Origin of the sequence: Botryobacter ruber, assembly GCF_003347595.2 — a bacterium.
GTDB lineage: Bacteria > Bacteroidota > Bacteroidia > Cytophagales > Hymenobacteraceae > Pontibacter > Pontibacter ruber_A.
Genome location: NZ_QCZK02000023.1, coordinates 1 through 44702 on the forward strand (window position 1 = coordinate 1; position 44702 = coordinate 44702).

The 44702-nt window shown below is 49.1% G+C and carries 39 protein-coding genes and 1 pseudogene; 18 read left to right on the forward strand and 22 right to left on the reverse strand.

Going from position 1 to position 44702, the window contains the following annotated elements; all coding sequences use genetic code 11:
* The first annotated feature begins 154 nt into the window (after positions 1 to 154).
* The 4 genes from DCW36_RS05170 to DCW36_RS05185 all read left to right on the forward strand — a co-directional run bounded on the left by DCW36_RS05170 (position 155) and on the right by DCW36_RS05185 (position 6690).
* Positions 155 to 736 carry a TetR/AcrR family transcriptional regulator gene (locus DCW36_RS05170; protein ID WP_114783923.1) on the forward strand — a complete coding sequence of 194 codons (582 nt, stop codon included), beginning with the start codon at positions 155 to 157 and terminating at the stop codon, positions 734 to 736.
* Between the two features lie 118 nt (positions 737 to 854).
* Positions 855 to 2183, forward strand: a complete 1329-nt coding sequence (locus DCW36_RS05175) for a TolC family protein (protein ID WP_114783925.1) — start codon at positions 855 to 857, stop codon at positions 2181 to 2183.
* A gap of 19 nt (positions 2184 to 2202) precedes the next feature.
* Complete coding sequence (locus tag DCW36_RS05180; protein WP_114783927.1) at positions 2203 to 3324, forward strand: efflux RND transporter periplasmic adaptor subunit; 1122 nt, start codon at positions 2203 to 2205, stop codon at positions 3322 to 3324.
* Positions 3325 to 3495: 171 nt separating this feature from the next.
* Positions 3496 to 6690, forward strand: a complete 3195-nt coding sequence (locus tag DCW36_RS05185) for an efflux RND transporter permease subunit (RefSeq protein ID WP_114783929.1) — start codon at positions 3496 to 3498, stop codon at positions 6688 to 6690.
* A gap of 162 nt (positions 6691 to 6852) precedes the next feature.
* On the opposite strand, the gene DCW36_RS05190 is transcribed toward DCW36_RS05185, so the two are convergent.
* Positions 6853 to 7722, reverse strand: a complete 870-nt coding sequence (locus DCW36_RS05190; RefSeq protein WP_114783931.1) for an SDR family oxidoreductase — start codon at positions 7720 to 7722, stop codon at positions 6853 to 6855.
* Positions 7723 to 7845: 123 nt separating this feature from the next.
* Between DCW36_RS05190 and DCW36_RS05195 the strand changes: the two genes are divergently transcribed.
* A complete protein-coding gene (locus DCW36_RS05195) occupies positions 7846 to 8250 on the forward strand; it encodes a nuclease A inhibitor family protein (protein WP_114783933.1) in 405 nt (134 codons plus the stop codon).
* A gap of 319 nt (positions 8251 to 8569) precedes the next feature.
* Here the strand turns inward: DCW36_RS05195 and DCW36_RS05200 are convergent, their stop codons facing one another.
* The 4 genes from DCW36_RS05200 to DCW36_RS05215 form a co-directional block, all read right to left on the reverse strand.
* Positions 8570 to 9415, reverse strand: a complete 846-nt coding sequence (locus tag DCW36_RS05200; RefSeq protein ID WP_114783935.1) for a DNA/RNA non-specific endonuclease — start codon at positions 9413 to 9415, stop codon at positions 8570 to 8572.
* Positions 9416 to 9656: 241 nt separating this feature from the next.
* Positions 9657 to 10748 carry a mechanosensitive ion channel family protein gene (locus tag DCW36_RS05205; RefSeq protein WP_114783937.1) on the reverse strand — a complete coding sequence of 364 codons (1092 nt, stop codon included), beginning with the start codon at positions 10746 to 10748 and terminating at the stop codon, positions 9657 to 9659.
* Positions 10749 to 11163: 415 nt separating this feature from the next.
* Complete coding sequence (locus tag DCW36_RS05210; RefSeq protein WP_114783939.1) at positions 11164 to 12519, reverse strand: NAD(P)/FAD-dependent oxidoreductase; 1356 nt, start codon at positions 12517 to 12519, stop codon at positions 11164 to 11166.
* Between the two features lie 139 nt (positions 12520 to 12658).
* Positions 12659 to 13669 (reverse strand): LLM class flavin-dependent oxidoreductase, encoded by a 1011-nt coding sequence (locus DCW36_RS05215; RefSeq protein ID WP_114783941.1) that lies wholly within the window; start codon positions 13667 to 13669, stop codon positions 12659 to 12661.
* A gap of 283 nt (positions 13670 to 13952) precedes the next feature.
* On the opposite strand from DCW36_RS05215, the gene DCW36_RS05220 reads away from it, so the two are divergent.
* The 3 genes from DCW36_RS05220 to DCW36_RS05230 all read left to right on the forward strand — a co-directional run bounded on the left by DCW36_RS05220 (position 13953) and on the right by DCW36_RS05230 (position 16515).
* The gene (locus DCW36_RS05220) at positions 13953 to 14852 is read left to right on the forward strand and encodes an AraC family transcriptional regulator (RefSeq protein WP_114783943.1); all 900 of its coding nucleotides are present in this window, start codon (positions 13953 to 13955) and stop codon (positions 14850 to 14852) included.
* A 37-nt stretch (positions 14853 to 14889) separates the two neighbouring features.
* Entirely contained in the window at positions 14890 to 15864 is a 975-nt protein-coding gene (locus DCW36_RS05225; protein WP_114783945.1) for a multidrug resistance efflux transporter family protein, read from the forward strand.
* Positions 15865 to 15972: 108 nt separating this feature from the next.
* Positions 15973 to 16515 (forward strand): DUF2911 domain-containing protein, encoded by a 543-nt coding sequence (locus DCW36_RS05230; RefSeq protein ID WP_114783947.1) that lies wholly within the window; start codon positions 15973 to 15975, stop codon positions 16513 to 16515.
* A gap of 101 nt (positions 16516 to 16616) precedes the next feature.
* Here the strand turns inward: DCW36_RS05230 and namA are convergent, their stop codons facing one another.
* Positions 16617 to 17687 carry an NADPH dehydrogenase NamA gene (gene namA, locus DCW36_RS05235; protein ID WP_114783949.1) on the reverse strand — a complete coding sequence of 357 codons (1071 nt, stop codon included), beginning with the start codon at positions 17685 to 17687 and terminating at the stop codon, positions 16617 to 16619.
* A gap of 143 nt (positions 17688 to 17830) precedes the next feature.
* Here namA and DCW36_RS05240 point away from each other — a divergent pair, with 143 nt between their 5' ends.
* The 3 genes from DCW36_RS05240 to DCW36_RS23015 are packed head-to-tail and all read left to right on the forward strand — an operon-like array spanning position 17831 to position 18716.
* Entirely contained in the window at positions 17831 to 18277 is a 447-nt protein-coding gene (locus tag DCW36_RS05240) for a nucleoside deaminase (protein WP_114783951.1), read from the forward strand.
* A 41-nt stretch (positions 18278 to 18318) separates the two neighbouring features.
* Positions 18319 to 18612, forward strand: a complete 294-nt coding sequence (locus DCW36_RS05245; RefSeq protein WP_114783954.1) for a DUF1330 domain-containing protein — start codon at positions 18319 to 18321, stop codon at positions 18610 to 18612.
* A complete protein-coding gene (locus DCW36_RS23015; protein ID WP_394344791.1) occupies positions 18519 to 18716 on the forward strand; it encodes a hypothetical protein in 198 nt (65 codons plus the stop codon). Before DCW36_RS05245 ends, DCW36_RS23015 begins: the two co-directional genes overlap by 94 nt.
* Before the next feature lie 123 nt (positions 18717 to 18839).
* Here DCW36_RS23015 and DCW36_RS05250 read toward each other — a convergent pair whose 3' ends face one another.
* Positions 18840 to 19142, reverse strand: coding sequence for a hypothetical protein (locus DCW36_RS05250; RefSeq protein ID WP_128396948.1), 303 nt, complete (start codon positions 19140 to 19142; stop codon positions 18840 to 18842).
* A 1482-nt stretch (positions 19143 to 20624) separates the two neighbouring features.
* Here DCW36_RS05250 and DCW36_RS05255 point away from each other — a divergent pair.
* From DCW36_RS05255 to DCW36_RS05265, 3 genes are read left to right on the forward strand one after another with little or no spacing between them, the layout of a single operon-like run.
* Positions 20625 to 21080 (forward strand): hypothetical protein, encoded by a 456-nt coding sequence (locus DCW36_RS05255; protein WP_114783992.1) that lies wholly within the window; start codon positions 20625 to 20627, stop codon positions 21078 to 21080.
* 10 nt (positions 21081 to 21090) lie between these two features.
* Positions 21091 to 21498 carry a transposase family protein gene (locus tag DCW36_RS05260; protein WP_114783958.1) on the forward strand — a complete coding sequence of 136 codons (408 nt, stop codon included), beginning with the start codon at positions 21091 to 21093 and terminating at the stop codon, positions 21496 to 21498.
* Positions 21499 to 21518: 20 nt separating this feature from the next.
* Positions 21519 to 21971 carry a VOC family protein gene (locus DCW36_RS05265; protein WP_114783960.1) on the forward strand — a complete coding sequence of 151 codons (453 nt, stop codon included), beginning with the start codon at positions 21519 to 21521 and terminating at the stop codon, positions 21969 to 21971.
* Positions 21972 to 23485: 1514 nt separating this feature from the next.
* Here DCW36_RS05265 and DCW36_RS05270 read toward each other — a convergent pair.
* On the reverse strand, positions 23486 to 24586 hold the full coding sequence (locus DCW36_RS05270) for a right-handed parallel beta-helix repeat-containing protein (RefSeq protein ID WP_164891037.1): 1101 nt from the start codon (positions 24584 to 24586) through the stop codon (positions 23486 to 23488).
* 215 nt (positions 24587 to 24801) lie between these two features.
* On the opposite strand from DCW36_RS05270, the gene DCW36_RS05275 reads away from it, so the two are divergent.
* On the forward strand, positions 24802 to 25026 hold the full coding sequence (locus tag DCW36_RS05275) for a hypothetical protein (protein WP_125185503.1): 225 nt from the start codon (positions 24802 to 24804) through the stop codon (positions 25024 to 25026).
* A 25-nt stretch (positions 25027 to 25051) separates the two neighbouring features.
* On the opposite strand, the gene DCW36_RS05280 is transcribed toward DCW36_RS05275, so the two are convergent.
* The gene (locus tag DCW36_RS05280) at positions 25052 to 25429 is read right to left on the reverse strand and encodes a hypothetical protein (RefSeq protein ID WP_114783964.1); all 378 of its coding nucleotides are present in this window, start codon (positions 25427 to 25429) and stop codon (positions 25052 to 25054) included.
* 5 nt (positions 25430 to 25434) lie between these two features.
* Positions 25435 to 25860: a hypothetical protein gene (locus tag DCW36_RS05285; RefSeq protein ID WP_114783966.1), complete on the reverse strand. Its 426-nt coding sequence runs from the start codon at positions 25858 to 25860 to the stop codon at positions 25435 to 25437.
* 966 nt (positions 25861 to 26826) lie between these two features.
* Here DCW36_RS05285 and DCW36_RS05290 point away from each other — a divergent pair.
* On the forward strand, positions 26827 to 27981 hold the full coding sequence (locus DCW36_RS05290) for a Fic family protein (RefSeq protein WP_240676063.1): 1155 nt from the start codon (positions 26827 to 26829) through the stop codon (positions 27979 to 27981).
* A gap of 453 nt (positions 27982 to 28434) precedes the next feature.
* Here DCW36_RS05290 and DCW36_RS05295 read toward each other — a convergent pair whose 3' ends face one another.
* From DCW36_RS05295 to DCW36_RS05340, 12 genes are all read right to left on the reverse strand, one after another.
* Complete coding sequence (locus DCW36_RS05295; RefSeq protein ID WP_114783970.1) at positions 28435 to 29898, reverse strand: potassium/proton antiporter; 1464 nt, start codon at positions 29896 to 29898, stop codon at positions 28435 to 28437.
* Positions 29899 to 29979: 81 nt separating this feature from the next.
* Entirely contained in the window at positions 29980 to 32682 is a 2703-nt protein-coding gene (locus DCW36_RS05300) for a cation-translocating P-type ATPase (protein WP_114783972.1), read from the reverse strand.
* A gap of 51 nt (positions 32683 to 32733) precedes the next feature.
* Positions 32734 to 34026, reverse strand: coding sequence for a hemolysin family protein (locus DCW36_RS05305; protein ID WP_114783974.1), 1293 nt, complete (start codon positions 34024 to 34026; stop codon positions 32734 to 32736).
* 177 nt (positions 34027 to 34203) lie between these two features.
* Positions 34204 to 34713 (reverse strand): hypothetical protein, encoded by a 510-nt coding sequence (locus DCW36_RS05310; RefSeq protein WP_128396949.1) that lies wholly within the window; start codon positions 34711 to 34713, stop codon positions 34204 to 34206.
* Positions 34714 to 35309: 596 nt separating this feature from the next.
* Positions 35310 to 35483: a hypothetical protein gene (locus DCW36_RS22480; RefSeq protein WP_164891038.1), complete on the reverse strand. Its 174-nt coding sequence runs from the start codon at positions 35481 to 35483 to the stop codon at positions 35310 to 35312.
* A complete protein-coding gene (locus DCW36_RS05315; RefSeq protein ID WP_114783978.1) occupies positions 35480 to 36592 on the reverse strand; it encodes a lysylphosphatidylglycerol synthase transmembrane domain-containing protein in 1113 nt (370 codons plus the stop codon). Before DCW36_RS05315 ends, DCW36_RS22480 begins: the two co-directional genes overlap by 4 nt.
* 20 nt (positions 36593 to 36612) lie before the next feature.
* Positions 36613 to 38550, reverse strand: coding sequence for a KUP/HAK/KT family potassium transporter (locus tag DCW36_RS05320; protein WP_114783980.1), 1938 nt, complete (start codon positions 38548 to 38550; stop codon positions 36613 to 36615).
* Between the two features lie 34 nt (positions 38551 to 38584).
* On the reverse strand, positions 38585 to 39238 hold the full coding sequence (locus DCW36_RS05325) for a DedA family protein (RefSeq protein ID WP_114783982.1): 654 nt from the start codon (positions 39236 to 39238) through the stop codon (positions 38585 to 38587).
* Between the two features lie 11 nt (positions 39239 to 39249).
* Positions 39250 to 39414: a hypothetical protein gene (locus DCW36_RS22485; protein ID WP_164891039.1), complete on the reverse strand. Its 165-nt coding sequence runs from the start codon at positions 39412 to 39414 to the stop codon at positions 39250 to 39252.
* An 11-nt stretch (positions 39415 to 39425) separates the two neighbouring features.
* On the reverse strand, positions 39426 to 41075 hold the full coding sequence (locus tag DCW36_RS05330; RefSeq protein WP_114783984.1) for an NADP-dependent glyceraldehyde-3-phosphate dehydrogenase: 1650 nt from the start codon (positions 41073 to 41075) through the stop codon (positions 39426 to 39428).
* A gap of 100 nt (positions 41076 to 41175) precedes the next feature.
* Entirely contained in the window at positions 41176 to 42807 is a 1632-nt protein-coding gene (locus DCW36_RS05335; RefSeq protein ID WP_114783986.1) for a sodium/sugar symporter, read from the reverse strand.
* A 796-nt stretch (positions 42808 to 43603) separates the two neighbouring features.
* Positions 43604 to 43858, reverse strand: coding sequence for a transposase (locus tag DCW36_RS05340; protein ID WP_114783988.1), 255 nt, complete (start codon positions 43856 to 43858; stop codon positions 43604 to 43606).
* A gap of 127 nt (positions 43859 to 43985) precedes the next feature.
* Here DCW36_RS05340 and DCW36_RS05345 point away from each other — a divergent pair, with 127 nt between their 5' ends.
* A complete protein-coding gene (locus DCW36_RS05345) occupies positions 43986 to 44360 on the forward strand; it encodes a COG2426 family protein (RefSeq protein WP_114783990.1) in 375 nt (124 codons plus the stop codon).
* Positions 44361 to 44496: 136 nt separating this feature from the next.
* A pseudogene (locus DCW36_RS05350) lies at positions 44497 to 44702 on the forward strand (calcium/sodium antiporter); the annotation flags it as partial.

A 44702-nucleotide genomic window follows, 5' to 3' on the forward strand; every position in this document is an offset into this window, starting at 1 on the left:
ATCGCTTCTTAAAAGTTTGGTCGCTTCTAAGATACGCTACAACTCTACTTTTTAATCAAGCTATATCCCCTTCTTATATCCGTTGCAACAAAGTCGATAAAACCCCTTACTTTTGCAAACCGAATGAATATTCAATTAACAAACATAATCCTGATTGGAAAATCTTGCCGATAAGAAAAAAGCGATTTTAGAGAGTACCCTGGAGCTGATAAAGGAAAATGGCTTTCATGGCACGCCCATGAGCCTGGTGGCCAAACAGGCCGGTGTGGCAGCCGGAACCATCTACCACTACTTCGACAGTAAGGATACGCTCATTTGCCAGCTTTTCCAGTACCTGCGGAACCAGTTGTTAGCAGTTGTCCGCAACAGCGATGTCCCCGGAAAACCCTACCAGGAGCGGTTTTATGATTTATGGAAAAGCCTCTGCTCCTTTTACACCGGCAATCCGAATGTACTGGTATTTTTTGAGCAGTTCATCAACTCCCCCTACAACAAAAAACGACTGGAAGCTGGCCCCGACCCTTTTCACCAGCTCATCTTCAGTTTCCTGGAAGAAGGCGTTGAAAGTGGTTACCTGCGCCCCGTAAACCCGGAAATACTGGGGGTATTGCTACACGGCAGCATCGTCAGTACAGCTAAAACCTACAAGTTTGGCAATGTGCAGCTAGGCGAGGCTGACCTGGAGCAGATACGGCAAATCCTTTGGGACGGCATGGCAGCGAAAAAAAATTGTTAAACTTTTTCATCAGACCTGTGTTTAAACAAAGTTTTAGTTTCTGCTGCTGAACCTGCGCAACCAAATCTGCAGCTGCATTACCTGCAGCTTTACCTTAAACCTGAAGCTATATACCTCCATGAAATACCTGAAACAAATTAAACCGCTGCTGCTGGGCTTACTCCTGCTCCCCTCCCTCCTGCAGGCCCAAAGCAGTCCGCAAGCTCCTTCAGGGCCGCTGACGCTGGAGCAGTGCATCAGCTACGCCCTCAGCAACCGGCCAGACGTAAAACAGGCCCAGCTCGACGAAACCATTGGGGAGCGGCAGATCCGTGCCAGCCTCTCTGCCTGGCTCCCGCAGCTTTCGGCCCGCTACACGGTGCTGCACAACATCAAACTGCAAACGGCAGCCTTCGGCGATAATGTCGTGACGCTGGGCACGCGCTACAATTCCAACATCCTGCTGCAGGCCGACCAGACGCTCTACAGCAACGAGGTAGCCGTAGCCACCCGTGCCGCCCGCTTCACCCGCGAACAGCTCGACCTGAACACGCTGGACACCAAAATCAACACGGTGGTAGCGGTCAGCAAAGCTTTTTACGATGTGTTGCTCACGCAGGAGCAGCTCCGGATACTGGAGGAAAACATTGTACGGCAGGAAAAGCAGTACCGCGACGCCCGCAGCCGCTTCGAAAGCGGATTGGTAGACAAAACTGATTACCAGCGCGCCAGCATCACGCTCGCCAACACCCGCAGCGACCGGAAACGTACTCAGGAATCTATTAAGGCGAAGCTGGCCCTGCTCAAACAACTGATGGGACTTTCGCCGGAGACAGCTTTAGACATTTCGTTCGACCAGAACCTGATGCAGCAGCAAACATTACCCGACACCACCCTGCAGCCGGATTTTGCCAACAGGGTGGAGTTGCAGCAACTGCGTACACAGCAGCAGCTGCTCAAACTGAACACCAGCTACTACAGATGGGGCTTTTTACCCACCGTTTCTGCTTACATCAATTACAACCCCATCTACCTGAGCAACAGCTTCAGCGACCTCTACAGTGTGGCGCGACCTGCCTCTGCGGTAGGGCTGCAGGCGGCCATTCCTATTTTCCAGGGAACGAAGCGGTTACAGAATATCCGGATTGCCGAGCTGGAGGAAGAGCAGCTGGTCCTGGACATGGAAAATACCCGCAGCGTGATCAACACCGAATACCAGACGGCCCTGGCCAATTACAAAAGCAACTACACCGACTGGCTGACGCTGCGTGAAAATGCAGAGGTGGCCGAAGAAGTGTACAACATCATCAAGCTGCAGTACGACGAAGGCATCAAAGCCTATGTCGATCTGATTGTAGCTGAAACCGACCTGAAAGCCACGCAACTCAACTACTACAACGCGCTGTACCGGCTGCTCGCCAGCAAACTGGATTACCAGCGCGCCATCGGAACCATAAACGTCAACTAACACCAGCAAACCGAAAATAATGAAGCGAAACTTCTACAGGCTGCTTACAGCCATCATACCCTCTGTGTTGCTCCTGTCCTGTGGCGAGGGAAACAACACACCGCAACAGAATCCTGCAGCTGCCGCGGTGCCCGTTAATACCTACACGGTAAAAGCGGAACACGTCACCGGCACCGATACCTACCCCGGCACGGTAGAGCCCCTAAACGAAGTGGAGCTGCGTCCGCAGGTGGCAGGCTATATCACGAACATTTTTGTGCAGGACGGGCAAAAGGTAACAAAAGGGCAAAAGCTCTACGAGATAGACCGCTCCAAATACCAGGCGGCGCTTCGGCAGGCACAAGCCAGCGTACAGACCGCCAAAGCCAACCTGGCCCGGGCCACCAAAGACCTGGAGCGTTACGAACGACTGGAAGAAAAAGAAGCCATTGCGCGCCAGCAGGTAGACTATGCCCGCACCGATGTGCAGACCGCACAGGCACAGCTGCAGGCGGCACAGGCGCAACTCGCCAGCGTTTCTACCGACCTGGGCTACTCCGTCATCACCGCCCCCTTCAGCGGCACGGTTGGCATTTCGCAGGTACGGGTGGGGGCGCAGGTATCGCCGGGGCAGCCGCTGCTAAACACCATCTCGTCCGACGATCCCATTGCCGTTGATTTTGTGATCAACGAACAGGAAATCCCACGCTTCAACCGCCTGATGCAGGGCCAGCAACCGGATTCCCTTTTCACCATCACCCTCTCCGACGGTACGAATTATCCGCATCCGGGCAAGCTTTCTGCAATCGACAGGGCCGTTGGCCGCCAGAGCGGTACCATTACCGTACGCGTCAGCTTTCCAAACCCCAACCGCCAGTTGATAGCCGGCATGACGGTAACCGTGAATGTGCTGAACCAGGATATTGGCGAGCAGGTGGTGATTCCTTACCGGGCGGTAACGGAGCAGATGGGCGAGTACTTTGTGTATGTGGTGCAGGGCGATTCGGTGCAGCAGCAAAACCTGGAACTGGGTACCCGCCTGCAGGACAAGGTAGTGGTACGCGAAGGCCTGAAACCCGGAAGTACGATTGTGCTGGAAGGCATGCAGCGCCTCCGCCAGGGGGCAAAAGTGCAGACGGGTACACCTGCCGCAAGTAAATAAGAAAATTAACGGTACAAGTTAATCTCTCCGACGAAGCTAATTCTTATACTCATTTTTTGATGCTAATTCGGAATTACAAATCCGAATTAGCGAAAGGAATAGAGATAAACACCTGCAGCACAGCAGCCTGCCGCTGCCAGGTAAGCGAACATCAATATTTAAACGAACAACATGATTTCAGATATATTTATCCGGAGGCCCGTTACCTCCATCGTTATCTCGGTGGTAATCGTACTGGTGGGGGTGCTGGCTATAATGAACCTGCCGGTTACGCAGTACCCGAACATTACGCCGCCGGTGGTTTCGGTTTCCGGTACTTACCCCGGAGCAGACGCGCAGACGGTGGAGCAGACGGTGGCTACGCCGGTCGAGACGCAGATCAACGGTACGCCGGGCATGGCTTACCTGAGCTCCAACAGCACCAGTACCGGCCAGATGCAGATGAACGTTACCTTCGAGGTAGGAACGGACATCGACATTGCCACACTTGATGTGCAGAACCGCGTCAGCATTGCAGAACCCAGGCTGCCGGAAGAAGTACGAAGGCTGGGGCTGGTGGTCCGGAAACGGAATCCGAGCATCATGATGGTGCTGGGCATCTACTCTCCCAAAGGCACCCACTCCATCGAGTTTCTCGACAATTACACGAACATCTTCGTGCGCGATGCCTTGCTGCGCGTGCCGGGTGTGGGCGATATCTTTGCGCTGGGCCAGGATTTCAGTATGCGCGTATGGCTGAAGCCGGACAAGCTGGCGCAGTACAACATCAGTACCAGCGAAGTAACGGCCGCCATCCGGGAGCAGAACCTGCAGGTAGCCGCCGGTACCGTAGGAGCCAATCCGCAGTTCGATACGCAGGCGTTTGAGTACCCCATAACAGTAAATGGACGCCTCTCCACGAAAGAAGAATTTGAAAACATCATTGTGCGCACTAACCCTTCCGATGGTTCGCTGGTGTACCTGAGCGATGTGGCGCGTATTGAGTTCGGACGCTTTGATTACGGCCGGTACTCCGCAGTAAACGGGGAACCTTCTGCCATGCTCCTGATTTACCAGGCACCGGGAAGTAACGCCCTTGAAACAGCTGAAGGCGTATATGCAGCGGTAGAAGAACTGAAAAAGAGTTTCCCTGCCGATGTGGATTATGTGGTGTCGTATGAGTCGGTGTCGGTGGTACAGGTGTCGATTGACGAGGTGCTGCACACGCTGCTGGAGGCGCTGGGACTCGTAATCCTGGTGGTGTTCCTGTTCCTGCAGAGCTGGCGGGCGACGCTGGTACCGATCCTGGCTATCCCGGTTTCGATTATCGGTACATTCGTCTTCTTTATCCCGCTCGGCTTTACCATCAACACGCTTACCCTCTTTGGCTTTGTACTGGCGATTGGTATTGTGGTAGACGATGCCATTGTGGTAGTGGAAGCCGTGCAGCATTACATCGACCATGAACGGCTGTCGCCGAAGGAAGCGACGCACCGGGCCATGAAAGACATCACCGGTCCTGTTATAGCCATTGCCCTTATCCTGGCGGCGGTGTTTATCCCGGTGGGCTTTATTCCGGGCATTGTGGGCCGATTGTACCAGCAGTTTGCCATCACCATTGCCATTTCGGTTTTGATCTCGGCTTTTGTGGCGCTTACGCTAACGCCTGCCCTGTGCGCGCTGATGCTGCGGCCCATGAATGTAAACAAGGATTCGAAGGGGCTGAACAAGTTCTTCTATAAGTTTAACAACTGGTTTGCCCGCACCACCGACTCCTACTCCAGGGGCGTGCGGAAAAGCATTAAGGCCACGCCGCTGGTGCTTATCCTGCTGGTGTGCCTCTATGTAGGCACATTCGGCCTGTTCCAGGCGAAACCGACCGGCTTTATCCCGACCGAGGACGAAGGACGTTTGTTTATTTCGTTTGAATTACCGGAGGCATCCTCTTCCACAAGAACCAAAGAACTGCTGCAGCAGATGTCGGGGATGCTGCAGGAGGTGGACGCTATCAAGAACTACACCGGTATCGGTGGCCTGAATGCGATTAACTTCTCCAACAAACCCAACAGCGGCACCTTCTTTATCCAGATGAAGCCCTGGTCGGAGCGCGATGACCCTGAGCAGCAACTGGAGGGGGTAATCGGGCAGCTGAAGCAGAAGTTCTCCGTGATCAAAGGAGCAAGCATCGTGGTAGTGCCACCGCCGGCCATTCCGGGACTGGGGCAGACGGGCGGTTTCAGTTTTATGCTGGAGCAACGTGCCGGGGGGGATATAAAAGAGCTGGAACAGGTGCTGGGGCAATTCCTGGCTGCCGCGAACCAGCGCCCTGAAATCGCCATGGCCTACTCCTTCTTCACAGCTAAAACCCCGGGCTACCACATCGAGGTGGACCGGGAAAAGGCAAAGAAGCTGGGAATTCCGGTATCGGATGTGTTTGCCGCCATGTCGTCTAACATGGGCAGCCAGTACATCAACGATTTCACCCGCTATGGGCGTAATTTCCGGGTGGTAGCGCAGGCCGACACGGCGTACCGCAGCGACATCAAAGACCTGGAGCAATACCACGTGGTAACGCGTAACGGCGAGTCGGTGCCGCTGAGTGCACTGGTGTCGTATAAGGTGGTGGAGAATGCCGCCCTGATTTCGCACTACAACCTGTTCCGGTCTACCGAGATAAACGGTAACGCAGCGCCGGGCTACAGCAGTGGTCAGGCTATAGCAGCTTTGGAGGAAGTGGCAGCAGAAGTTTTACCTGCCGGTTACGGCTACGACTTCTCGGGCCTGAGCCGCGAGGAAATGGCAGCTGGCAGCAGTACAGTTATTATTTTCTCACTGTCTATCCTGCTGGTGCTCCTGTTGCTGGCCGCCCTGTACGAGAGCTGGTCGGTACCGTTCTCAATTCTCTTTGCCTTACCCCTGGGAGCCTTCGGCGCCATCCTGGCCCTGACCCTGCTGCCCAAACTGACGAACAACGTGTATGCCCAGATTGGTCTGATTACCCTAATTGGTCTGGCCGCGAAAAACGCCATCCTGATCGTGGAGTTTGCCAAAGAGCGGGTAGACCGGGGCATGGGACTACTGGAGGCAACCATCGAGGCTGTAAAGCTCCGCCTCCGCCCCATCATCATGACCTCGCTGGCCTTTATCCTGGGCGTAGTGCCGCTGGCCCTAGCCTCAGGTGCAGGAGCTGTTGCCCGCCAGACCATCGGCTGGACGGTGATCGGGGGTATGCTGGCCGCTACGTTCCTGGCTATTTTTGTGGTGCCGGTGCTGTTTGTGGTAATTACGCGGTTAGCCTACGGCAAAGAGAAACTACGCGCTATGCAACGGGATTACACCGCCAGCGATCTGGCTCATGATCCCACTGCCGGCGAAGCGCATATTTAAAATTCTGTCTTGACCTTTGATTAAAGTTGATTTTCCTGATTGAGCAGATTTTTGAATTGATATGATTTCTTAAAACTTGGATTCAAGAAAGCATAATTGCAGGCATTTATGAAATCAGTGTAATCAGGAAAATCAGCTTTAATCAAAGGTCAAGACAGATTATCACTCTTTCCCCCGCATCTTCTTTGCCATGGCATCCCACTGCTCCTGCGGCACCTGGTCGAAGGAGTTGAATTCGCCGGCTCCGTAGAGCCACTCGCCCCCATCAATCGTAATTACTTCGCCGTTTACAAAAGAGGCATAATCCGACACCAGGTAAGCGGCCAGGTTTGCCAGTTCCTGGTGCTCGCCAAAGCGGCCCAGCGGGATGCGCTTCAGCGGGTCAACCTGGTCGGCAAGCTGTTTCGGGAACAGGCGTGTCCAGGCGCCTTCTGTGGGGAAGGGTCCGGGGGCAATGGCATTGGAGCGGATGCCGTACTTTGCCCATTCCGAGGCCAGCGACCTCGTCAGCGCCAGCACACCCGCTTTTGCACAGGCTGAAGGCACTACATAGCCGGAGCCGGTCCAGGCGTAGGTGGTAACGATGTTTAGCACAGCAGCAGGCTGCTGCTTTTCAATCCAGTGCTTCCCGAAGGCGAGGGTACAGTTGTAGCTGCCCTTCAATACGATATCGGTTACCACATCAAAGGCTTTGGGACTCAGGCGCTCCGTCGGGCTCACGAAGTTTCCGGCTGCATTGTTCACCAGTACATCCACTTGTCCAAATTTCTGCAGTGCCGCCTGCAGTACTCCCTCAACTTCAAAATATTTCCGCACATCACACACCACAGGCAGCACCTGTCCGCCGGTTTCCTGCATCAGTTCATCAGCAGCCTTTTCCAATACCTCCTGTTTACGGCTGCAGATCACGGCGTTGGCCCCCAACTCCAGGAAGTACTTTACCATCGACCGCCCCAGGCCGGTGCCGCCGCCGGTTACCACTACTGTTTTGCCTTTCAGGGCGCCTTCTTTCAACATAGGTTCAGCTTTCATAGTCTATCATTTAGTTGAAATTATTTTACGGAAGTGTGGTAAAAGTGCTGAAGAAAGATAAACAATGCTATATTCAAACAAATAAAATTATCGTATGATTTTCAGGAACTATGGAATGATGCTATGAACCAGGAACAACTAAAACAGGAACTCAAAAAGGCAGCAGACGGCCTGCTGATGCTGAGCGAAACAGAAGAAGCAATTGAATGTTTTTTTCATGAAAAACCGGATCATGAGCCTTTCACGCCGGATCTGGTGGTAAAATGGGCAGGGAAACCGGCAGGAAAAAAAGTAGAGGTACAGGAGCTGGATTACTTTTTCCGGAACATGGTGCGCGAAGATCCGGACGAAGGGCCGCAGCAGCATGAGCAGGCTGCACGCTTCCGCAACCTGGTAGCTACCTTAAAAGAGCTGCTGCAGGATGTGAAGGTGTACAAAATTGATGAGATCGGAGTAGATGTGTACATCCTTGGCAGGACTCCGGATGGCGACTATGCCGGCTACAAAACAATTGTGGTGGAAACCTGATATCCTAAGCTTTTACAATCTAAACAGAAGCCCCTGCATTTTTCGCTACAGGGGCTTCTGTTTACACCATATTGTCCTTACTCGCTTCCTTCTAAATACTTCTCCTTCCTGTCATCCCGGAGGGACCTTGTGGTTTAACTGCAGAAACAGCTGCTAAAAGCCGAATCGTAATGGAAGATCCTTTTTACTAGTTGATATAATCTTATCAGGAAACTGTGGTTTCTCACGCCCTTCTGGCTGTTGATGAGCAGCAGAAACTGTGGTGGCAGGTGCAGCGAACCTCAGTGAACAAATTACTGCAGGAAATTTCTTTCCGGGCTTATTGGGTAGGCCCTGTATCCACCTTCGCCTCCAGTATATTCTGAACCTGTGCAGGCACATTGGAAAGCAGGTCGTAGCCTGTTTTGGTTTCGATGGCATCAACGGATGTGCGGTAGCCATCCCAGTCGTTGCTGATGCTGTTGGAATTTGGTGTGTCTACGGCTATTACCCGGGTGCTGGCGGTAACGCGGCTCACATCGTTGGTACCTAAAGGCAACACGACGATTACTTTCCAGATGCGGCTGGGAACGGTAATCTTTCCGCTGGCGATGGTTTCTTTCTGGCCGTTGCTGCCATCCCCGCCCCTGCCATAGTTTCCCATGATCACGTAAAGCTCGTTGCCCTGGTCTACCAATGTGCGGCAGTAACTCTCGAGGCTGGCCCAGGTGCGCTGGTTGTTGTTAGGAGCCTGCGGAATCATGTTCGTCATCAGGAAAGTGGCTGAATTATCTGCCTCGCTTCCGGTACGGTCGGCGGAGGGGCAGTTGTGGCCGCGGTCGAAGCCGCTGCCGGTGTAGTCACTGTTGAGTACTTTGGTAAAGCCGGCGGGCAAGGTGTTGTCGGCTCTGAAGTCATCCTGGCGGGGCGCCTCCCCCAGCCAGGCTTTGCTCAGGTGCCAGCTCACCCAGTTGGGTATGCCCTTGCCGCTGTTGTACGACAGGCTGTACTGGGGCTTCTCCAGCAGGTAGTTGTTGGCATCGGTTCCGGCCCCACTGGGGTTGCCCATGGCCATGTTACTTTCACGAACCGTATCCTGGTCTGGTGCGGGTGCCTCTTCGGTACAGGAAAACAGGAACGATACCAGGAACACCGGGTACAGCAGGTTTTTAAGATATTTTATCATACAGAAAGGGGATAGCTTCCAAAGGCACACAAGTTACAGCTAGCCGGAGAAAAAGCAAAACCTGCACAACAGGGGCAGCAGTAAAAGAAGTGGTGACAGCAGCTGCAGAAAAAAACCAGCGTATAAAGCCGGAAATTGTTCTGCAGCCCCTGTCACCACGCCCACTGCACCTCAACCTAGGGTTGAAGCAATTAAAATTATTTTACTGATTTTAAGCAATTAGCATCCACAGCCACACCCGCTACTCCGCCAGCAGGGCCGAAGCGTTTTCGGCTTTGCCGTTCTCTTCGGTCTGCACGAACAACGTACGGGTCGGATAAGCAAACTCGACACCCATTTTGGCAAACTCCTCAAATATGCGCAGGTTAATCTGCTGGTGGATGTTCATGTACACCGTGTAATCTGAATCAAGGATGTAATAAACGGTTTCGAAATCGAGGCTGGAATCTCCGTAGGACACGAAATGGGAACGGTCGAACTCTACCGGGCTTTGTGCCAGAACAGCCGCTTTGATCACGTCCGGAATTTTGCGCAGGTTCTCCAGGGATGTCTGGTAGGTAACGTTTAGCTTGAACACCACCCGGCGACGCTGCATGCGCTTGTAGTTATGAATACGGGAGTTGGTCAGGTCGCTGTTCGATACGACCAGCTGCTCGCCCGAAAGCGTTTTAATGCGGGTTGTTTTCACGCCGATGTTTTCGATCACCCCGTTTTTATCGTCAATCACCACAAAATCGCCTACCTCGAACGGCCTGTCGAAAAAGATAACGAAATAATTGAACAGGTCGCCCAGGATGTTCTGAGCAGCCAGCGCGACGGCAATACCGCCAATCCCCAGGCCGGCCACAATGGCGGTGATATCGTAGCCCAGGTTGTCGAAGAGAAACATCAGGCCGACAAACCAGATGATCACACTTATAATCAGGTTAATACCCTGCAGCTGTTTAACTTTTTCTTCACCATTATCCTGACGCCTGATGTACGACTGCAACAGCAGTTTTACGGTATTTGATACAAACCGGATAACCAGGATTGTTACAGCAACGGTGGTGATGGCATAGATGGCATCTTTTACCTTTTCGGCCAGGAGCAGGTAGTTCAGACCGATGTAGATCACGCCCACATACAAAGCAGGAATACCAAAGCGGTCGGCACTTTCCACCACATAATTGTCAAGGTGGGTATTGGTTCTGCTTGTCCACTTCTTTACCTTCTGCAGCACAATGCGTCTGAAAGCAGCAACTAAAATGGAACCGATCAGGATGATGGCGAGGGCAATAAAATAATCTTCTACCGAATTGGAGTAATAGGTTTTTTCTAATAATTCTGTCATCTTAATATTTAAGGGTTACTAAACTGAAAGCATCATCAAAACGTGCAGCAGGCAAGGCGGAGAAGCTTAATTCAGGGCTCCTGCACCATTTTTCAGCCTCCCAATCACGAAAAAAGGAATTATCTGGCTAGCAATCAAAAAATGACTCAAATTTTATACCAGTACCGGGCACACCACTGGCAGTAGCAAATATAAAATTCCCGAGGCGAGCACCAAAGAGAGCCGGCCTGGCTGTGCGAAACCAGGGTAACTTCAGGCAGTTGTGTCTGTACCAGCTTTCTCCCTGCGGTACCAACGACAAGCCGCACGAAGGCGACAGGTTTTCGGGAAACCGGAGATCACCGGCAGGGAGCATCCTGATGGAAACATCCGAATGAGCCTATAAGCTAATAATCAAATTGCTAACCAGGAGACACTAAAGTTTTTCTTTACCCTCACTGGCTTTCTGTTCCTGTTCCCGGGCAGCTTTGCCTATCTTCCGGATAACAGGCCGGATGATGATGCGGGTGCCGCTTTCGTAGGTAAAGAACTTGTACATCCAGTTACTCAGCACCACCAGTTTGTTCCGGAAACCGATCAGGTACATGATGTGCACGAACAACCAGGTTACCCAGGCAAAAAATCCGCTCAGGTGTACATTGCCCGGCAAATCGGCAACGGCCTGGTTCCGCCCGATAATGGCCAGCGAACCTTTGTCGTGGTACTTGAAAGGCTCCAGCGGCTCGTTGCGCAGCAGGTGTTTCAGGTTATCGGCCAGCAGTTTGCCTTGTTGAATGGCAGGTTGTGCCACGCCGGGGTGGCCTTTGGGGTACTCGTCGGTTTTCATGAGGGCAATATCGCCAATGGCAAAAACTTCGGGAAAGCCTTTGACCTGGTTAAATTCATTAACCAGGATGCGGCCACGCTCCACCGACTCCGGCGGCAGGCCATCTACCAGAGCACCTGCTACGCCGGCAGCCCAGATCAGGGTGTGCGTATGGATTATTTCTCCTGACTTGAGCGTTGCCACTTCGCCATCATAGCTGTCCACGAGCGTGTTCAGCCGGATGATCACCCCCTTTTTATCGAGGTACTTGTGTGTCTTTTGGCTTGACTCGGGGGCCATGGGCGGCAGCACCCGGTCCATTCCTTCTATCATGTAGATGTTCATCTTGCTGAAGTCCAGGCCCGGGTAATCGCTGGGCAGCACGTGCTTGCGCATTTCGGCCAGGGCGCCGGCCAGCTCTACTCCCGTAGGGCCGCCTCCTACAATCACGAAGTTCAGCAGGCTCTGCCGCACTTCCGGATCGGTGATCATGTTGGCCTGCTCAAACGACTGCAGCAAATGGCTGCGCAGCCGGATGGCGTCCGGAATCTGCTTGAGGGGGAAGGAGTACTTCTCTATTTCCTTGTTCCCGAAAAAGTTGGTCTTGGTTCCGGTCGCTATTACCAGGTAATCGTAGGTGGTTGTTCCCACCAGGGTCGTAACGGTTTTGGCCACCGGATCGATTCCGGTAACGCGGGCAAGCCGGAAGTGAAAGTCTTCGTACTCATCGCCGAACATCTTGCGCAGTGGCTCTGCAATGGCCTCGGGTTCCAGGCCAGCTGTTGCCACCTGGTACAGGAGCGGCCAGAAGCCATGGTAGTTCTGCTTATCGAACATCACCACCTGGAAATCTTTCCCGGAAAGTTTCTTAACCAGGTTGATACCGCCAAAGCCGCCACCAATAATAACGACACGCGGTTTGGTAGTAGCAGGTATGTTAAGTGACAGTTTATCAAATTCGTACATATTCGTACATAAAGGTGTCTGTTATAATAAAAACTCTGCAAAAGTTTTTGCTTTTCAGCTGTTTACGGGAGTTATACTTATTTGTGTTTGACTTGCGGAAATTTCAGCATTAACTATTGCTGCTATCCGGATGCAGTTGCTATTCGGGCTGGTTTTGCAGTTCAAATACCTGCGCCAGCAGCTCATAGGATCGGTTCCTGTCTTCGAGTTCAAAAGCTGCATTTACGGCAATCACCTCATCTACGCCATAATCACTGGCCAGTTGAGTAAAGGCAGTTCGTACCTGGTCGGGCGTGCCCACCACAAAGCGTTTCCGGTTGTGGCGCAGGCGCTCCTGTTCCGCCGGGGTGTAGGTCACATCTTTGATTTCGTCATAGGTAACCGGATCGAACTTGCCACGGGTCTCCAGCTGCAGGAAGCGGTATTCGATAACAGCCTGGGTCTGCCGGTTCTTCTCTTCATCGTCGGAGCAGAAGGTAAAGATCGCCACATTGGCCTGCGGCTCTTTCAGGTTCTGCGACGGCTGGAAGCGCTGCCTGTACATGGCTACAGCCTGCGGTCCGGCCACCGGGTTGATGAAGTGCGCAAAGGAGAATGCCATGCCGAAATGCGCCGCAAACAGGCCGCTTTGCCCGCTGGAGCTGAGCACCCACAGTTCAGGAACCGTTTCCACCACCGGAATAGCCGTAGCGCGTGCCTGTATGGAGCCTGGTTCATGGGAATCGTTCAGGTAATTCTGCAGATCCGACAGCTGCTCAATAAATTCCTGCTCGTTAAAACTGTTGTTGGGGTTTAGCAGTGCCGCCGTCAGCCGGTCGCCGCCCGGAGCACGGCCGATGCCCAGGTCTATTCTGCCGGGCGCCAGCGTCTCGAGCATCCTGAAATTCTCCGCCACTTTGAAGGCGCTGTAATGCGGCAGCATCACGCCGCCTGATCCTAAACGGATTTTACTGGTTTTGGCCGTAAGATAGGCCAGCAGCACTTCGGGTGTGGAGCCGGCAACGGGCGGCATGTTGTGGTGCTCCGATACCCAAAAGCGGGTAAAGCCCAGTTTGTCGGCCAGTTGCGCCAGCTCAACGGTGGCTGCAACGGCCTGCCGGGCAGTGGCTCCTTTCGGAATGTGGGACTGGTCCAGGATACTTATTTTCATTTCTTAATCTTTAGGTTAATGGATTGCGCAGCCTTTCTGCACGCGAAGCCTGACAATTGCAGCAGCAAAGGCTGTGGTGGCTGCAGCAGAAAACATATTGGGCCTGCAAAATGTTTACAGCACCTGCCTTTCCTGCTTCCGGATGCTGGTTCTGACTTCGCCGTCTGCTACTTTTGCAAAAGTTTCCGCTTTCGGGTACGTACAGCAACTCTTTAAGTTGAGGGCGACGCCTGTAAAGCCTGTTTAGCAGTATAATATTGACAGATCAGCAAAACTCACCCCTATGGCTGCACCCAAAAACAAACATCAAACCGGACAACTGCCCCTGCAGGACATGCTCAACCAAAAGGCACTGTCTATTGTGCACCTGGAGGAATACTACAGCGAGTTGTCGGAGGTGCCGCACCAGCACGATGCTTATGTGCTGATATTTGTGCAGGAAACCAAAGGCGGCAGCAACCTGATCGACTTCCGGGAGTTTGCCATGCAGGCGGGCCGGATTTTTTTTATGCGGCCGGGGCAGGCGCACCAGCGGCAGTCGAAACAAGAGCGCGGGATGCTGGTTTCGTTTTCGGAGAAGTTCCTGCAAACAACCGGTCTTTCGGCGCACGATGTGCTGGTGATGTTCGGAGCCGTTTACCAGCACCCCTACCTCGACCTGCCCGAAAAGCTGCAGCACACTGTAGAGCAGCTGGCGCAGCTGATGGAGCAGGAACTGGCAGCTCCCGAACCCGATCAGGCTATCCTGTCGCGCTACCTGTACATTTTGCTCAAGTACCTGGTACAGGAATGCCACCTGGCCATCAGCAAACTCACGCCCGCACGGCACAGCGAGCGCCTCTTCCGCCTGAGCACTTTGGTGGAGCAGCATTACCGGGAACACCGCAGCATTGCCTTCTACGCTGATGCGCTTGACATCACGCCCAAACACCTGAACACGCTATGCCGCCAGTACCTCCAGAAAACCGTTTCGGATATGCAACACGAGCGCCTGCTGCTGGAAAGCAAACGGCTGCTCTACTTCAGCAGCCTCTCCGTAAAAGAAATTGCCTACCAGCTCGGGTTTGAAGATGCCTCCTACTTTGTGCGATTCTTTAAGCGACTGACCGGTACCACGCCCCAGTTGCTGCGGAAAGGAGGTTCCGAAAGTACCATACATGCAGACGAAAATCCCGTGACCTGAGGCGCCGGCCGCTGTAGCTTTGTGGAAACTTATAACTATGCAAGCAACCGGTCAACTAAAAGCAATCGCACTGGGCTCCCTGGCCTGTGTATTCTTCAGCTCCACCTACATCATGAACAGCTTTCTGGCCTCCACCGGCGGCCACTGGGCCTGGACAACCGGGCTGCGTACTTTTTTCCTGGTGCTGCTGCTTACGGCGCTGCTGCAGGTACAGGGAAAACTACTGCCTTTGCTCCGGGCCATGCGCCAGCACCTGCTCGTCTGGATGGGCTGGGGCAGCGTAGCCTTTGGCATGACCTATTTCTGCTTAACCTCCGGCGCCTTCTTTGGCCCGGGCTGGCTGGTGGCGGGCGTGTTCCAGTTTACGATTGTAGCCGGCATTTTAGTAGCCCCATTCTTGTACAAAGATGAACGGGCAAAACTACCGCTGCGCGCCCTGCTCCTGTCGGTGCTCATCCTGACGGGCATTGCCCTGATGCAGTGGAGCCAGAAAGATGGCGCCTACAGCGGAGAGCAGCTGCTCTGGTGTGTGGTGCTGGTGCTGCTGGCTGCTTTCCTGTGGCCGCTGGCCAACCGCAAACTCATGCTGCATGTGGAGGAAAACAGCCTGCAGCTGAATGCCATACAGCGGGTGGCGGGTACTGCCATCGGAAGTCTGCCTTTTAACCTGATGCTGATGGGCTTTGGCTACTCACAGGCAGGACTGCCGGGAGAGGAGCAACTGCTTTCGGTGCTGGTAATTTCCGTAAGTTCCGGTGTGCTGGGCTGTATCCTGTTTTTTAAAGCCATGCACCTGGCCCGCACCCAGGCTGCGGCACTGGCCGCCGTGGAGGCCACGCAGTCCATCGAAATCCTGGTGACGGTGGTGGGCGAAGTGCTGCTGCTGGGCATAGCCTGGCCCAACTGGCAGGGCAGCCTGGGCATGCTGGTGGTCATGGGCGGACTGGTGCTTTACAGTTTGCCGAAGCGGCAGCGGGTACAGAAAAGGGCAATTGTATCTTTTGAGGTGTAACGCAACAGCTTCAGCACCTGCCACCATAGCCACTGCTGCCGAAGTTAGGTTCTGTCAAACAAAATTCATACATTTAGCTTCTATCACAACAAAAAAGCTATCAGACTTATGAAAAAGAAACCTTTCCTTTTCTCGTTTTTCATGCTGCTGTCAGGCATCCTGTTTGCGGCAACAGCCGTGGCACAGGGTGCAAAGCCCAAAGCAAGCCCACCAGCAACTTCTACCGGTAAGATCGGCAACGCCACCATTACGGTGAATTACAGCAGTCCTGCCGTGAAAGAACGGCAGATCTGGGGCGGCCTGGTACCTTACGGGAAAGTATGGCGCGCGGGAGCCAACGAGGCCACTACCCTGGAAACCGACCAGGACCTGACCGTGGAAGGCAAACTGCTGCCTGCCGGTAAATACAGCATATTCGCTATTCCGGGAGAAGACCAATGGACGGTGATCTTTAACAAGCAAACCGGCCAGTGGGGCACCCGCTACGACGAATCGGAGGATTTTCTGCGTGTAACGGCCAAACCAGTTAAATCCAAATCGTTTAACGAGCGCCTGGCTTACGAAGTAACGCCAAAAGGACTGGTGCTGCGTTGGGAAAACCTGGAGGTACCTGTCCGGATGAGTGCCAAGAAGGCAAAAAGCAAAGCTTAAAAAGCAGTAGAATCAATTAAGAACTCCCGCAATAAAAAACGCCGCTTCAACCAGGAGCGGCGTTTTTTGTTTATACCTGCGTCATCGGCTGCTTTTGCAGCTTAGTGCGGCTTCGCCCTTTCGTATTGTACCGGCCAGGGTATATCCTCGCCCAGCTCCAGGGCCGCATTTAACGGGAAGTATGGATTTCGCAGCATCTCGCGGGCGAGCAGCACCAGGTCGGCCTGGCCGCTAGCTATGATCGTTTCGGCCTGCTGCACATCGGTGATCATGCCGACTGCACCCGTTCGCATACCAGTTTCCTTTTTAACTTTTTCGGCAAACGGCACCTGGTACCCTGGCCCTACCGGAATCGGAGCTTTGGCTACGTTTCCGCCTGTAGAGCAATCGAGCAGGTCCACGCCTCTTTCCTGGAGCAAAGCCGCCAGCGCTACAGTTTCTTCCGGTGTCCAGCCGCCTTCCGTCCAGTCGGTTGCCGAAACACGAACAAAAAGGGGCAATTCTTCCGGCCAGACGGTTCTCACGGCTTCCGTTATCTGCAACACGAACCGGACCCTGTTTTCAAAAGAGCCGCCGTATTCGTCGGTTCGCTGGTTGCTGAGCGGCGACAGAAACTCGTGCAGCAGGTAACCATGCGCGGCATGTAGCTCCACCACTTTAAATCCTGCTGCAAGGGCCCGTTGGGCAGCTGCTGCAAAGGCTGCTACTATAGCCTGTATCTCGGTCGTGGTAAGCGCATGCGGGGTTGGCTCCGCTTCCATAAACGGCACGGCACTGGGCGCCACCGTCTGCCAGCCCCCCTCCTCCTCTGCGGTAAGGGCACTGCCTCCGTTCCAGGGGCTACGGCGACTTGCTTTTCTGCCGGCATGCGCCAGCTGTATCCCCGGCACACACTGCTGCCCTTCTATAAAAGTCGTTATCCTCTGCAAATCCGGAATGTGTGCATCATCCCAGATACCCAAATCCCCAGGCGAAATTCTGCCTTCCGGCGAAACCGCTGTCGCTTCCATCAGGACCAGTCCGGCCCCTCCTACGGCCCTGCTGCCCAGGTGCACCAGGTGCCAGTCGTTGGCAAATCCGTCTTTGCTGCTATACATACACATAGGGGAAACTGCGATCCTGTTTTTCAGGGTGATGCTTCTAAGCTGAAGCGGGCTGAAAAGTGCTTTCATAGATTTTTCTTTTTTGTACCAGGATTGTAAACGGAGCAGTTTTTTTTCTGTTCTGCTGCCCTTGCAGGGCAAGTTAAGCAAAAGACAATTTGAAAAGTCGGTTAAATTCTATATGTTGACAAAAGGCTATTAGCTTTACGACTATGGAGAACACAAAAGAATTTTTAAAAGCTGCCCTGGACGAAGCAAAAGCAGGACTGGCCGAAGGAGGCATTCCCATTGGATCGGTGCTGGTGCACCGGGGTAAAATTATTGGCCGGGGCCACAACAAACGGGTGCAGCAAGGCAGTGTCGTGCTGCATGGCGAGATGGATGCCCTGGAAAATGCAGGCAGGCAACCTGCTTCTGTGTACCGGGACTGCACCCTCTACACCACCCTTTCCCCCTGCTCCATGTGCTCGGGCACCATACTGCTTTATGGCATACCGCGGGTGGTGATTGGCGAAAACAAAACATTTATGGGCGAAGAAGAGCTGCTCCGGTCCCGTGGGGTGGACGTAATTGTGGCAGACGACAAGGCATGTTACGAGCTGATGCAGGAGTTTATCCAAAACAATCCCGAACTTTGGAATGAAGATATAGGCGTGTAAGGCGGCCTGTGACTGCCTTTGATATTATTTGATCTGGAAAAATGTCTGCATACGTACTTGTTGAAATTGAGATTACTGATCCGGCTGCCTACGAAGATTATAAAAAGTTAACGCCGGCTTCCATAGCAGCCTACAAGGGCAGGTTTGTCGTGCGGGGTGGAAAAACAGAAACACTGGAAGGCGACTGGCAGCCAGAACGGATCGTGGTGCTGGAGTTTCCGTCGGTGGAGCGGGCCCGGGCATGGTGGAACTCACCGGAATACGCGACTGCCAAAGCCATACGGCAGCAAGCAGCAAACACGAAAATGATTGTGCTGGAGGGTTTCGAGCCTTAAGGCAATGTAAGCAGCCCGAAAATCGGATTGCCCCTTTCTACATTCTTTTCCGATTCAAAATAGCAGCAGAGGCTATGGTGGCGGCAGCTGAAAAGGTTTTTTAGGACGATTGCGGGGCAAAGCGCTTCCAGCACAGCGTTCTGGAAAAAAAAAGTGCCAGGAGCAACTTTAACTCCTGGCACTGTTAGTTTGAAATGCTCACGCAGCCATGATCGTTTTCAGGCAAATCAGGCAAATGCTGTAACCAGTTCTTTTACCGGAACAGCAACGGAAACAGGATTTAAATCTTTTGCCTTGATAAGACTTACTTTTTTGATCAGGAACATCATGTTATAAGCTACAACAGCTTTGTCTAATTCAGCCTTGAGCAGCAGCGACTCCTGTCCTGCATGTTCAGGCTGAGCTATTGTGTAGTAAATCACATTCCGGTCACAGCTATGGAATTCCAGTTGATCGCCACTGATGGCATTATCCTCGTGGAGGAATACATCGGTTGTGTTATCATAATAGAACAAAATGTTTGCATTCATTTCCGACCGTTTACCCACTCGCATGAGTTTCTGGTTCAGAACAAATTTGGAGAACTCTTCCCGTGCAACATCTCTGTTTAACTGATACTTTAGATAATCACTGAAATTCAAGAATGTCATAGCTGTAAATTAAATAAAACGATATAATTAGGTTTGTTAGGCTTATGTTACAATGTTTCAAAAAATAGCAGGAAAAGCAAAACGGTTTTCTTTATTCTTTCCCCGGCATGGAAAATCCTTTGCAAGCAGCTAAAATTTATACCTCTTTAAGATTAAATTTTAGGATAATCACAAAAGACCTGCTTTAAGTTAGTATGCTTATCAAAATTCTATAAAGTTTATTGGATTGATATTTTTTATCCTTCAAAATTATTCAAACAATAGCAGTAAATAATACCAAAATTAATCTCACTGAAAAAACTGCGACAAATCAAGCCTATAAAGTGGACTATCGAGATAATAACCGTTCGGTATTTGTTAATTATTCAAGATTTTAATAGGACTTATTTTCCAATCTGCTCTAACACAATTCTTTCTTCCATAAAGTTCCTGCGCCGGAAAAAATTTTTAAGTTTTTTTTAAATACTATCAACAGGTATTTATTCCTATGTATCAACATGTTATACCTGTTACATCAACAAACTATCGCAGCAGCAATGTAAGACGATTTACAGGCAATTTGCTATATGATTTAGTGTGATTTACAACTTACTATTCGAAGTGTGCACAAATCTCAGTATATTTTTTTTATTTTCCCATTTATTCTCCTGTTATTTTCATCTTATTATACAAGTTTTTTATAAAAATATCTATGTACAAACATTTAATATAAGATTTGACAATCCGGATAGTTTTTACAACAGGATATTGGTTGAAGCCATAAAACAATGTATAACTTTTAGCTTATTTGTTTTAATCAAAAATCAGTTTCAGACAACTCTGCATCCTGTAGTATCCTGCTCCACCCTTTCGAATAATTTGAAAAGAACAGCCTGTACAGAGTAACAGGTATCAGCAGAACTGAAAATTCTCAGGCTGATGTAATGGCCTTAAAGAATGAAGAAAGGTGAGGAACGAATAAACACTGAAAGCTATTACCTTAGCACCTAAAAGATAATAGCAATCAGTGTCCATTTGTTAACCACCAGGCCCCTAACCTGGTGATCATTTCAAAAAACCAACTTGTAATGCTATACGGCTTGTGTTGTGTGAAGGCAAAAAAGGAAGCAATAAACAAGTAGTTATCCGCGCAAAATACGATTAAATACGTAGCACTATAGCCAATAGGTGTTCCTTTATAGCTTCAGGAAGTTGACTGGCAGCAAAAAGGCTGGGAAAATATGATATCGTTTCGGTATGCCCAAAGAAAGAAGCCAGGGGGCCATCCGGTAAATATAAAAAAGTCTGCTGCACCTGCCACCATAGCTTCTGCTCATCAGTTGGTAAAGAAAAATGGCTATCTTCATCTTCAAAACAAGAAACATGTTATCAGGAAACAAACGAGACAAGCAGACAATCCTGCAATTATACGACAAGATTCTGCCGTCATTGGCAGGGCGCATCAACAGCGATATTGCCGGGGTAATACCGATGTTTCACAATTACGGGCTGGAGCGGCAGGTAAATACCTGGTCGGGCGCCACTGCTGCCGGCGCAGCAGAAGAAGTGAGCATCGAAAAGGGCAACGTGCAGCAGCTAGGACTGAAACTACGCCTGGAAGGCTTTGACCGGGCAGGCATCCCTCCTTTTGATGTTTACAAAGAACTGGTCTTCCGCCTCGAACAGGACCATTACCTTGTCGGGCCTAACAACGATACCACCTGGCTTGAGAAGCAGTATGGCCAGGATTGGTCGAAAAACGAATATGACGACATTGCCACACGGTGGAGCGGAGAGCTGGTGGACGAAATTACAAAGCAGCTGGAAAAATTGACGTAAAAACAGCAATGTGTGCCTGCAGCTCCAGGCGCATGAGCACAACTGGGTGCCTTACCTGAGTCCGACGGCGGAGGGAAGTCTTCATGATAAGGCGCTGGCCGATGGGCTGGAACTTGAGTTTGTGGCTGACAAGGACCTGCTGGCAGATCTGGGGTTTGTGGGATACAAACCGCAAGGAACGCAGCCCTGCCTGCCGGTAAAGAAGTTGCCGAATCAGGAGCTCTCAGAGCTTGGTAAGCAATTTAATCAGTTACTGGCAAGCATACGGGTAAAGGTCGAGCATGTAATGGCAGGTATAAAAAGAGTAAAAATTGTAAAAGATAAAGTACGACTCAGAACAGAGCTGGTACGAAACCAGGTCATGTGCATTGCTTGTGGCTGGCAGAACCTGAGAGTCAGCAATAGAAATTTATCGTAATAACGTTTAACAAAAATACAATGTCAAAAAACAAACTACTAAGGATGGACAATGTCGGCATTGTTGTAGAATCCCTTGATGAGGCTATAGCGTTTTTCTCAGAGATAGGCTTAATGCTCGAAGGGAGAGGGACAGTAGAAGGAGAATGGGCTGGTCGTGTTACTGGACTTGGTTCTCAATGTGTAGAGATTGCCATGATGGTTACTCCAGACGGACACAGCCGACTCGAACTGTCAAAATTTCTCACACCTTCTACCCTATCAGATCACCGGACTGCTCCTGTAAATGCCCTCGGTTATCTACGTGTCATGTTCACCATTGAAGATATTGACGAATTGGTATCCAGGTTAACGAAGCTTGGTGCTCAACTCGTTGGAGAAGTGGTTCAATATGAGAACTCCTATCGGCTTTGCTACATTCGCGCACCGGATGGACTTCTCATAGGACTGGCAGAAGAACTTGGCCGAAAATGAGTGTTCCATGCTGCTATAGGTTAACAGGATTGTCGATCTTTGGCAGGATAAGACACTATAATGTAAAGCTTACCGTGTAATCCCGTTGCGTGCGCTTGCTTTTTTCTCTGTGCCTTTTTCCATCTTTTCCTGAGTTGGCTGTCAACCTGTTTCAGGACGGGACATACAAAACAAAAAAGCCCGAAATCTTACGATTTGCAGGCTTTTTACTTCGTTTGGTATGCTTACCAGCAGAGAGAAAAGGAAATAAGGGTAAGTTTTCATAAGGGTGCTATTATAAGTTCGGACCTAGGCGCAAAGTATATTTTACTTCGTCCATAAAAGGATAAAATGCCAACCATCAACAAGTGGAATTGAAGATGAATTCTGCAGTTTACTTAAGAGCTACTGCAAGTTGTTCTACATTACTCTAGTATATTATAACTATATCTATATAGGCATGTTCGGGTAAAAGCTAAGTTTTTAGTCAAAGAGACTTTAGACATAGTAAATGGAGCTATTTATTAGGTGAAAGTAGAGTAATCAAGAAGCCTTAAATACTGTTTCGGCACTGTTTGAAGAAAGCTGACGACGGGAAATAGCCTGTATAGTTAATTTTAGAGCCTCAATGCGAAAGCCACTTTTACGGATAAATTTTAATTAAATCAACACAGGTGTGTATAAAAAAAAGAAGACTCTCCTTTTCATCAGAGAACTTTCCTGTATTTTGAATATCGAAATATTCAACTTTTAGGCAGCCTTTTATATGGGGCATAGTTTCCGAAGGGTTCACCTGGAGAATAACTGCCGGCTCCATTTTACATAAGGGCCTTTATAAGACAACCGAGCCTATGGAAGCTGAATAGCAGCCGCTGACAATTGCGTTTGAGTACCTCGGCAAAACTCGGTCTCAAACTTTTTCTCTAAAAACTGCGATTGCAGCTCGAATTCCCGCTTTTTACCACCCGATACTGTTTCCCAGTCTCAAAAAGTGGCTGCGCTCCCCGACAGCGCACTAACATCCTGAGGCAATTGCCTTATCTGTCTCGGTGATATATGATGAGGTGCTGCCTGCCTTAATGTCCGTATTTCGAGATAACAGCCTGCAACCACAAGTCCTCCTTTTGCCTGGGAAATGATTTGGAACAGCTTATTAGCAGATGGCTACAAGTTAGTTTTCGGATGGCTCCAGCAACAATCATCAACAACGACCAACAACAAGTACCAACAGCGGCATTTGGCCATTGCTTTTCAATTGGTTTTCCATTGCTAAACCATTGCTTTTACATTGCTTTAGCATTGTTTTCCCATTGCTAAGCCACTAGTTTTACATCGCTTTTGCATTGCTCGGTAATTGCTGTTGGATGGCTAAAGGATGCCTTTGTAATAGATACAGCAACAACTGGCAATAAGAACCAACACCGGACAAAGCTTCCTGCACTATTACTATGTCCTCTACCGCTTCACCTCGAATGCACTACGGCTCGGACTCGGAGCTTTAGAGTAGTGGAGTAGATTAATATCCACCCCACTATCTATCGATGGCTTACTTCGATAGGAACCAAATAAGAAATATCAGGCAGACTGCCATCTACTTTGCGAGGCAGCAGCAGCAGTTTTACATCTACACTCCTGAAATCATCATCCTTTAAGGCAGCCCCTGCTTGCCAACTGTTATGGTTTATGTCGATGCTGTCGGCAAATAGCTTGCCGACCGGACCATGCACGATGCTATTTTTGACCGTTAGCTTAGATAATGGATTATCCTTCAGGAAGGCCATATTTCTCTTATTATTGTGAGCTACACAGTGGTAGATGGTAACATTCCCCCGATTACTGTTGTGGTCGAATCCATCTGCTACGTTGGCTGCGGCAATGCATCTTATATAAACCGCATTATGCTTTAGTGTCTTGTCATCACTCCCTCCGGTCTTGAAGCCGTTTCCATCTCCTCCGCTGATCACTCCCTCTTTTGAGATGCCATTCAGGAAGGCCCAGCAGTTTTCATAAGAGGTAGTAACACTATCTACTCCCCTAAGATATCCGTCCCATCCGTCATCCATATTATTCCAGGAGCGGCAACCCACAAACTTATTTCCTGTCCCCACGTCCATCTTACAGGCAAATCCGTCTGCATTCTCCTTTTTCGAGTCAGAGTTTTCGAACGAGTCACAGTTGAGAACAGTATTCTGCGAAGCCCCATCGCTGAGCTGCAATCCTGTATCGCGGCACTGGGAGAATGTACAATATTCTATAAGGTTATGTGATCCGCCCTGCACCTTGAGCCCGTTATGCCCGGCCTTGGTTACATCGATACCTTTTATGTGCCAATAGCTTGCCTTGAGCAAAAGGCCGTTGCTCGAGGACTTCTCCGGCAAGGCGGAGAAATCAAACAGCGGTCGGCCAGCATCTGTTGGATCATCCAGTAGGCTGATCATAGCCAAGGCGCTGCCGTCCCTTTTGATGGTAAGAGTGGCATCAAAGGCATACCGACCTTGTTTTAGGTAAATCCTATCACCTGCATTCGCGGACTCCACTGCTTTGATGAGCTCACTGGTAGTACTTACCTTAATCTCCTTAGCGCTTAGGAAGTTGCTTAACAGCAAGGCCAAGCATAAGACCGGAAGAGTTTTCATTATATTCATATTGTGCTTGTATCGAAGAGTTTAAAAATTATTCTGTAAAGGTACAGATAATCTCAAATTTTACACATTTCCAGGAACAGCTCCACAAAGAAGTGGTGCAGGTTGCAGCATGTTTTGTTACAGGCCGATAAGAAGCATTTATATGAATCCATAATAAATCATTGCATCCGTTTTTTCCATCTCACTTCTCACAAATCCACCGTATTATGGGACGACAGATCACGACCGCAAGCCCTTCATTTGCCTGGAAAGCGATTTGGACCAGCTTATTAGCAGATGGCTACAAGATGGCTGGTGGATGGCTCCAGCAACAAGTACCAACAGCGGCATTTTGCCATTGCTTTTCAATTGGTTTTCCATTGCAAAACCATTGCTTTTTCATTACTGCTCAGTGTGGCAGAAAATGGGAGCAGGAAAAAGGAGAGAATTAGGCTTCAGAATAGGGTTAGGAAGGGATTATAGTTCAGGCTTTTGCCCCCCTTCTTCCTCTTTTTCAATATTAATTCCCTGTGCATTCATTATCAGGTAATAAGTAGGCTGCTGCGGCAGCTTTGCCTGTATTCTGTTGCCATAAAAAGCCACAGGTACAAATTTCCTTAACTTGTCTTCTTGGGCTATTTGCTCCTTTATCAGGGCATGAACGGTAGCTTTGTCCATATCAAAATCATCTTTGTTATTGACATAAGCCTCTATCATTTCGAAATCAACTTTTTTTTGGTTAGAACTAACAGAAACCTCGGCTTCTGAATCATCCAGGGTATTCCAGCTAAAGGGGATTTGCTTTCGTAGTTCATAAATCCTTTTTACGCAATAATAAAACTGTTCGTCGGTCATATAATTTATTCTAAACTGTACATAATTGGATTGTATGACTGGATAAGCTGTTCGATTGAAAGCAGCTGCACGCTTTGTACTATCTCTATATAAGAGTCGGGCATAAAAACAGTCTCAACAGTGGCACACAGAAAAAGATACACATCCTCCTCGCCCTGCTCTTCAAGCAGAACAGAATAAAACCGGTGCTTTCCATCATAACTGTGCAACTGCAGCCTATCTCCCAGCAAAACCCCTTCATGTAGTAAGTCTCCGTTTGTACCGTTGCAAAAGGTGATATGGTAAGATGCATTCTTTATGTCGCGCCTTGTGATTTGCAGCAAGTTTTGGTTTTGCACAAAAATCCCGATTTCCGCCGGTGATACCTTTCGGTCAAGTAGTTGTTCCAGATAAGAATCTAAAGTGCTGTATGTAATGATGCTGGTTTCCATAGTCGTATAAGTTAAGTAAGCGTGATGCGGTAGAATCGATCGAAGGCAGGTGATAAGGTTACTTAACTGTATGCGTCAGGTCGTGGGGATACCCCCCTTTTCTTCTTCAACAAACGCACTCTTGAATTAGTTTAGATATCAGCAGAATCATTCTGCATCGTCCTGAATGGGAACTGAAACAGACAACGAAGTGGTAATCCCGAAACAATGCAGGAGCAGCTGCTAATGGTCCTTTCCATCCCTTTTATGTTGTAACTACACCTTACTGTTACTTCTGCTGGTCTGTCCGTTCTAGCCAAGAAATAGGAGGGTGTTCTACATACTACACCCAAGGTTCAGGCTTTTGTTTTTCTTAAGTTGACAGCATTGGATTCATACCTATCCCTTCTGTACTGGTATGTAACAGATTTAAGAGAAGAAGCCAACTGAAGCAAAGCTTGTAAAGTAGGCCACCATACTGCTTAACAACAACCTAAAGCCGCTATTATGGCCGTTTTTCACTCTATTCCAGCACCGTTTTGCCTGCTTTTGGGCAGTAGGACATAAAAGAGGCACCAGTATAAAAATAGGAAGCAACGGTAAGCAATTGCGGCTCCTATCTGTATCAAAAAACGACCTAATTCAGGGAAAGCAACAACTGGCAACATTAGGCAACGACCGGCATTAGCGTCTCATTTAACAGACGTTTTACGGGACGACCGGACACGAATCAGACAGTGATACAGTGGCTCAGACAGTACCGTATTTTGCAACAGACAGTAGCTCCTGCCTCTATCGGCTCATCGCTCTTTAGGACAGTAGTACACAGGGACAACTGTAAAAAATTAGCATCTACTAAAACAGCTCCACACTACTTCATAACGGCCACTGTTAATAAACAATAAGTCAAATAAGTAGCGACGATATATAGCCCCATGACAAATTCAGTATTTGTTCAATAACACATGAGCCGAATAACATTATTATTTGGCTCACATTTTAATTACATTTGAGCCAAATATATATTATAATCGGCTCATGGTTTATAACTGGCAACAACTTGACTGGCCTGAATTCAGCTACGATCTAAGCGAAGTGGAAGAAATGCTCTTTAATTTCGCTGAGCAAACAGGCCATGTCAGCGGCATATTAAAGGCCATGCCTGAAGGTATCCAGCTAGAGGCTGTTATTGATATAATGGTGGCTGAAGCGATTAAAACTTCAGAGATAGAAGGCGAATACCTCAGCCGCCAGGATGTGATTTCGTCTATCCGCAATAATTTAGGTCTTAATAAAACCCTAGAAGCCACAAAGGATAAAATGGCGCAAGGGGCTGGTGAGCTTATGGCTGATCTCCGTAAAACATATGCTGATGCCTTAACAGAGGCGAAGCTGTTTGACTGGCATAGAATGCTTTTAAAGGAACAGAAACGACTCAATGTCGGCATGTGGCGCAGCCATGAAGAGCCGATGCAGGTTATCTCCGGCGCGATAGGCAAGGAAAAAGTACATTTTGAAGCTCCACCTTCCTCTCGTGTCTCTGATGAGATGAGCAGGTTCATACAATGGTTTAATGATACAGCTCCTGGAGGAACTAATGAGATCAAGAAAGCGCCTGTTAGATCGGCGATTTGCCATTTATATTTTGAAACCATTCATCCATTTGAAGATGGCAATGGCAGAATTGGGCGCGCCATAGCGGAGAAGGCTTTATCTCAAACATTAGGCCGTCCCGTGTTACTCAGCCTCTCAAAGACAATAGAGGCAGACAAAAAGTCTTATTATGGTGCATTAGAGCAGGCACAGAAAAGCAACGAGATTACGCCCTGGATTAAATATTTTGTCAGCGTTGTTCTGAAAGCACAGGAACAGGCAATTAGTCTGGTCGATTTCATTCTCAAGAAATCGAAGTTCTTTGATCGATTCAAGGAATTTCTAAACGAACGGCAGATAAAGGTCATCAGAAGGATGTTGGATGCGGGACCAGAAGGCTTTGAAGGGGGCATGAATGCGAGGAAATATACATCTATCACGAAGACCTCCAAGGCGACTGCGACAAGAGATTTGCAGCAACTATTAAAACTTGGGGCGCTAGTTCAAGAAGGCGGGGGGCGTAGTACACGTTACCAATTATACATCTAATTTCATTTACTCTCGGTATTTTGATACAATCTGGATGCAGCTGCTGCGAGGCTAGGTATGTAGTCTGTTACCCCTCTAGCTGCTGTCCTAGCATGGGTGATTTGTGCTGTCTATGATAAAAAAGTTGTTCGTTACCTACAGATATAAAGAAAAAGGTTAGCTCTCTTATTATATCGCAGTCTCAAATTCAATGGAAATAGCTAAGATTGCTGCACTGGATAATTTGAAGGTGTGGGGAATAAGGTAAGCTATGGCTAACAACATCAAAAACAAGAGCCCTAATAGCTTTCAGCCATTGCTTGAGCAGGCAGCAATCTTTCCGTGTTTTTAGCAGAGTCCAGTAATTGGTCGCCTGCTTTATTAAATTGGCGTTACCGTTTTATATATCTCAAAAAATCACCCTTTCTTGCGATAACTATTTGTCAACCTATATCAGGACACGACAATTTTAATTTATTCAATTTCTAATGCCATATTTACCTTCTCCAGTTCTTCATCACTATCAATCATTACAAACAATTTATCTCCCTTCTCCAGTACAGTAGCGCCGTTAGGCGTCACAAACTTACCGCCCCGGTCTATGAGCACGATCAAAGCTGTTTTAGGAAATTGAAGCTCTACAATAGATTTACCAACTGCTGTACTTCTGTCTGGTAAAAAAAGCTCTACAAGAGCATTCCTGACATCATAGCCCATATCCTCTCCTAAACTTACTCTTTTTGGTGTTTTATCCTGCTCACTCAGATTAAGCCATTGCGCCACTACCGTCAATGTAGTGCCTTGAAGCATAACAGAGGTTAGGACAACAAAGAAGACGATATTGAAGATCATATCTGATTTTCCGACACCAGCCAATAAAGGATAAGTTGCAAAAACAATAGGAACAGCTCCTCGAAGCCCCACCCAGGACACATATAATTTGTCCTGCACTGAAGCTTTAAAAAAAGCCAAACCAATAAATACGCTGATGGGACGGGCCACGAAAATCAGGAATAGTGACACCAATATTCCTGTGCCGATTACGGGTACTATATGCGAGGGAAACACCAGCAAGCCCAGCGTGAGGAACATCAAAATCTGCATAAGCCAGGCAACTCCATCATAGAACCTGATAAGGCTTCCCTTGTGGATGAAATTCCTGTTGCCAAGCATAACGCCGGATATATACACAGCCAAAAAACCATTCCCATTGATAAGATTGGTAAAAGCAAAGGTAAAAATAACCATACCCAACGACAGAGCCGGATAAAGCCCTTCCTGCTGCAGTTTTATACGATTAATCACCCAAGGCATTGCCCTACCCATCACTATCCCCATCACAGCACCAATGCTCATCTGCAGGAAAAACATCGGCACCAACTGCCAAATGCCAGCACCTTCATTGGTAAGTAAAAAAGTAAAGCTAACTGTCAGGAAATAAGCCATCGGGTCGTTACTTCCAGACTCCAGCTCCAGCGTTGGCCTCAGGTTATTTTTCAAGCCTATGCTTCTGGACCGGAGGATGGAAAATACAGCTGCCGCATCCGTGGAGGAAACAATAGAACCTAACAGCAGCCCTTCCAGCAACGTAAAGTCTGAAATAAGTGAGACAAATACTCCAATGAGCATGGCTGTAATAAAAACGCCCAACGTAGAAAGGGACACCCCACGCCAGATGATTGGCCGGATACTATCCCATCGCGTATCCAAACCACCGGAGAATAGTATAAGTGTCAGCGCTATAGTGCCAAGTGACTGTGCTGATAGCGGATCATCAAAATAAATACCCCCTATTCCCTCCGAACCAGCCAGCATACCCACTCCCAGGAAAAGTGCCAGAGCCGGTATACCAAATCTCCCCAAACTTTTACTTATAAGAATGCTAATCAGCAGCAGAATAGAGGCTCCAAGTAATATATCTTCAATACTGAAATTCATTTGTTTCCTTCTCTCAAGTAATTCTGTTTCTAAGGTAACAAAACCTGAAAATGGTGATCGGCATAAACTTAAACCATTTTCTTAAGGCTTAGCTTTGGTTCTGGCACGTTTTACTTTCTGCGCTTTTAAGATTCTTCTATCAATTTTGATAACCAGGTAAGTGATGCTTCCCGCAGCGATGGAGATAAGCAAGTCTTCCAATGGTAAGGGAACAAGCCGGAAAAAGCTTTTTGTGAACGGCAAATAGATTACCGCCAGTTGCAGCAAAACTGCTGAAACTACCACCACCGTCATCAAGGGATTTGTTGTAACAGCAAACGCGGAGTGGGCTGAGGAGCGTAAAGCGAGCGCCTGAAAGACCTGTGCAAACCCTATCGTGGCAAAAATCATGGTTTGCCAGGTTAGATCTTGCGGGTCTGAGGGATTATAGTAGTAGACGGCCAGACCTAACGCAACAGCAGCAATGCTTACACCAACTGTTCCCATCTGGAAAAAGTCATTTTTTCCCAGCGCCCCTTTCTCCGGATCCCTTGGTGGCCGCTGCATGGTGTCTTCTTCAGCAGGCTCTGTCCCTAAACCTAAACCCAGCAAGCCATCGGTGAGCAGGTTTAGCCACAACAGTTGCAAAGGCTGGAGGGCGATGACCATTCCGAAAAACGGTGCCACAAGCATGACCAGCACTTTACCGATGTTACCGGCAAGTGAGAATTTGATAAACCGTTGCAGATTGTCAAAGATGACTCTACCCTCCTCCACAGCTGCCACAATGGTGGCAAAATTATCGTCCAGCAACACCATGTCAGCCGCTTCCTTGGCTACGTCTGTGCCTGTAATGCCCATTGCAATGCCAATGTTCGCCTTTCGCAAAGCCGGCGAGTCATTCACCCCATCCCCCGTCATGGCCACCACTTCCCCTTTTGTTTGCAGCGCACCAACTATGCGAAGCTTATCTTCCGGCGACACCCGGGCATACACAGCTGTTTTCCCGGCCAGTGCAATAAGTTCGTTCTCATCCGTCTTCTGCAGTCTTTCCCCGGTAATGGCATCGGACTGTTCTTCAAAATGTAATTCTCTGCCAATAGCTGCGGCAGTCAGGGGATGGTCACCGGTGATCATAACCGGTCTGATTCCGGCTTGCCTGCACTTCTCAACTGCTGCTTTTACTTCCTGCCGGGGCGGATCTATCATTCCCACCAGGCCAAGGAAGATAAGCTCCTTCTCCAGGTCTGTAGCATCACTTGCCGAATTGAGCTTTCGAAAGGCAAGCCCCAGCACCCTCGTCCCGTTTTCCGCCAGCCTTTTGTTTGCCTCCAGAATTCTCTCCCGCCATTCGGCGTCTAATGGCACCTGCGTTCCGTTCACCCACACAGAATCCACAACTGTTAAAAGAGAGTCCGGGGCACCTTTAGTGCAAAGAAGAAGCGAAATATCCTGGTTTGCCTGGAAGTACCCAGGTAAGGGCCCTGCTGCTTTATGGATGGTGGACATCCGCTTTCTGGTGCTGTCGAAAGGGACTTCATTAACTCTGGGTAAGATCTCATGCAGATCCTCCTGATGAATCCCCCTTTGCGCACCGGCAATCAGCAAGGCCGCCTCAGTAGGATCGCCGATGACCTGTGCTGCCCCAGTATCAGCCCCTTTCTCAAGCGAGGCATCATTACACAGCACAGCGACTGCCAGCGCAAAGTCCAGGGCATCCGTCTGCTCCTTTATCGCTGGAAGAGCTTCTAGTTCAAAATTTATAGTTTGTTCCGGCAGGTCCACCACCGTTACCGTCATTTTATTCTGGGTGAGGGTCCCTGTTTTATCCGAGCAGATAACAGTAACGGAACCAAGCGTCTCCACAGCCGGCAGCTTTCGGATCAGGGCATTGCGCTTGAGCATCCTTTGTCCTCCCAGGGCCAGGGTAATCGTAACTACCGCAGGCAATCCTTCAGGAACAACTGCTACGGCAACACTTACAGCCGTCAGGAACATGTCTGTCACGCTTTCCCCCAGCAGCAGGCCTACCCCCAGAATAACTGCCGCAGCAACTACTCCAAACAAGGCCAGCAATTTACCCAGCTTGTCCAGTCGCTCCTGCAGGGGCGTCCTGCTTGTTTCAACTGTTTCGATCAGGTTAGCTATTTTCCCTAACTCTGTTTTCATACCGGTTGCAACCGTCACGCCTACTCCTCTCCCATAGGTGACGATTGTTCCCATGTAAGCCATATTTTTCCGGTCCCCTAACGGCACATCCTCTTTAGCGATGGGTGCTGTCTCCTTTTCTACTGCCTCTGATTCGCCTGTAAGAGCGGCTTCCTGGAGCTTCAGGTTAAATGACTTCAGCACCCGGAGGTCTGCAGGCAACACATTTCCCGCCTCAAACTCCACGATGTCTCCCGGCACCAGTTCTGATGCTGATATTTCTTTTACGGCTCCGTTTCGTCGCACCCGCACCGTCGGGACAACCATCCTGTTGAGCGCCGCCATGGCACGCTCCGCCCGGTACTCCTGAATAAATCCGAGGAATCCGAATAATAGCACAATGGCCAGAATAGCCACGGCTTCGGTTGTCTTGCCTAGAAACAAAGAGAGTACTGCCGCAGCAATCAGAATCAGCACCATGGTTTCGGTGAACTGCCGCAACAGCATTACAAAGGGACTTGTCTGTTTCTTCTCGTTCAGCCTGTTGTACCCGTACTCTTTCAGACGGGCAGCAGCCTCAGCGTCTGTCATGCCGTTAGCGGTAGTTTTCAATTCGGCTAAAACGTCCTCGGTAGCTTTTGTGTGCCAGTTGCTCATGCTGATTTGCTGATAATGTTGTTTAAACTTATTTGTAATCCCACAAAAACTTTAAACAGCTAAATTGTCAATACGCTTTAAAATAACTTTATCAATTCTAAACCCGTCCATATCCACAATTTCCATTTCAAAACCATTGTGCACAAACTTATCGCCTGCCGTGGGAAATCTACCCATTGTATAGGTAATAAAACCTGCCAAAGTTGAATAGCTATCTAAGTCCGGGTGAATTAATTCCTGTTTTATTTCTCTGTTGATGTCGTATATCTCTGCTGAACCATTTACCAGATAAGAGCCATCATCCCTTCTCACAATTTCCGGTTCTTCTGCTTCATCTAAATCAGGTAAATCGCCTACTATGGCTTCTAGTATATCATGTAGCGTGATTATACCCTCAATGGTGCCATATTCGTCAAGCACAATTCCAAGGTACTGCTTCTGCTTTTTGAAGATATTCAGCACCGAATTCGCCCGCATGGTTTCGGGTATGTAAACAGGCTGCTCTAAAATATTCCTGAGCGGCTCCACTTCTTTATTTGCCAGATACTCATAAAACCGTTTTGCAGTCAGAATTCCGATCATATTATCGAAGCCTCCATCTGCAACAGGAAACTTTGAATGTGCGCTTCCCTTGATTGCTTCCTGAACAGCTTCAATGGGCTGGTTGATGTCGATGTATTCTACCTCTTTGCGATGTGTCCTAAGGTTTCTGGCCCGCAATTCCGAATAAGTAAAGATATTCTGGTGCAACTGAATTTCATCTTTTGCCAGAATACCCTGTTTGCCAGCGGTTCGTATGATTTGCCGGAGCTCTTCTTCCGACATCTTCTCTTCCGATGGCTCCTTTACGCCCAGTACCTTTATCACCAGATTGGTAGAGCCTGACAATAGTTTCACTAAGGGCATGGTGGCTTTGGTAAAAACTTTTATAATGGGGGCAACAGCAAGCGCAATCTTGTCAGCATTACCGAGTGCCACTGTTTTTGGAATCAGCTCCCCCACCACGATGGAAAAGTAGGTGATCAAACCTACAACAAGGACAATCGAGAGGGTATCCGCATAAGGTGCAAGGAAGTTAAAGCCAGCTAACCATGCTTCTACATCACCAGATAGAGCTGCCCCACCGTAGGCGCCGGAAACAATTGCAATAAGCGTAATGCCAACCTGTATGGCGGACAAGAAGTTTTCGGGCGACTCAAGTAATTCCAATACAGCTTTTGCGTTACTATTTCCGTTTCTGGCTTTCTGAGATATCCTGTTTTTGTTGACCGAAATGATGGACAGCTCTGACAGGGCAAAGAACCCGTTCAGGAGGGTTAATAGTATCAGAATGATGATTTCCATAGATGCTTTACAAATGTCTAATTGAACAGCTTAACAGAGCAGGTTCATTTATCTTAAACCGGGGGCCTATTCAATTTCAGCTTAGATTTTGATGAATACGGTAAAAAGATGATGTTGTAGAAAAAAGGTTCGGGATGAAGCACCCCGAACCTTCTATAATCAATCATAAACAGAAAACTACTTTTGTAATGCTATATTGACAGGTGTACCTTTAGCTACCAAATTAGAGTTAATAATGTTTTTCCATTTTTCAGCTAATAGTAGCTCATCATTAAAGTTCAGGTTTACTTCTCTATTGTAAAACTCAAATACTTTTTCCGGAATCTTAGCATTAGCAAACACCAGCGATAGCTCAACAAGGTCAATTGTCCTGCCGCTTTCTGAGTCTCGATACAGGTTGTTTACCCTACACTGCTTCAAATCCGACAGGTTAAGAACGAGAAGCTGTTCTTTACCATCTTTTTTGCGTGTATAAAGAACCTTCTTTTTATCAGTGTCAATCCCAATGGCATAACCCGGCTCCCAGAAATCGTACTGCGAAATATTTAACTGTCGCTGCTGTGCTAACGAATTAAACTCCTGGATAAGCTTTTTCTTATTGGCCTGCAGCCTTCTTTGTAAGTATAAAAAAGGCACGATGCATAGGGCCAGTAATGTGAGCCCTATTGTTATTGTTACTAAATCCATCTTTATTTTCATTAAAATTTAAATACATGTAGCCATAGCAGAGACCACGTAGAGCTGTCCACGGAATGGCTAAAAAAAATAAGGTGCTCTTGACGACACCCTGACCTGAAAAAGATGGGTTTACCAGAAATAATGGAAAGGGAAAATGATGTCACGACCTGCCAGGCTACAGCAGATATCCCTGGCATAAAACAGGTACTGTGTGGCTTTGCTTCGTATACTGTTCTCAATGGAAGTATGCGTACTGAAGCAGGCAAATCGGGCACCCTTATTGTTTGGAGCAGGCTGATAATCAACCGGACTTACAACAGTCTCACTGCTTCTGTGTAAGAAGTCATAAGTAAGCTGCTCGCTCCGGGAATAGCTTGCCTGAACCTGTTCTTTACCTTTGCCCGCTGATACAGCATGGGTAGCACTGCAAAAGCCTCCTGGACCAACACCTGCAAAAGTGAGGCAAACGGCCAGAAGCGTAAGCAAAGTAGATTGAAAACAGATACCCATTGTCAAATATTAAGGTTATCAGGTGGTACTGAAAAAATCGTTTTGTGCTAGTATGTTATAAAAATTAAAATCCGATGGCTCCTTCTAAATTAACTTTAGCTAAGCGCAACATAGAGATGCTCCACAACCAACCAGTCCGAAAGAGACCAGTCCTTCAGCCGCAGGGTGCGCACCAGGTTTGTTTCCGGCACATGCCCGTCCTGCTGGTAATCTGCCAGCAGAGCGCTCACACTTTTGCGCCGCGTCAGGTTTCGGATAAAACTGTTCATATAATCGCCTTAGCTTCTGTTAGCAACTGGCCCTGTACTGCCACAGGTTGCTCCTGTTCCGTGGCCGGAGCAGGTTTTTTAAACACACGGGCTGCCCATCGGGGAAAAACGACAGCGCCTGCCAATAAATACAGGTAAAAAGTAAGCAGCCGGTACAACAACACGATAATCGTTGTGAACCCGCCCAGGAATGCTCCGAAAAAAGCAGGAAAAGCTAATTCTGCAATGCCGGCTCCCCCCGGCGTTACAGACACCAGCAGCACAACTTTATAAATCAGGTTCCTGGCAAAAACCATGAAATGGTCCTGCAACTGCAAATGCGTGAAAGCTGCTATAAAGCAACCAATAATAGCATAGCGGGCTGTCCAGACAAAGGCGGTGGAGATGCTTGCATGCAGCCAGTAGGCAAAGGATTTTGAGCGAAGGTGGCCGGAAGCAATCAAAAGTTCATTCGCATGGTTGAACAGCGCCAACCGCCAGCGCCGGAACAGCTTTACCTGCCCTACCTGTATCAAGAGCCGCTTCACAACGCTTGGGTTGATAAAAAGGGCGTAAAACATGGCAAAGGCGTAAAGCGCAATCAACAGGTACGACACCAGAAAGGTGATGTACAGGGTTTGCCGCACCGCCCCGTTCAACAACCCGCTTTCCGGTAGAAGCTGCCCCTCCAGAAACACCAGCACCAATGGCACAGCCAGTACAAAATACAGGTTATCGAGCATGGCCGTCAACATTACCTGTGCGATGGATTTACCTAAAGGAATTTTTTCCTTGAACAGGATAAAGGCAGCGACAGTGGAACCGCCTACTACCGATGGAAGCGCACAGGAAGCAAATTCCCACAGCATAATCACATTAAAGCTTTGCTTCCAGCTCAACACTTTGTCGGTTACATACCGGATGCGGTACATGTAGCCCACGTCGCGCACTCCTAAAACCAGCAGGGCCATCCCAAGCCAGAAAAGGTTTGCCTGCAGCAGTGTTTGCAGGTGCGCAGGCTCGTAGTTCCGGTAGAGCATAATGGCAATCACTCCAATGCCCGGAATCAGGGAAAGGATTATTTTGCGGACTGAAAATTTTGCCTGTAGTTTTTCTTTTGTCAGTTCCATCGTTCCTGCACTTTTTGTTCTTATGTCATTACCCGCTTCAGTTGCGGCAGCTTGGCCGGTTTAATGACCAGCGGCACCTTCTCTACTTTCACAGCACTTGTATCCAGGCCGAACCACTTGCTTTCCGAGCTGGTAAACTGTTTGATGCTGAAGTACCACTGCATAATCAGGCGCTGCGCGATTGGCAGCTCATTTTCGTACGAGAGGAACTTCTCCAGCACCACGAACCGGAAGTCGCCGATCAGGTGCTGTTTGCTTAGGGAATAGTAGCGGCTCGTGATGTCCACTTCTCCCTTCTCCACCAGCTCCTCTACCACCTTGCGGAAGAACAGGTTAATGCGCTGCTCTACCCGGAACCCCAGCTTAAAGTCGATGCGGATAACATCCCCTTCCAGAATTTTCTTCACTTTATATTCGGCGGTATACGGTTCATCGGTAATGTCCACATGAATAAACCAGTAGATGTCTGCCCGCTTGGGCCGCTTCTGAAAAATGGAGTAGATAATTTTCGATTCTATCTCCCGCGGGTTCGGCGCACTGGTCATAAAAACCAGGTGGGTGGCGTACTTCGGAATCGACTCGTCGGCGCTCAGTTCCTGCAGGGCCGGCAGGTAGCTTTTTAGGCGTACGTACTCTGTTAAAGTACGCTTGATGTGGTAGGCACTCAACCAGGTGTACATAATGGTGAGCAGCAGCGCGCAGATGAGCAGGGTGACCCAGCCTCCGTGCATAAATTTGTTCAGGTTTGCCACCAGAAAGGAAAGTTCTATAGCCAGGTAAACAGCTAAAAAAGCAAAAACCAACACTCTTGATTTAGACCGGATATAGAGGTAGTAGGAAAGCAGAATGGTGGTAGCCAGCATGGCCATGTTAATAGCCAGACCATAGGCAGCCTCCATGTGTTCCGATTCCCGAAAGTACAGCACCACGCCCACACAACCCAGCCACAGCAGCCAGTTAATGCTGGGCACATACAGCTGCCCTTTCTGGTCTGTAGGATATACCAGCTTCACCTTCGGCCATAAGTTGAGCCGGATAGCTTCGCTGATTAGCGTATACGATCCCGTAACCAGCGCCTGGCTGGCAATAATGGCTGCAACCGTGGCAATGGTAATGCCACTGAGCAGGAACCAGTCGGGCATGATACTGTAAAAAGGGTTTTCCTGCAACCGGTTCCCCTCCTGCGTCATCAGCCAGGCCCCCTGCCCCAGGTAGTTGAGCAGGAGCGCCAATTTTACAAAAGCCCAGCTTACCCGGATGTTGGGCCGGCCACAATGCCCCAGGTCCGAATACAAGGCCTCTGCCCCCGTAGTACATAAAAATACAGCGCCCAGCAACCAGAACCCTTTCGGGTAGTGCCACAGCAGGTTGTAGGCGTAAAAAGGATTCAGCGCCTGCAGGATCTCCGGGTGGTGCACCACCGAGACAGCACCCAATGAACCAAGCATGGTAAACCACAACAGCATAACCGGACCGAATGCCTTGCCCACGATTTCGGTCCCGAAGCTCTGCATCAGGAACAGGAAAGTAATAACGGCCAGCACGATAGGTACAGTCGGAATAGCAGGGTCCAGTATGCTTAAGCCCTCGATAGCGGAAGAAACCGAAATAGGAGGCGTGATAATGCCATCGGCCAGCAAGGCCGCGCCGCCAATCATGGCAGGCACCACCAGCCAGGCAGCTCTTCGCCTGATCAGGGTATAAAGAGAAAAAATACCGCCTTCACCGTTGTTGTCGGCCTGCAGCGTGAGCAGTACGTACTTAACAGTCGTCTGCAGCGTGAGGGTCCAGAAAACACAGGAGATGCCTCCGTAAACCAATTCCCTGGAAATGATTGCATCCCCGAGGATGGCTTTCATGACATATAACGGCGACGTGCCAATATCGCCGTAAATAATGCCAAGCGAAATAAGAAGGCCTGCCGAGGAAACAGCACCGCCTTTTGATAAACTACTCATCTATAAAGAAAAAATAGAAGGAAAATATGCTTTACTACACCTGCCTCCAAACTCTCAGCCGCTCCCGGACAGCACTCAACACCGGTGGTAGCATCGACAAAATAATTATACCCAATACTAAAAGCGAGAAGTTCTTTTTAACAGCCGGCAGGTTGCCAAACAGGTAGCCGATTAGCAGAAAGAATACCACCCACAACAGTGCCCCCGCCACATTAAAGTAAAGAAAACGCCTGTAGTCCATCTTCGCCATGCCTGCCACAAAGGGAGCAAAGGTGCGCACAATGGGTATGAAGCGGGCATAGATAATGGTGCGCCCCCCATAACGGTTGTAAAACTGCGTTGCCTTTTGCAGGTTTGCCTGCCTGAAGAACCAGTAGTTCCTCTCGTACATGCTGGCCCCAAGTTTAAGACCGGAGAAGTAGTTAAATGAGTCGCCCATGATGGCTGCAACACAAAGCAGGACCAGGAGCAGCATAAGATTCAGACCCGATGACGGAATGGCTGCTAAAGCACCAAGGGCAAACAAAAGCGAATCGCCCGGCAGAAAAGGGGTTATGACCAAGCCTGTTTCACAGAAGATGATAATAAAGAGCAGGAAGTATATCCAGCTTTGGTACTGCCGTAGCAGCTCCAGCAGGTGCAGGTCAATGTGCAGGATAAAGTCGAGCAGGTAAAGTAGTAGTTCCATCGGGGAATAAATTAAAGATTGCTTTGTTCAGCCTGTTTGATTGCTTCAGTAAACAACAATGCACTATTCTCATTAGGAGGCGCTTTGTCCGCAAAGAAGGAGCTTGGTAGTAGGAAAAGGCCTTGGGAGAAATACTGACCCCACCCGACTTCACCCAATTGCATGGCCTTTTCCATTAGCTTACCAGTTAAAAAATGTATTTCGTACTGAGGAAGTTGGAGCTTCCGTCGTTCACGATCTGGTTGATCAGGTGCTTGTTATTTTCATTCAGCTTGGTGGCAACCAGCGAGCGTATGGAGAAGGAGCGCAAGGCATCCACAACCGATAAGGTCCCCTCCGCACTGTCCTTTCGCCCGGTGAAGGGGAAGGTGTCCGGACCGCGCTGGCACTGGCAGTTGATGTTCACTCGGCTCACCTGGTTCACCAGCGGATCGATTAATGCAGCTGTCTCGGCTGCATCGTTGCTGAAGATGCTCACCTGCTGCCCATGCGTAGACTCGATCAGATACCCGATCGGCTCCTCCAGGTCGTCAAACGGCACCACCGGGATTACCGGCCCGAACTGCTCTTCACGGTACACCTTCATGTGCTCGTTTACCGGGTACAGAATGGCCGGGTATACCAAGGACTCAAAGGCTGTTCCTCCACCCTCGTTCACCACCCGAGCGCCATGCGCTGCGGCATCGTCAATCAGTTCTTTCAGGTAGGCAGGTTTGTGCGGCTCGGGCAGGGGCGTAAGGGCAACTCCATTTTCCCAGGGCATGCCGAATTTCAGATTGCCAACCGCCTGGCTCAGTCCTTCCAGGAAGGCAGTAACTTTGGAGCGGTGCACAAACACGATTTTGAGTGCTGTGCAACGCTGTCCGTTAAAAGACAAGGCTCCCAGCACCGTTTCCGAAACGGCCAGTTTTACATCGGCATTTTCCGTCACGATGGCCGCATTCTTGGCATCGAGCCCCAGGATGGCCCGCAGCCGGTTTACCTTCGGGTGCAGCTTCTTCAGTTCGTCGGCTACTTTGCTTGAACCAATCAGCGTGAGCACATTTACCTTGCCCGACTGCATAAGCGCAGGCACAATGGCATGCCCGCGACCATAGATGGTGTTGACCACGCCTTTCGGGAAACACTCGCCAAAAGCTTTCAGCAGGGGGTAGTGCAGCAGCGTACCGTGCTTGGGCGGCTTAAACAGCAGCGTGTTTCCCATAATAAGCGCCGGAATAAGCGTGGTAAAGGTTTCGTTGAGCGGGTAGTTGAAAGGCCCCATGCACAACACTACGCCCAGCGGCGAACGCCGGATCTGCGCCACAATGCCCTGCTCTATTACAAAGCGGGATGAGTCGCGGTCGATGTCCTTCAGTGCGTCGATGGTGGCGTAAATGTATTCTACCGTACGGTCAAACTCTTTTACCGAGTCGGCATAGGATTTGCCGATTTCCCACATGATGAGCTTCACCACCAGCTCTTTCTGGTCGATCATTTTATGGGTAAACTGCTCCACACAGTGTATCCTGTCCTGCACGCTCATGGTGGGCCACTGGCCGCGGCCGTTGCTATAGGCCGCTACAGCAGCCTCCAAAGCCTCCATAGCTTCTGTTTCGGTGCAGACAGGGTAGGTGCCAATCACCTTCCGCTGGTAGCCCTCTGCTGTCTTTACCGCCACCGGCGAATACACAGTATGAACTGCTCCCGACCACTGTTTCATTTCACCGTTGGAGAGGTACTCCTGCTGATGAATCTCCACTTCCAGCCTGTAGGCTTCCGGAATCTGGTCTTCTTCTACAAACGTGGCCCGTAGCAGGTCTTCCGTTACTTGTAAATCTAAATCTGTTAAATTCATGTTAATAAAATGATGTGCTTTGTTTTGGGTTCTTTATTTCCTGCGGTACAAGCCTCAGACTCTTTTCCAGCGCAAGGCTTGTTTCCGCATAATGGTTTGTTCACCAGAAACTAATGTAAAGCGCTGACACAATGCCACAAATAGCAATGGTGCCCAGCACAAACGACATGGTCGGCCTGAACATGGCGGCATCAATCGCAAGTCCTTTGTGGTTGAACTTGCTTTTCGGGTCGAGCAGCGACAGGATAATCATGAGGGCAACCAGCACCAGGAACACAATGCCCATCCGGTTGAGGAACGGAATCTCCGCAAACTGAAACTTGAGGAAAGTGGACAAGGGAATGGTCAGTACCGCCGCTACCATGGCAGCCAGTGAGGTAGTGCGTTTCCAGAAAAAGCCGAGCAGGAAAATCGCAAAGACGCCCGGCGATATAAAGCCTGTGTATTCCTGGATGTACTGGAAGCCCTGGTCGAGGCTGCGCAGTGATGGTGCTACCACAATGGCGATAAGCGAGGCGGCTACTACCGTGATTTTACCCACCGACACCAGATTTTTTTCTGTGGCATTCGGGTTAAAGAATTTCTTGTAGATATCGAGGGTGAAAATGGTGGAGATGCTGTTAGCCTTGCCGGCCAGCGAGGCCACAATGGCAGCCGTAAGCGCTGCAAAGGCCAGCCCTTTCAGTCCGTTGGGCAACAGGTTGAGCAGCACCGGGTAGGCATGATCCGGCTTGATATGCCCTGCCTGGTTGACCATTTCCTGCTGGAACAGCCCTTCTTTGAACAGCACATACGCGGCAATACCCGGCAGCACCACGATGATTGGCATGAGCAACTTCAAAAAGGCCGCAAACAAAATTCCGCTGCGGGCCGTTTTCAGGTCAGCGCCCAGGGCGCGCTGGGTAATGTACTGGTTACAGCCCCAGTAGTTGAGGTTCACAATCCACATGCCGCCAATCAGCACCGATATGGAAGGAAGATCCATGTAAGCATCCCGCTTGCCGCCCATGCCATCCGGCATCATGAGCTGCCCTTCGTCCAAGATCATGTGGAAGTGTGTCATGGCTTTCTGCTGCAGCATGCTGATACCATAGAAAATACCTTCGCCCCCAAACTGCTTCGCCACCAGCTCAACCGCCAGGTAAGTCGTTACCAAACCACCGCAGGTAAGCACCAGCACCTGGAACACATCGGTGTAACCGATTACTTTCATGCCGCCCAGGGCAATCACAATAGAGAAAATGGCAAGGCCGTACAAGCAGTAGGTAAAGCTGATGCCGGAGATAGTTTCAATAGCCAGAGCTCCGAGGTAGAGGATGGACGTAAGGTTAACGAGCACGTACACCAGCAACCAGAACACGGCCATAATGGTACTAACGGTGGCATTGTAGCGCTGCGACAGAAACTGGGGCATGGTGTAAATGTTGTTCTTCAGGTAGATAGGGATAAAGAAGACTGCCACAATAACTAAGGTGACAGCTGCCATCCATTCATAGGAGGAAATAGCAAGTCCCATGGCAAAGCCGGAACCCGACATGCCGATAAACTGCTCGGCAGAGATATTGGAGGCTATAAGAGAAGCGCCTATGGCCCACCAGGTAAGCGAACCCTCGGCCAGGAAGTAGTCTTTCGAACTGACTTCGCCCTCTCTTTTTTTACGATAAATATAGATGCCGTAAGAGGCTACCGTGATGAAGTATATAAGGAATACAACGTAATCTAGGGATTTCATTTCGTTTTAAAATAATATTTTCGATTGGATTATGCATCATAAGGGTAAGGTGATGACAAGGCTCCCGGCTACAGCCCAAAAAGCTGCAGGCAGAAGTTGTCCTGCCACTACTGGTGCTCTACCGAAGAGCACCATTGTGGCCAATGTAGGCGGCTGTTACCGGAGGCGGGGGCCTGTGTGCTTATTTTTTTTGCAGGAGCTATTGTGTACCAGGTATCTACATGGTAGATTCTTTTTAGAAGATATCCGTAGCAACAGCGGACAAGACTACAATCTTGGGCAGTATATTCCTGCAGGATTAAATACGCTTAGAAAAGCCCGGGAAATACAGAAGCGTATCATCCGGCACAAAGGCTTCTGTCATGGGCTTATTTTGCCCCGACTCAGAAGAAAAAAAGGAAGATAGGAGGTGAAATTAAGGTCCTTTGGGAACAATGCAGCCCCAGTACCTGGCTGCAAGAGAAAAGTGACCTGCAATGAATTTTACTTTTTGTGTAGAAAGTAAAAGAGGAAGGAGTAAAAAAAGGATGACTGCAGCAACAAAATTGAGGTTAATCTCATGCAGTACCCCTTGTGCAGAAGTAACATCTATACTCTGCTCCAGTTGGAGCTCCTTTTTTGTATCGGAATGGTGGTGCTTGGCTACATGGAAGACATTACCTACCTGCAACTGCAGGGAAAGCAGCAGTGCTAGAACCAGCCCGAAAATGGGATAGCGCAGGTTTTTTGGTATGGCTTCAGTATTCGACATTGTCTGTAAATGTAGCAGATTGGAAGCGGCATTAGCAAATAATTTTCAAAAAATATTTATTTCCAAGTCAATAGCCCCAGCAACCATTCTCTCGCCATTTACGGTAATAGTAGTAGTCTGCTGCCAGGGAGAAAAATCAGAGGGTATCATACGCCACTTAATACCTCCTTTAATGACATAGAAAATAGCATCAAAGATGCTGCGAAGAGGCCATACACGCTTCCGTTGCAGCATTTCATCCTCTAAAATAGTTTCTATTAGTTGCCATTGGGTGTCGGTTAAACTGTTTGGGTAATTCATAAGTCTGCTAACTATTATTATCTAAACACCGACACCTCTTTTTTTATCAATACAAATCAAAATAGCATCTAAGCATTTCACCTTTTGGCGAAGCACGAGAGGTATCCCTTACGCTATCATCAATGACATGCCACTTGCCTTGGCTTTTGCAGTAAGCCTGCTTGTTAATTTGTTTATCTTTCCTATACTTATGTGGCTGATTGATACTTTTAGCGTAAGGCTCTGGCCTAACCGTCTCTATAGAAGAGCTGTTATCAATCTCTCCAAGCAGGCAAAAAGAGTCGTGGGGGCAGATATACAAAAATATGGATTTGGGGGCTTGATGGTCTTTGTGATGATTCCCCTTCCCGGTACCGGGGCTTACATGGGTACCATTGCTGCTTACGTGTTGAGGATTGAGCGAGGGAAAGCACTTTTGGCAGTCAGTCTGGGAGTATTCATCTCTTGTATTCTAATGGCTGCCGGTTCTTATTATGGCAATATGGGACTAAACTTCTTATAAACTTCCACAGCATATCCCCACTCGTTCTGTTTGTTTACCACTCAGGGAGTCGCTTACCAGCAGCTTATGCCTATCTTGTAGCCACTATTATAGTTACTTTACTGTAGCTTTGTCGGATTAAATTAAAAATAGAGAGATGTTAAATATTGCAATCCTACTAGCAGGATTTGTTGCCCTGATTTTAGGTGCCGATAAACTTGTTGATGCCGCATCAAGTCTGGCCTCAAGAATGGGTATTCCTAACATTGTCATTGGCCTAACTATTGTCGCTTTTGGAACATCAGCACCAGAGCTGGTGGTTAACGTGTTTGCTGCCATCAATAACAATACGGAGATGGTGCT

Excerpts from the sequence above, each read along its gene's own strand:
- namA (WP_114783949.1), bottom strand. The coding sequence starts at position 17,687 with ATGAAAGCACTTTTCAGCCCGCTTCAGCTTAGAAGCATCACCCTGAAA.
- DCW36_RS05310 (WP_128396949.1), bottom strand. The coding sequence starts at position 34,713 with ATGGATTTAGTAACAATAACAATAGGGCTCACATTACTGGCCCTATGC.
- DCW36_RS05220 (WP_114783943.1), top strand. The coding sequence starts at position 13,953 with ATGGCTGCACCCAAAAACAAACATCAAACCGGACAACTGCCCCTGCAG.
- DCW36_RS05300 (WP_114783972.1), bottom strand. The coding sequence starts at position 32,682 with ATGAGCAACTGGCACACAAAAGCTACCGAGGACGTTTTAGCCGAATTG.
- DCW36_RS05210 (WP_114783939.1), bottom strand. The coding sequence starts at position 12,519 with ATGTACGAATTTGATAAACTGTCACTTAACATACCTGCTACTACCAAA.
- DCW36_RS05345 (WP_114783990.1), top strand. The coding sequence starts at position 43,986 with ATGCCACTTGCCTTGGCTTTTGCAGTAAGCCTGCTTGTTAATTTGTTT.
- DCW36_RS05180 (WP_114783927.1), top strand. The coding sequence starts at position 2,203 with ATGAAGCGAAACTTCTACAGGCTGCTTACAGCCATCATACCCTCTGTG.
- DCW36_RS05175 (WP_114783925.1), top strand. The coding sequence starts at position 855 with ATGAAATACCTGAAACAAATTAAACCGCTGCTGCTGGGCTTACTCCTG.
- DCW36_RS05255 (WP_114783992.1), top strand. The coding sequence starts at position 20,625 with ATGTTATCAGGAAACAAACGAGACAAGCAGACAATCCTGCAATTATAC.
- DCW36_RS05295 (WP_114783970.1), bottom strand. The coding sequence starts at position 29,898 with ATGAATTTCAGTATTGAAGATATATTACTTGGAGCCTCTATTCTGCTG.
- DCW36_RS05270 (WP_164891037.1), bottom strand. The coding sequence starts at position 24,586 with ATGAAAACTCTTCCGGTCTTATGCTTGGCCTTGCTGTTAAGCAACTTC.
- DCW36_RS05250 (WP_128396948.1), bottom strand. The coding sequence starts at position 19,142 with ATGAATGCAAACATTTTGTTCTATTATGATAACACAACCGATGTATTC.
- DCW36_RS05190 (WP_114783931.1), bottom strand. The coding sequence starts at position 7,722 with ATGAAAGCTGAACCTATGTTGAAAGAAGGCGCCCTGAAAGGCAAAACA.
- DCW36_RS05245 (WP_114783954.1), top strand. The coding sequence starts at position 18,319 with ATGTCTGCATACGTACTTGTTGAAATTGAGATTACTGATCCGGCTGCC.
- DCW36_RS23015 (WP_394344791.1), top strand. The coding sequence starts at position 18,519 with ATGGTGGAACTCACCGGAATACGCGACTGCCAAAGCCATACGGCAGCA.
- DCW36_RS05315 (WP_114783978.1), bottom strand. The coding sequence starts at position 36,592 with ATGGAACTGACAAAAGAAAAACTACAGGCAAAATTTTCAGTCCGCAAA.
- DCW36_RS05340 (WP_114783988.1), bottom strand. The coding sequence starts at position 43,858 with ATGAATTACCCAAACAGTTTAACCGACACCCAATGGCAACTAATAGAA.
- DCW36_RS05230 (WP_114783947.1), top strand. The coding sequence starts at position 15,973 with ATGAAAAAGAAACCTTTCCTTTTCTCGTTTTTCATGCTGCTGTCAGGC.
- DCW36_RS05200 (WP_114783935.1), bottom strand. The coding sequence starts at position 9,415 with ATGATAAAATATCTTAAAAACCTGCTGTACCCGGTGTTCCTGGTATCG.
- DCW36_RS05240 (WP_114783951.1), top strand. The coding sequence starts at position 17,831 with ATGGAGAACACAAAAGAATTTTTAAAAGCTGCCCTGGACGAAGCAAAA.
- DCW36_RS22480 (WP_164891038.1), bottom strand. The coding sequence starts at position 35,483 with ATGAACAGTTTTATCCGAAACCTGACGCGGCGCAAAAGTGTGAGCGCT.
- DCW36_RS05195 (WP_114783933.1), top strand. The coding sequence starts at position 7,846 with ATGAACCAGGAACAACTAAAACAGGAACTCAAAAAGGCAGCAGACGGC.
- DCW36_RS05185 (WP_114783929.1), top strand. The coding sequence starts at position 3,496 with ATGATTTCAGATATATTTATCCGGAGGCCCGTTACCTCCATCGTTATC.
- DCW36_RS05280 (WP_114783964.1), bottom strand. The coding sequence starts at position 25,429 with ATGACCGACGAACAGTTTTATTATTGCGTAAAAAGGATTTATGAACTA.
- DCW36_RS05325 (WP_114783982.1), bottom strand. The coding sequence starts at position 39,238 with ATGGAACTACTACTTTACCTGCTCGACTTTATCCTGCACATTGACCTG.
- DCW36_RS05265 (WP_114783960.1), top strand. The coding sequence starts at position 21,519 with ATGTCAAAAAACAAACTACTAAGGATGGACAATGTCGGCATTGTTGTA.
- DCW36_RS05275 (WP_125185503.1), top strand. The coding sequence starts at position 24,802 with ATGGGACGACAGATCACGACCGCAAGCCCTTCATTTGCCTGGAAAGCG.
- DCW36_RS22485 (WP_164891039.1), bottom strand. The coding sequence starts at position 39,414 with ATGGAAAAGGCCATGCAATTGGGTGAAGTCGGGTGGGGTCAGTATTTC.
- DCW36_RS05330 (WP_114783984.1), bottom strand. The coding sequence starts at position 41,075 with ATGAATTTAACAGATTTAGATTTACAAGTAACGGAAGACCTGCTACGG.
- DCW36_RS05205 (WP_114783937.1), bottom strand. The coding sequence starts at position 10,748 with ATGACAGAATTATTAGAAAAAACCTATTACTCCAATTCGGTAGAAGAT.
- DCW36_RS05335 (WP_114783986.1), bottom strand. The coding sequence starts at position 42,807 with ATGAAATCCCTAGATTACGTTGTATTCCTTATATACTTCATCACGGTA.
- DCW36_RS05225 (WP_114783945.1), top strand. The coding sequence starts at position 14,890 with ATGCAAGCAACCGGTCAACTAAAAGCAATCGCACTGGGCTCCCTGGCC.
- DCW36_RS05215 (WP_114783941.1), bottom strand. The coding sequence starts at position 13,669 with ATGAAAATAAGTATCCTGGACCAGTCCCACATTCCGAAAGGAGCCACT.
- DCW36_RS05285 (WP_114783966.1), bottom strand. The coding sequence starts at position 25,860 with ATGGAAACCAGCATCATTACATACAGCACTTTAGATTCTTATCTGGAA.
- DCW36_RS05320 (WP_114783980.1), bottom strand. The coding sequence starts at position 38,550 with ATGAGTAGTTTATCAAAAGGCGGTGCTGTTTCCTCGGCAGGCCTTCTT.
- DCW36_RS05305 (WP_114783974.1), bottom strand. The coding sequence starts at position 34,026 with ATGGAAATCATCATTCTGATACTATTAACCCTCCTGAACGGGTTCTTT.